This window comes from Arthrobacter glacialis (genome assembly GCF_002909415.1).
GTDB lineage: Bacteria > Actinomycetota > Actinomycetes > Actinomycetales > Micrococcaceae > Specibacter > Specibacter glacialis.
In genome coordinates this window covers 1-57,284 of the sequence record NZ_PPXB01000018.1, presented here as the reverse complement: position 1 = coordinate 57,284, position 57,284 = coordinate 1, and the positions used below count along the sequence as shown (strand labels likewise).

Genomic DNA, 57,284 nt, shown 5'->3' with positions numbered 1-57,284 from the left:
GCTGGCAAGGAGAGGGCGTAGCTTCCCAATGACGCCACTGCTGCAGTCACGTCCCGCGCCACCGCCGACAAGGCCAGATTGCGTTCCGCGAGGGAATCGCGGAACGCAGCGGCCGCGGGCGAGCGCCAATCCATGGCATTGAGTCGGCCAAGCTGCAACCGCAAACCCTCCAACTCCCCGGCTATGCCTGCCAGCCGCTGCGCCACCACAGACACCGCCTCAGCAGAGGGCCCACCCCGTGCGGCTCCCCCACTGAGACCCGAAAGGGCAGTCATTGGATAGCTCATGGACCCTCCTGAAAAGACCGATACCTCCACGGTAGGGGCGCCCACTGCGCGGCGCTACGGCCCTTCATGAAATTGTGGATAGTTCCAACGTCGGCACCGGCTGTGGAGGAATTGGCTGTTCATGAAAGAATTAGGCCATGTCTGATTCCGCAAACGCCACAGCCCGCATCCCTTCCGGCCGGAAGTCCCTGGCCGCTTCCTCCGAGCGCATTGCCTTGGGCCCCCTCGATGGGCGCTACTCCGGCGCCGTAGCACCGTTGGTGGACTACCTCTCCGAGGCAGCCTTGAACCGTGACCGCGTTGGGGTGGAGGTTGAGTGGTTCATCCACCTGACCAACAACAACGTCTTGCCGGGCACCGAGCCGTTGACGGCAGCGCAGCAGGCCGGATTGCGCGCCATCGTGACCGAGTTTGACGCAGCCTCTGTGCAGGAGCTGGCTGACATTGAAAAGGTCACCGTCCACGACGTCAAGGCCGTTGAGTACTTCATCGGTAACCGTCTGGCAGACCTGGGCCTGGAGCGCTTGAAGCCGCTGGTTCACTTTGGTTGCACCAGTGAAGACATCAACAACCTCTCCTACGCCGTGGGCGTCAAGGGCGCTGTGGAGGACGTGTGGCTGCCGGCAGCCCGCACACTCGTGGCCAAAATTGCTGAAATGGCCGAAGAAAACCGCGCCGTCCCCATGCTGTCGCGCACCCACGGCCAGCCCGCCACACCCACCACCCTGGGCAAGGAACTGGCCGTCACGGCTCACCGCCTAACCCGCCAGCTGGACCGCGTTGCCAAGACTGAATTCCTGGGCAAGATCAACGGCGCCACGGGAACCTACGCTGCCCACTACGCTTCCGTCCCGGCTGCCGACTGGCAGGACGTTGCCAAGGGCTTCGTTGAGTCCTTGGGCCTGACATGGAACCCGTTGACCACGCAGATCGAATCACACGACTGGCAGGCCGAGCTCTACGCTGACATGGCCCGGTTCAACCGCATTCTGCACAACCTGTGCACCGACGTGTGGAGCTACATCTCCATCGGCTACTTTGCGCAGATCCCGGTTCCGGGCGCCACCGGCTCCTCTACCATGCCGCACAAGGTGAACCCGATCCGCTTCGAGAACGCGGAAGCAAACCTGGAACTCTCCAACGCCCTGCTGGACACCCTTGGCGCAACGTTGGTCACCAGCCGCTGGCAGCGCGACCTCACGGACTCCTCCAGCCAGCGCAACATTGGCGTGGCGTTCGGTCACTCCCTGCTGGCCATTAACAACGTTTTGGGCGGCCTGGGCCGGCTCGACACCGCCGAGGCCGTGCTGGCCGAGGACCTTGACCACAACTGGGAAGTTCTCGCCGAGGCCATCCAGATGGTCATGCGCGCCGAGGCAATCGCCGGCGTCGAAGGCATGGAAGACCCCTACGAGCGTCTCAAGGACCTGACCCGCGGCCAGCGCGTGAACGCCGCCCGCATGCAGGAGTTCGTCTCCGGTTTGGGCCTGTCGGCCGACGCGCAGGCACGCCTGCTGGATCTCACCCCGGGTAAGTACATCGGTATTGCCGAGTCCTTGGTGGATCACCTGCAAAAGTAACTCCCTCTCGAACGGGCAGTAGTTGTTGATGTTGGGCAAAAACATCAACAACTACTGCCCGTTCGTTTTTTTAGCGGCGTTCCAACCAGGCCTGGAAGTTGTCCCGCGCGACGTCGGCCCGCCACCGCCATAGCTTGCAGGGCTGGGTTGAGCCGTGCCGAACTTCAAGACAGTCCGGCGCAGCGTAGGGTATGCCGCAATCCGGGCAGCAGTCAGCTTCCCAAATGGCATCGTTGACCATGACGCCATCCTGGAGCAGCTGACAGTCGCTGAAAATGCCCATCCTCATGAGCCGTGTGGCCCACTGGGTGGCACGCGGGGCATTGAGCCTCTGAAACGTTGCGGTCATGTCAAAGCCGGATTGCTTCAGAAGCGTCATGGTCCGCATGAGAAAGCAGATCATGCACTCATTGTGGTGCGGCACCATGATGGTGTCTGTCATTTCCCAAAATCGGCGCTCAATTTCTTGGTCCGAGGCATGGGACCCGTCCCCCTCGGCAGCACTATGGTGATCCATGGTTTTTCCTTTCCATGGGTTCAATGTCTCAGACTGGGGAACCGCCTTGAAGGGCCCTTTCTTCTTTTGTGGACAAGTCCGCCGCCGGCGCTGCCTCTGGGGGAATGAATGCCGCACCCGCCCTTCGCCCGCGGCCGCCGCGCAAATAAGCCTGTGTGGCGCAAAACATGGTGAGTCGTGGCTAACATTCCATGCCACGCCCCCTCGGCGGGAGAGTAAATTATCGTTATGAGCCTTGGTGACATCACATTCCACACCCGCAAATGGGTCCGCCCCGAAGATCTCAACGCCAACGGCACCCTTTTTGGTGGCAGCCTGTTGCGCTGGATCGACGAGGAAGCAGCCATTTACGCGATCGTTCAGCTTGGCAATGGCCGGGCCGTCACCAAGTACATGTCTGAGATCAACTTTGTCTCCTCCGCCCGGCAGGGCGACTTGGTGGAGATGGGCCTGACGGCAACCCATTTTGGCCGGACGTCGTTGACCATGCGCGCTGAAGTGCGCAACATGTTCACCCGGGAATCGATTCTCACCATCGAAAAGATCGTGTTTGTGAATCTGGGCGACGACGGCAAGCCAGCACCCCACGGTTACGACTCCATCACCTACAGCCGGGACCGGGTGCCCACCCAGCACCTGGGGCACTTCGAACCCGAGGACTGAGCCGCCAGCCTCACCCCCGGGCCTCCTGGACAACAGCCGACGTCAGCTTCGCCGTGTGCGCTGGAACTCTCCGGTCCGTGCCAAGGCCTCACGGACGGCGTCGTACCCGGCGGCAAAGCTCAACCGCACTGTTGAACGACCCCCGACCCCGTCAAAGTCGGAACCCGGCACCAGCGCCACTCCTGCCTCTTCCAGCAGGGCGGCGCAGTAGTGCCCCGAATCGGCAAAGCCAGCCAGCGCGGGACCTAGATTGGCATAAAAGTAAAAGGCGCCGTCCGCCGGAGCCGCATCAACCCAGCCCAGCTCGGCCACCTGGCTCAGCACATAGTCGCGGGTGCGGGAAAACTCCGCCACCGCAGCGTCCGCCTCGGCGTAGGATTGCTCGTTGAACGCGTCCAGGGCTGCCATTTGGGCCGGTGCGGGCGGGCAGAGCGCAATGTTGCCGGCCAGCGCATCAACGGCCTGGATCAAGTCGTCGGGCACAATGGCCCAGCCGAGCCGCCAGCCCGTCATGCCCCAGTATTTGGAGAAGCTGGAAATCACCACGCCCGCACGGTCAAGTTCCCAGGCACACACGCCTTGCGGATCCACTGCGTCCGGCAAAGGGTAGGTGATGCCGTGGTAAATTTCGTCACTGACCAAGCGGACGCCATTGTCCGCGCACCAGCGGGTCAGGGCGGACAACTCGGCCCGGGACACCATGGTGCCCGTGGGATTGGCGGGCGAAGCCAGCACCAGTCCCGCCAACGGCCCGTGCTGAGCCACGGCGGCGTCCAGAATAGCCGGGGTGGGCTGGAAGCGGGTGTCCGCACCGGCGTCGAGCTCAATCACCTCAACACCGAGCGCCTTGAGGATGTTCTTGTACGCCGGATAACCCGGGCGGGCCAGCGCCACCTTGTCACCCGGGTTGAATGCCGCCAAGAAGACCAGCATGAACGCGCCCGATGACCCCGTGGTGACAGCAACGTTCCCAGAAGCGATCTCCAACCCGTACCAACGCTTGTAGTGCCCGGCGATTGCTTGGCGCAGCGCAGTGATGCCCAGCGGCGGCGTATATGTCAGGGCCATGGAGGAGGAGTGGAGTGCTGCAGCCCGCGCGGAAACGGCAAGGGGTGCGCCGCCGCTGGGCTCGCCGGCGCACAGGGAGATGACTGATCGCCCCTGGGCGCGGAGGTCGGCCACTCGTTGCAGGATATCCATGACAGCAAAGGGCTGCACGTTCGCGCGGCGGGCAACAGCAAGGGGTTTGCGCATGTGAACTCCTGGGCAGATTCTGTTTGCACGCCGGGCAGTGGGGACGAACGTGCAAGAGTTCCAGCTTGTCACATGCCCCCGCGGATACCCATACGCTTAAGGGGTGAGTGAATACGCCGACAGCAGCCCCCAGGAACTGATCCAGCCCATCATTTTGCTGGTAGACCGCGAGGAACCTGCCAGCGAGCAGCACGGCATTGCCGCGGCCGCACTGGCCTCCGCGCAGGCGTTCCTGCGCGACCGCGAAAATCCCGACTGGCGCCTGTGGGCATCCGGAGCGTTCGGCAAAACGGTCAGGCGTGCCGACGCCAAGATGTTCGCCAAGGTCCTCGCCGCGTTCCCCGAGCACGTGCTGGCAACGGTTGGCGAAGCAAGCGCCGTGGGCCTGCCACCCATGCCGGCCGCTGAACTGCCCAAGCTGCTGGCCAAGTTGCAGGTTTCCGGCACGCAACTGCCACCCGGTGAGCCGCTGCCGCCCCAGCCACTGAGCATTGTGCTGAACGCGTCCCTGGAGATGTCCACTGGCAAGGCCTGCGCCCAGGCCGCTCACGCGCTTTTCGCGTGGGTGCTGGAGTCCAAGCCGGCCGCGGTTGAGGCGTGGGCTGCCGACGGCTTCCCCCTCGGTGTCCTCGAGCTGCCGGCGAAGGAGTTCCACAAGGGTGCCCGCAAGTCGGCCGGGCCTGTCATCCAGGATGCAGGCAGGACCGAAATAGAGCCGGGCTCCACCACCGCCTATGTGACCGTTGCGGCGGAAAAGCCCCGCCCGTGGTGGAAGCGAACCAGCGCTTAACCCAAGAACGACGCCGGAACTTTAGTTCCGGCGTCGTTCTCTCGTTAAGTGCAACTAGCCTAAGTGCTACTCGGCGGCGGCGAGCTGCCCGCAGGCGCCGTCAATTTCCTTGCCGCGGGTGTCGCGCAGGGTGGTGGGCACGCCGTTGTCAATGAGCGTATTGATGAATTCCTGCATGACCTCCGGCTCCGAGGACGTCCAGATGGAGCCGGGGGTGGGGTTCAGCGGGATCGGGTTAACGTGCACCCAGCCGCGGCCGCGCTGGTTGAGCTTCTTTGCGAGCAGCTCGGCACGCCACGGGTGGTCGTTCATGTCCTTGATCAGCGCGTACTCGATGGAGACGCGGCGGCCCGTGACCTTGTAGTAGTTGTAGGCGGCGTCAAGCGCCTCATCAACCTTCCACTGGGAGTTGACCGGGATCAGCTCATCGCGCAGTTCATCATCGGGGGCGTGCAGGGACAGCGCGAACGTGATGGCGATGCCTTCTTCGGCCAGCTTGTTGATGGCCGGGACCAGACCCACCGTGGAAACCGTGATGCCGCGGGCTGACATGCCCAGGCCCTCGGGAGCCTCGGCTGCCATCCTGTGCACGGCCTTCATGACGCGCTTGTAGTTGGCCAGCGGCTCACCCATGCCCATGAAAACAATGTTGGTGACGCGCTCGGCGTCGTGCCCGCCGTCGCGGCGCAGGTGGCCCAGCCCGCCCTCGGCGATGACCCGGTTGGCCTGGACAATCTGGTCAAGGATTTCCGCGGTGGACATGTTGCGGGTCAGTCCGGCCTGGCCTGTGGCGCAGAACGGGCAGTTCATGCCGCAGCCGCACTGGCTGGAGACACACAAGGTGACGCGGCCCGTGTAACGCATCAGCACTGACTCCACGAGGGAGCCGTCAAAGAGGCGCCACAGGAACTTGATGGTGTCGCCGTTGTCCGTGGTGAGGCGCTTGACCTCTGTCAGAAGCTTGGGGAACATGGTGTCCACAATCTCGGCGCGGCGGTCCTTGGGGAGGTCGCTCATGCGCTCGGGATCGGTGGTGTAATGCTGGAAATAGTGCACGGAGAGCTGCTTGGCACGGAACGCCGGCAGGCCCATCTCCTTGAACTTCGCCTCACGCTCGGGCAGCGTCATGTCCGCCAGGTGCACCGGCGGCTGGGACACGCGCGGGGACTTGAACTGCAGCAGCGGTCGCCCTCCCGGGTCCTTGGCCTGCTTCCAGCCCTCGGTGGCAGGCATGACCTGGGCCGCACGGCGGGCAGGACGTGTCTTGGAGGCTGTCACGGCGGATGCGGCGACGGCAGGGCTGGGGGTGTTTTCGGGGGAAGTCATCCTTTCCATTGTCCCTCAGTTGCCCGCTCCTGTCCCGTCTTGGCCGGGAAGATCACATTTTGCCTCATCCGGGCATCGTTTTTCGAAGGCAAGCACGACGGCGTGTGCCACGGTTCCGCGGCCCCCCACCAGTCTCCGAGCTCGCAGAAACACGTAGGCTGACACCATGATTTCCCTGATTCTTGCCGTCTTTCTCGGCAGCGTGTACTTTTACCTGCGCCATAAGGACGCCCGCATGCTGCGCAATGGAATCGTGTTGGTGGCCGCCAGCTGGTTTGCACTGTTGGGAATAACGGAAATACTCGGTCAGTGGTTCCCTTGGACCCAATGGATCGCGGTTGGCATCGTAGTGCTCTCGCCGTTGGCCATTGTGGTGCTGGCCGGGTTCCTGATCAGCAACGGCGTCACCATGATGCGCAATGAGGGGCGAAGCTTAGGCAATCTTCTCGCCCTTCTGGCCGGCCTGGCCCTGTTGGGACTCCCGGTGTTCGCCGCGCTGCTCGTGGTCACGCTCAATCCGGTGGCGATCGGCTTAGCCGCACTGTTGTTTTTCTTGTGCAGCTATTTTGGCGTGGTGTTTGTGGTGTTCCTGGCTTATGCGGTGGCCTACGGGAAGATGAAGCACACCATAGACCCGGCCGCCGTGGTCATTCTGGGTTCGCAAATCATCAAGGGGAAAGTGCCGCCGCTGCTCCGCTCCCGCCTGGACAAGGGCCTTGAAGTGTATCGGGGGGCATCGGCAAAAACCGCTCCGTTGCTTATTCCAAGCGGCGGTCAGGGCTGGGACGAATCGCGGCCCGAGGGCGTCGCCATGGCCGAATATCTGGTCTCTGCCGGGGTTCCCGTGGCACATGTGGTGGCCGAGGATCAGGCTATTAGCACGGCCCAAAACCTGCAATTTTCGGCCATTGTGGCCCGTGAGCACGGCCGCGACGGCACCCTGCTGGTCGTCACAAACAATTACCATGTGCTCCGCGCCGCACTGCTGTCCAGGAAGCTGGGGATCAATGCCCAAGTAGTCGGCTCCCCCACGGCGCGGTACTTTTTGCCCAGCGCGTTCCTGCGCGAATTCGTCGCCATCCTGAGGGAACACAAAAAACTGCACCTCATCATGTGCCTGCCGTTTGTGGCACTGACGGTGTTCGTGACGGCCGCCATCATCACCGTCTCACAGTGACCTCGATGACGGCGCTGCCGTTGTAAGCCACAGTAAGGGACTGCGAGCATCCGCTTAAATTCAGCGGCGCGACTTTTGACAGTCTAATTATTTTCGTTATAAAACTTATGCATGAATATTGACGCTTCTTACGCCCAACTACATCGCGGCGGCACCTCGGTCATCGTTGACCTGAGCACACCAGGCATCCCCGCGATCGTCCATTGGGGGCCCGCCACAGGTAAGTTGCCGGAATCCGAGCTGGCGGCCATTGCCATCGCCGCGCGTCCCCAGCGCGTGTCAGGCGGAATTGACGTTCCCGCACGGTTGACGCTCCTGCCCCAGGAAGTGTTTGGGTGGCAGGGTTCACCGGCCCTCCTGGGTCAGCGCAACGGCACAGCATGGGCCAGCGCATTAAGCACGACGGCGGTCACCTCCACCGCGCACAGCCTCACCATCACCTCCGAAGACTCCGCAGCCAAACTGCGCTTGGTCACCGAAGTGGCTCTAAGCCCCCATGGCGTGCTGCAACAACGGCACACCCTGACGAACCTGGGATCCACTGACTATCAGCTGCACCAGCTCGCCACACTCTTCCCGTTGCCTGCGACGGCCACCACCATTCAAGACGCCACTGGGCGCCATTTGAAGGAACGGTCCGTCCAGCAGCGTCCTCTCACCGTCGGCGCACACGTGCGCGAAAGTCGCCGAGGTCGTCCCGGCGCAGACGCAACACTGCTCATGTTGGCCGGCTCTGCCGGCTTTGGCCATCGCAGCGGCCTGGTCCACGGCGTCCATCTGGCCTGGAGCGGAAACCATCGGCTCAGTGCCGAACGCACCATTACCAGCGACAACTTCTTAAGTGCCGGAGAGCTGCTGCTACCCGGGGAAGTAGTGCTGGCGCCAGGGGAAAACTACTCCACCCCTTGGGCACTCGGCTCCTGGGGCATCGGCTTGGACGAGTTGTCTGGGCGTTTCCATCAAGATTTGCGCCAACGCCCGCAGCATCCCTCCCGGCCGCGCCCTGTCACCTTGAACACCTGGGAGGCCGTCTACTTCGACCACGATCTCGCCACCTTGACGACCCTGGCAGACAAGGCCGCCGCCGTCGGCGTGGAGCGTTTTGTGCTTGACGATGGCTGGTTCCTGGGCCGCCGGGACGACACCGCCGGTTTGGGTGACTGGTTTGTTGATCCCGGTGTGTGGGCCCAGGGCCTGGGCCCCATCATCAACCACGTCCACGAGCTTGGCATGGAGTTTGGCCTGTGGTTTGAACCCGAAATGGTCAATCCTGACAGTGAGCTGGCCCGTAACCATCCCGAGTGGATTCTGCACGCCGACGGCCGTTGGCCCGCCAGTGGCCGCCAACAACAAGTGCTCAACCTGGCCCACCCGGATTGCTTTGACTACCTGCTCGAACGCATCAGTGCCATCCTTGGCGAGTACCCCATCAGCTATATCAAGTGGGACCACAACCGGGACCTGCTCGACGCCGCCGATCCGCGCACCGGCCACGCCGCTGTCCGTGAAACCACACTGGCCTTGTACCGGTTGCTGGCGGAGCTGAAATTCCGGCACCCCGACGTGGAGATTGAAAGCTGCGCTTCCGGTGGTGCCCGCGTGGACCTTGGCATCTTGGACTACACGGACAGGATCTGGACGAGCGACTGCATCGACCCGATCGAAAGGCTCGACAATCAGGCCAACACCGGCCTACTGGTCCCCTACGAGCTGATGGGCGCCCACATCGGTGGGCCCATCTCGCATTCCACCCGTCGCCAACACAGCCTCGGGTTCATGGCCCGAACAGCCATCTTTGGTCACTTCGGCATCGAATGGAACATCACCGATATCAGCGAGGCACAAACCGCGGAACTTGCCCAGTGGGTGGCCTTCCACAAGGACAACCGGGAACTGTTCCACACAGGCATCTCTGTTCACGCCGATCTCGCCGATCCCGCCTTGGACGTGCGTGGTGTGGTGGCCCAGGACGGCGAGCGCGCCGTCTTTGCACTCACCCAGCGAGAAGCCTCGATTACGTACCCTTCGGGCCGGATCGCCCTGCCCGGTTTGTCCCCCGAGGGCCGCTACCGCGTGACCTTGTCGCATCCTCTCGATGACGAAGTCGGCAATGGGCAATCCCCGCTGGACTGGCCCCTGCATGAGAGCGTGCTCTCGGGCACCGTCCTGGGCGCCGTGGGCATCGCCGCCCCTGTCCTCTTCCCCGAACAATCGGTGCTCATCATGCTCGCCAGGGTTGACGCCGAAGCTGCACCAAGCAGCTAAACGCGTAGCAACACCTCACTGGTGGGCGGGCCCTTGAACGGGACCTGCCCACCAGTGGAGAGTGCCGCCGTCGTAGGGCTCAGGCGGAATCTCGCCACACGATGGATGTTTCCAGGTACACGCCACCGCGGTTGATCTCCTCGCCCCTCAGCTGGGCCAGGACCAGTTCGGCGGCCTGCGCGCCGAGCTCGGAGGCGGGCTGGCGCACCGTGGAGAGCGGGGGGTTGGTGCGCTGCGCCCAGACGCTGTCATCGAATCCGACCACGGCGATATCCTCGGGGACCCGGCGGCCAATCCGCTGCAGCACGCTCAACGCCCCCGCAGCAACGGCGTCCGAGGCTGCGAAAACCGCATCGATGGTGGGGCATCTTTCAAGAAGTTCGCGCATGCCGGCAATGCCGGCGTCAAAGGAGAAGTGCTCCACCATCGCTACGAGCTCGGGGCGATAACTCGATCCCAGGGCGTCCTCAAAACCGGCAAGTCGATCGGCTCCCGCTGCGCGACCCAAGGCAGAAGCGATCATGCCGATCTGCGTTCGCCCCGAGGCTTTGAGCCGTGCCGTAATCTCTGCCGCCGCCTTCTTGTTGTCGATGGACACGAAAGGAAGCGGGCGATGATTGGGCGGCAACCCCACGAAAGCCGAGGCCATGGCCAGCTGCTCAATGAGCTCCGTGATGGGATCATTCTCGCCCGCTGAAATAACAATCGCACCGTCGATGGATCCGCCGTTGAGGTACTGCCCAATCCTGTTGACATCCAGCTCGGAATCGATAATCAAACACACCATCTGATACCCGGCTTGTGAGAGCACGGTATTCGCCCCGAGCATGATCGAGCCGATGTTTGGATCTTCCAAGAACAGCGCATGCGGCTCGTGAATGAGCAGCCCCACGGCTTGAGAGCGTTGGCGTACCAAGTTCCGGGCAGCCATGTTGGGAACATAGCCAACTTCCTTGATGGCCTTGTTCACGGCAACCCGTGCCTCATCGGAAACATAGGGTTCGCCGTTGAGGACCCTACTCACCGTTCCCCGCGAAATCCCTGCAACCGTTGCAACATCAAGAATGGTTGAGCGCTTTTTTCTGCCGGGTGAGGGAGTCATTCCTCAACCTTACCGGGGCTGTGAAGCAAGCCGACATCGAAAATAACTTGACAACTTTGTGACGCCAACCATAGTCTGTGTACGTTCACAGAAAATCGTTCCGCCGAATGGGGCACGCAAACCTGTGAACGTTCACAGAGGCGTGAGGCGTTGGCTGTGAATCATCACTTCGCACCACGTAAGGATTTTCATGCACAGCTCACACGAGGGGCCTCCCCGTCCAATCATCGATTTGGATTCCGGATTGGCCTTTGGGTGCGACTACAACCCGGAACAATGGGATCTCGCTGTTTGGGTTGACGATGTTGCCGCGATGAAGCAGGCAGGCGTCAACTTTGTTGCTATCAACATTTTTGGCTGGTCACACCTTGAGCCACGCCAAGGTGAGTACAACTTCACCAACCTCGACGCCATCATCGACTTGCTGCACGCAAACGGAATCAGCATCAACCTGGGAACGGCCACTGCCTCTCCCCCGCCATGGCTGACAACCACTTTCCCCGAGGTTCTGCCCAAGGTCGAAGATGGCACCCGGCGGTACCCGGGCGGGCGGCAGGCGTTCTGCCCCAGCTCACCGATCTACCGGCACCATGCCGCCCTCCTCGTGGAGCAGGTAGCCCAGCGCTACGGAAGCCATCCCGCCGTCGCACTGTGGCATGTGTCCAACGAAATTGGTTGCCACAACGCGCACTGCTACTGCGAAACCTCCTCGGCTGCGTTCCGTGACTGGCTGATGAAGCGCTATGAGAACCTTGATGCACTCAACACAGCGTGGGGCACCGATTTCTGGAGCCAGCGAGTTTCCGACTGGAACGAAATCTGGACACCCCGACTTACCCTCTCCAGCCGCAACCCCGGCCAGAGCATGGACTTCCGTCGCTTCAGCAGCGATGAACTGCGCAGCAACTACCTGCTCGAAGCGGACATCATTCGTCGGCACAGCGACATCCCCGTGACCACCAACTTCATGGTGACAGCCCACATCCGCAACATGGATTATTTCACGTGGACAGCGGACATGGACATCATCGCCAATGATCACTACTTGGATCACCGGCTGGGCGAGCCCACCACGGAGCTGTCGTTCTCCGCAGACCTCACCCGAGGACTGGCCAAGAATGCTCCGTGGATTCTCATGGAACACTCCACCGGAGGCGTCAACTGGCAGCCACACAACGTGGCCAAGGCGCCGGGCGAAATGCTGCGCAACTCCTTGGCTCATGTGGCCCGCGGTGCCGACGGCGTCTGCTTCTTCCAGTGGCGGGCCTCCCTCCAGGGATCCGAGAAGTTCCATTCCGCGCTCATGCCCCATGCTGGCAAGGACAGTCAGCTCTGGCGCGACGTTGTGGAACTGGGCGAAACCGTTGCCGGCTTGGCCGAGGTTGTTGGCAGCCGCGTTGAATCCAACGTTGCCTTCGTGTTCAGCTGGGAATCCTGGTGGGCAGTTGACGCCGAAACGCGTCCTTCCGCCGCAATCTCCTACTTGGAACAGGCCCACGCGATCTATGCGGCCTTCCATGCTCAGGGCATCACCGTGACCATGGTGGCCCCGGGCTCCGATCTGAGCGGATTCTCGCTCGTCGTCGTCCCCACCCTGTACATGATCTCCGACGCCCACGCCGCACAGATCAATGATTATGTGCAGAACGGCGGGCACGCGGTGGTCACCTTCTACAGCGGAATCGTTGACGACGAAGACCGTGTGCGCACCGGCGGCTACCCGGGCGCCTTCCGGGACATGCTAGGGATCCGCACCGAAGAGTTCGCCCCACTGCTGCCGGAGCAGGTTGTGGAACTCTCCGACGGCCGGACGTCCTCGCTCTGGGCCGAAAAGACCACCTTGCACGGGGCAACCGCCGTCGCTTCCTACGTTGATGGGCCAACGCCCGGTGGCGCTGCCGTCACGGTCAACGATTTTGGCCAGGGACGCGCTTGGTACCTCGGAACCGTCTTGGACCCGGCCGGATTGACCAGTGTTGTCCGCAACGCGCTCGACGGCGCAGGCGTGGCACCAGTTGCCCCCGAGGCGGACGCCAATCTGGAAATGGTGCGACGTACGGGTGCTGACAATTCTTATTTGTTCATCATCAACCACAGCCAACAGGAGCGCCGCGTATCCATCACGGGGCACGAGATTCTCACCAAAACTGACATTTCCCAGACACTCACGGTTCCTGCGGGAGCTGTACGTGTAATCCGAGAGGTAGTACTGCCATGAGCCGCACTGAACTGCTCAACGCTGAGCCAGCGGTGCTTGAAAACCGGAAGCCGAAGAACAAATTCAAGAAAGCGATCGTGCTCTTTGTAGCACCGTTCGGCGTACTCTTCCTCTTGTTCTACTTAGCTCCCATCAGCTATGCCCTCTACCAATCGTTCCTGAAGGTGGACCGGCAGGGCACATTCGGGAAGGCGAAGGAAGTATTCGGTGGCTTCACCCAATACATCGCCGTTTTCCAGAACGGCCCCTTCTGGGAATCCATCGGCAGGGTGTTCTTGTTTGGTGTCGTGCAAGTCCCGGTAATGCTGGGCTTGGCGCTCCTCTTTGCCTTGCTGCTGGATTCTCCGCTGGTCCGCGGTAAGAAGTTCTTCCGCCTCGCGTTCTTTGTTCCGTACGCAGTCCCCGGCGTCATCGCCGCCATCATGTGGGGATTCTTGTACTCGCCCAACCTGTCCCCGTTCACGGACGTCACCAGCAAGATCGACTTCCTCTCGGCCGACTTGGTGCTGTGGGCCATGGCCAATGTGGTGACCTGGGTCTTTGTTGGTTACAACATGCTCATCATCTACTCCTCGCTGCTGTCGATCCCGACGGAGATCTATGAGGCGGCACGGCTCGACGGCGCCGGGCAGCTACGCATTGCCCTGTCCATCAAGATTCCGCTAGTGACTCCCGCCATTGTCATGACGGCCATTTTCTCCATCATTGGAACACTGCAGCTTCTTGCCGAACCCCAGGTTTTCCGCACGTTCAGTTCTGCGGTCAACAGCACGTTCACACCTAACCTGGCGGTTCTGACCACCTCGTCCATCCCGAACATCCACCTGGCTGCGGCGATGTCTGTTGTCCTTGCGTTGACAACCTTCATTTTGTCTTTCGCCTTCCTTAAGTTCACCCACCCGAAGGGCAACTGATCGTGAACAAGCAAGCAACGAGCCCTTCGAAGCCGAGCAGCCGACGGCGTGAACCCGCCATAACCTATTCCCAGGCCCGCGGCCCCCGTGAGCAAATGCTCCCGCGTATGGGCGCCATGCTCATCATGGTGGTCTTCGCCTTTTACTTCCTCATCCCGATCTGGTGGCTCTTCGTTTCCGCAACGAAATCCAAGGGCGATCTGACCAGCACCAACCCGCTCTGGTTTTCAGAGGTCAACTTCTTCGAGAACGTCGGCAATGTCCTGACCTACCGCGACGGCGTATTCCTGCGCTGGATTGGCAACAGCCTGGCTTACGCCGGCGGTGGCGCCCTGGTAGCTACAGTTCTTGCCGGAATGTGCGGTTACGCCCTGGCTAAGTACAGCTTCAAGGGCCGGGAGCTGATCTTCAATGTCATTCTTGGCGGCGTGCTGGTTCCGGCAACAGCCTTGGCCCTCCCGCTGTTCCTCATGTTCAGCCAGATCAACGCGACCAATACCTTCTGGGCCGTATTCCTGCCCAGCATCGTGAGCCCGTTTGGTGTTTACCTGACCCGTATCTATGCCGGCTCAAGCGTCCCCGACGAGCTCATGGAAGCCGCCCGATTGGATGGTGCCAGCGAAGTTCGCACCTTCTTCAGCGTTTCGGTGAAGCTGATGTTCCCGGCTTTGGTTACCGTTTTCCTCTTCCAATTCGTCGCGATTTGGAACAACTTCTTCCTCCCGCTCATCATGCTGCGCGATGAGGCAAACTTCCCCGTTACCCTCGGGCTTTACACCTGGAACTCTCAGATCAACCAGATCCCTGAGCTCCGGATGTATGTACTGGTCGGCGCGCTGCTATCGATCATTCCGCTGATCGTGGCGTTCTTGTTCCTGCAGCGGTTCTGGCGCAGCGGACTGGGCGCAGGCTCGGTCAAATAGTTTTCACCCCTGCATTTTCTTATCCCTTTAAAACAATCACTTCAAGGAAGAAATGAAACCCTTTAAAAGCGCCATTGCAGTCGTCGTCCTTTCAGCCATTGCCCTCACCGGGTGCTCAAGCAGTGATTCGAGCGGCACTGCCGGTGCCGGTGCCGCCATCGATTGTTCACCGTCCGACACCCCTGTCACCCTCTCCTTCACATCATGGATCCCCGGGATTGAAGGCGTGGTTGAGGTTTGGAACAAGTCGAATCCGGACATTCAGGTCAAGGTGCAAACCGGGCCTAACGGGAACAGTGGAACGTACCAGAACTTCTTCAACCAGCTCAAGGCCGGCAACGCCCCGGACCTGGGGCAGGTTGAATACGATGCCCTGCCAAACTTCCGCGTTCAGGACGGTCTGACAAACATTGCCGCGTGCCAGGACGTAGCTGACGCAGAAAGCACCTTCATTCCGTGGGCATGGAATCAGGTCAGTTTCGGCGAAGAGGGAGCCGCTTACGGAATTCCCCAGGACACCGGCCCCATGGCGCTCTTCTACCGCAGCGATCTCTTCAAGGAGAACAACATTGCGGTTCCCACCACGTGGGAAGAGTTCGAAGCAGCTGCCGTTGAAGTCCGCAAGACCGGCAGCTACATCACCAACTTCTCACAGAATGACGTCAATCAGTTCGCCGGCCTGGTATGGCAGACCGGCGACACCTGGTTCAAGAACGACGGCGACAAGTGGGAAGTCGCACTGGCCGGCACCGGAAGCACCACCGTTGCGAAATACTGGCAAGACCTGATCGACCGCGACCTTGTTTCCAGTTACCCCGGTTGGACGTCCGAATGGGACAACGCCTACAACACTGGCAAGGTCTGGAGCTGGAACTCTGCAGTATGGGGCGCAAACTCCATCGCATCCGGAGCACCTGACACCGCAGGAAATTGGAGCGTCGCTCCGATGCCCCAGTGGAAGAAGGACGATAACACCAGTGGAAACTGGGGCGGTTCCTCAACGGTTGTCTTCACCGGTTCCGAGCACCCCTACGAAGCTTCAAAGTTCGCGCTCTGGCTCAACACCTCAAGCGAATCCCTGACCTTGCTTAACGAGTCCGCAAACCTGTACCCGGCTACAACGGCTGGACTGGATCTCCCCTCGCTGAAGAACGGCGTCGAATTCTTCGGCGACCAGAAGATCTATGACGTATTTGCCGCTTCGGCCAGCCAAGTTTCCAGCACTTTCGTGTGGGGCCCGACAATGACCCAAACCTACAACAGCGTGTCAGACGGCTTCAAAGCAGCCGTTACCGGCAAGGGAACTCTTCTGGATTCGTTGAAATCCGCTCAAGACGCAACAATCAAGGAACTCACCACCCAATCAATTCCCGTGGCTGAATAACCACAGCCTTGCTCGGAACACAATGAGGGGCAGACCAATTGGTCTGCCCCTCATTGTGTTCCGCTGGGCTCGACATCTCCCTGACCGGGCGGAGCGTCACGTTCCTTGGTGCGCTACACAATGAATTAGAAAATCAGCCACGCCACAACCAGTACGACGGCGATCAGCGGGAAGGTGAGCTGCACCAGTGCCGCTTTTGCTTTCGCAGGCGATGAAATAAGCAGAACCAGGCCCGCGGCAAGCATGGAACCTGCCCCGGCCAGGACCAGCGCGGCACCCACCCCGTGGTGGCCGGCGGCGGCAGCGATGATGCCGGCCGCGGTCACCACGGCCAGGAACAGGTTGTAAAAACCTTGGTTGAAGGCAAGTTCCTTGGTCGCGTTCGCTTCTTCAACAGAGGTGCCGAACGTCTTCCTGGTGCTCTCCTCTGTCCAACGCAGCGATTCCAGTACAAAGATGTAGACGTGGACTAGCGCGGCGAGGGCGGCAACGATGAGGGCAGCGGTAAGCATGTGAATCCTTCGGTATGGGGTTGTGTTAGCCGCGCGGGATGTTGCGCAGGTTGGAGCGGGCCATGCTGACGGCCTCGCCGGCTCCCTTGTTCAGGACTATCTTGGACATGGCCGTGGCAAAACCGATGATCTGCCCGCCCTTGATCTTAGGCGGAATCGACAGGGCATTGGGGTCGGTGATCAGTTCCACCAGTGAGGGTCCGTTGTGGGCGAAGGCGGCTCGGTAGGCGTCGGCGATATACGCCGGGTCCGAGACGCGCACGGCGTGGAAGCCCAGCGCCGCCGCTACGGCGGCATAGTTGACGTCGGGGACATCCACGCCAAAGTCCTGCAGCCCGTCCACCAGCATTTCCAGTTTCACCATGCCCAAGGTGGAGTTATTGAACACCACCACATTGATCGGCAGCTTGTGGGCGGCAACTGTGATCAATTCACCCAGCAGCATGGACAGGCCGCCGTCGCCGGAGACGGAGATGACCTGCCGGTCCGGGTAGGCGGCTTGCGCCCCGATGGCTTGGGGCAAAGCATTGGCCATGGAACCGTGCAGATAGGAACCAATCAATCGCCGCGTGCCCAGGGGGTTGATGTAGCGGGCCGTCCAGACATTGCACATGCCGGTGTCGGCGGTGAAAATCGCGTCGTCAGCGGCAATCTCATCAAGCAGGGAGGCTGCGTATTCCGGGTGGATGGGGACCAGCTTGTCAGCCTTGCGCGTGTAGGCGCCCACCGATTTGTTCATGAGTCGGTCGTGTTTTTTCAGGATTGCATCGAGGAACTTGGAATTCTCCTTCTCCTCTATCAGGGGCATAAGCGCCTGGAGGGCAGGCAAAACGTCGCCGTGAACAGCAATGTCCACATCCGTTCGCCGCCCCAAATGCTCCGGCGCCCTGTCCACCTGCGCGGTTCTGGTGGAAGGCAGGAACTGGTCATACGGAAAATCGGTGCCAAGCATGATCAACAGGTCAGCGTCTTCGATCCCCTCTGCGGCTGCGCCGTAGCCCAACAGCCCGGTCATGCCGATGTCGTACGGGTTGTTGTATTGGATGAAGTCCTTGCCGCGCAGGCTGTGGCCGATCGGGGCATTGATTTTAGCTGCCAGAGCCACCACCTCATCATGGGCGCCCTGCACGCCGGCACCGGCAAAGATAGCTACCTTTTGGGCGCCGTTGATGGCATCGGCCAACTCCTTGATACTGTCCGGGGCCGGCACCAGCGTGGCCGGACGCAGAGGGCGCTGCAGGGGCGATGGTGCAGTGGCGGGCAGGCTGGCAATGTCGCCGGGCAGCGTCACCACAGCCACCCCGCGCAAGCCCACAGCATGTTGGATCGCGTTGTGAAGCACCCGCGGTGCCTGGTCGGAGGTGCTAATCAACTCCGAGTACACCGAACATTCACCAAAAAGTCGGTCTGGGTGGGTCTCCTGAAAAAAGCCGCTGCCAATTTGCACGCTGGGCAGGTGCGAGGCGATGGCCAGCACGGGTGCGCCCGTGCGGTTGGCGTCATAGAGGCCGTTCATCAGATGCAGGTTTCCTGGCCCGCAGGAACCGGCACACACGGCCAGCTCCCCCGTCAGTTGCGCTTCGGCGCCTGCTGCAAAGGCCGCGGCTTCTTCGTGACGGACGTGGATCCAGTCGATCCCGCCGTTGCTGGAGCCGCCGGTTTTACGCACCGCATCCACTAGAGGGTTGAGGCTGTCCCCCACTATCCCGTAGATGCGCCGCACACCGGCTGACTGTAATTGTTCGATCAGTTGGCTGGCAAGTTCCTTGGCCATGGCTGGCCCTCCCGCTGTTGGGTGATCCTGGGTGAACGCTTTGATGCCAATATAGTCCCCGCGCCCGTGATTCGGGCACGCAAAACGGGGCCAAGCCACGATAACGGCACATCGTGCCACCTATCGCGCGGCTAGACCCCGTTTACTAGGTTTCGCGCCGGCTTGGTCCCGCTCTCGCGGAGCCCTCACCGTTATTTGGCTGCCGCCGCTGCTTTCACGGTTTCGATCGCGTCGCGGACGGCCGGAAACAGCGGATGCTCGGGTGCCAGCCCCGTGATCCTTTCAGCAGCTGCGGAGGCCGTGCTGCCGTTGAGGATCTCGGCAAGCTCCACAGCTTCGGCGTCACTTTCGTCAGTGAATCGCAGTGCCGCTTCAACAGCTTCAAGCAACGCCACAGGGGCGACACCGTTCTCGGCCAGCTCGGCAGCCGGGCCGATGAACCGTTCGTGGCGGCCGAGTTTGCGCAGCGGTGCACGACCAACGCGCCCCACCGTGTCCGGCAGGTATTGGTTGGAGAACCGCACCAGGATCTTTTGGACGTAGGCCTCCTGCTCCGCCTCGTCAAACCCGTGCTTCTTGACCAAGAGGGCCTTGGTTTCCTCCAGCACGGCCCGCACCTTGGCCTTGACCGCGGGGTGTGCCATGGCGTCGGAGATTTTTTCAATGCCGGCGGCGTAGCCAAAGTAGGCCGTGGCCGCGTGGCCGGTATTCACCGTGAACAGCTTGCGTTCAATGTAGGGCACCAAATCGTCCACAAAGGTGGCCCCGCCGATCGCGGGCTCGCTGCCATGGAACGGGGTTTTGTCGATGACCCATTCAAAGAAAGACTCCACAGTGACATCCAGGCCCTGGCCCGGCGCCTGGTTGGGCACAATCCGGTCCACAGCCGTGTTGGCGAACACGGCGCGGGCATCAACAGCCGCCTCATCCACCGCGTTGTCAGCCCGGATGGCTGCCTCCAGGATGTCAGTGGCATTGATCGCATTCTCACACGCCATGACCTGCAATGGTGCCAAGGCGGCGTCGCGTGCTGCGATGCCGCGGGCAATCAGCGGTGCAACGAACTTGAGGATATTCGGGCCCACAGCTGTGGTGACCATGTCCGCCGTCGCGATTTCGGCGACCACAAGTTCCGGTGTGAGCGCTGAGTTCAGCGCCCGGAAGTTGTCCACGGTGTGCACGGCAGGGTGCTCACCCACTTCATGGACGCTGTAAGAATCCGCGGCGGCAAGCTCGTTGATGAGGGCCTCGGCGACGTCGGCAAAGACAATCTCGTAGCCGGCTTTGTGGAGCAGCAGCCCAACAAATCCGCGACCGATATTTCCGGCACCAAAATGAACTGTTTTCACTATGCGTTGACCTTTCCAAAGATGTCCAAAACCTCGTCGACACTGGTGGCGTTTTCCAGCCTGGCCACCTGGTCTTTGTCGGTAAAGACCCGTGCGATCGAGGACAAGATTGCCAGGTGCTCGTTGTTCACCCCGGCCACGCCCACCACAAACTTCACGGGCTTGCCGTTCCAGTCGATGCCGTTCGGGTAGTGAATGACGGAGACGGCCGAGGAGATGATGTTGCCCTTGGCCTCGTTGGTGCCGTGCGGGATGGCCAGGAAGTTGCCCATGTATGTGGACACCGATTCCTCGCGCTCATGCATGGCCCTGACGTACACGGCATCCACGGCTCCGCGGGCCAGCAAAAGCGCCCCGGACTCATCGATGGCGCCGTCCCGGGTGGTGGCGGTGCCTTTGAGGATCACACTTTCGCGGGCCAGAATGTTGCTGCCCACCGGAGCTTCAACCACCTCGTCTGGTGCGTCGGCGAAGGAGCCGGCGGCCGAGTTTTTGGCACGGACCAGCTCCACAATTTCGTCATACCGGGGGCTGTTCATGAAGTTGTCCACGGAGACGTGCACGGCACTGGCTGTGGCGGGGGCGGCACGGGCGGCCAAGTCCTGGTGAGTCACGACGACGTCGTATGTGTCAGTCAGGTTGGCGATGGCCGAGTTGGTGACCTTGACTTCCGGGAAGCCCGCCTTCTTGATCATGTTGCGCAGCACCGAGGCGCCCATGGCGCTGGAGCCCATGCCGGCGTCGCATGCGAAGACAACAGTGCTGATCGGGCCCTTGGCACCGTCGCCCGCGAGGGCGAACGCGACCGAGCTCTTCTTGCCCTTCAGTGCTTCCATTTTGGCGGTGGCGTCGCCCAGGCCGTCGCTGTCGGCAGGGATCGGGCTGATCTTCAGAATGAGGGAGCCAATCGCAAAGGAAACGGCGGTGGCCGCTACCACCGACAAGGCAACACCGAAGTAGCTGTCCTTGGCTGTCATCGCAAAGACAGCAAAGATGCTTCCCGGGGCAGCCGGGGCAACCAGACCCGCCCCGGTCAGGACCAGCATGAAGATGCCCGTCATACCGCCAGCGATGGCTGCCATGATCATGATCGGCTTCATCAGAATGTACGGGAAGTAGATCTCGTGGATGCCGCCGAGGAACTGAATCACTGCCGCGCCCGGGGCAGAAGCCTTTGCCAAGCCTCTGCCGAAGAAGGAGTAGGCGAGCAGGATGCCCAAGCCTGGGCCGGGGTTCGCTTCAAGCAAGAAAAGGATGGACTTGCCGTTGGCAAGTGCTTGTTCGGTGCCCAGCGGGGTCAGGATCCCGTGGTTGATGGCGTTGTTCAGGAACAGAACCTTGGCGGGTTCGATGAAGATGCTTGTCAGCGGCAATAGCCCGTTATTGACCAGGAATTCAACCACGCGTCCGGCGCCGTTGCTGAAGGCCAGCACCACCGGGCCCACCACCACCAGACCGATCACGGCCATGATGCCGGAGAGGATACCGGCGGAGAAGTTGTCAATGAGCATCTCAAAGCCTGGCTTGACCCGGCCTTCCCAGACCTTGTCCAGTTTCTTCATCACCCAGGCGGTCAGCGGACCCATGATCATGGCACCAATGAACATGGGGATGTCCGTACCCACAATGACACCCATGGTCGCCACAGCACCCACCACGCCACCGCGGACTCCGTGGACCATCTTGCCGCCCGTGTAACCAATCAGGACGGGCAGCAGATAGGTGATCATGGGGCCAACCATGGCCCCGAGGGTCTCGTTGGGGAAGAAGCCCTTCGGGATGAAGAGGGCTGTAATGAGGCCCCAAGCAATGAATGCCCCAATGTTGGGCATAATCATGCCTGAGAGGAAGGTGCCGAATTTCTGCACCCCAACTCGCACGCCACCCTTGGGGGCGGCCACTGATTGTGTTGCCATTGTTATTCCTAACCGTGAGTCCTGCGCCTGTGCAGGAGTAACTGGTGATGTTTACTGGTTATTTCAAGAATTTTTGGAAATGCGATCAAGCCACTCCAGGAACAACTTCAATTCAGACGTTGAGAGTTGTTCCGGGTTGGACGATTCAAGCGCGGCGTTGAGGGCGATGGCCGCCACCACCACCGATGATGCGCCCACTGGCGCCGCTGCCGTACTGAGTTCAAGCTCCGAAGAGACGGCGGAGATCACCGCTTCCCGGGTCATATCGGATAAATCGAAGTTCCTGTCGGCCGCAGGTTCCGCAAGAAGCATCAAAGTGACCCCCACATTGGCTGCCAGGATGCTTCTGGCCGCTTCCTTGGGTGAAACGCAAAGCTGTCCGGCCAAAGCCGCCTTCTCCAGCATTTCCTCCATGAAACCTTCAGCCTCAGCGACCCGCACCGGACGGCTCTCCGGGCGGATATTGCCGAACATCACCGAATACAGCTGTGGATTGTCCAAGCCGAACTGGAGATGGTTGTCCCAAATTTGGCGGACATCCTGCAGCGGACGGCCGCTCGGGGCAAAGTTGTGTTCACCGGCCACGTACTCTTCAAACCCGGCATCAATGACTGCGTTGAAGAGCCCTTCCTTGTCGCCAAAGTGGTGGTAGAGGGTAGGTGCCGTCACGCCGGCCAACTCGGTAATTTGCCGGGTAGATACTGGCGCACCCGCCGAATTAGCCAACAATTCGGCGGCAGCTTTTAGCAGCCTGACTTTCGGTGGAAGCTGGCTGTTGAAGTTCATGACTGCTACCCTAGCATCTATAGCAATGCTATATGAAGTACATCACAGGATATATTTTTAGGACACCCCGCAACCGCGGGACACCCACTGGCGGGCACCGCGGCCCACCGGCTGGCACTGAAGCCAGACAAAGAAATTGAGGAATTTCAATGCAGAGTTTCCCAGGAGTTGGCGTCAGCCCCGGACGAATTGTTGGAACCATTCGGCAAATGCCGAAACCCTTGGCTGAACCGCCTGCCGGGGAGAAACTGGCATCGGGGACCAGCGCCGCGGACGCAGCAGCTGCGCTTACGGTGGCAGCTAAGGCTGTTCAGGCCCAGTTGCGTGACCGCGCCGCTGTGGCCGGGCCCGACGCCAAGGCCGTCCTGGAAGCAACCGCTCTCATGGCTACGGATCCCATGCTCATCAAAGCGTCCGTCAAACTGATCAACACCGGCACTTCTGCAGAGCGGGCGGTGTGGGAAGCCGCCGAAGCCGTGGTGACCATGCTGGTGAATTTGGGCGGCTACATGGCCGAGCGGGCCGCAGACGTCCTGGACGTCCGCGCCAGGATAGTGGCCGCACTGCGCGGCATCCCGGCACCCGGCATACCCGCCTCCGAAGCACCCTTCATCCTCGTGGCCCACGACTTGGCACCGGCAGACACAGCCACGCTGGACCCCGCCAAGGTGATTGCCCTGGTCACGGCCGGTGGCGGCCCGCAGTCGCACACGGCCATCATCGCCCGTTCGCTCGGCCTGCCCGCAGTGGTCGCCGCCGCCGGTGTTGACACGCTGGCGGACGGGACGGAAGTTTATGTCGACGGTACGGCAGGGACCATCGCCACCGATCCCGGCGACACTGAGCGCTCGGCAGCGGCCGCTTGGGCAGCCAACGCATCATTCCTGACAGTTTTTGATGGGCAGGGTACGACGGCGGACGGCCACTTGGTCCCCCTCCTGGCCAATGTGGGCGGAGCCAAGGACGCCGTCAAGGCCGCGGCCGCCGGCGCCCAAGGCGTGGGGCTGCTGCGCACCGAGTTTTGCTTCCTGGAACGGGAAACAGAACCCTCCATCGAGGAGCAGGTTCAGGCATACCGTGGAGTGTTTGACGCATTCCCGGGCAAGAAGGTTGTGGTCCGCACCCTAGACGCAGGCGCGGACAAGCCGCTTCCCTTTTTGACCGACGCCGATGAGCCGAACCCGGCGCTGGGTGTGCGCGGCTACCGGACAGACATCTCAACCCCCGGGGTGCTGGAGCGCCAGCTCGCAGCCATTGCGGAGGCGGCCCAGGGAACCACGGCCCAGGTTTGGGTCATGGCTCCCATGATCTCCACTGCCGATGAGGCAGCCCGCTTCGCTTCCCTGTGCGCGGCGGCAGGACTGAAGACTCCTGGCGTCATGGTGGAAGTACCCTCCGCGGCAGTTACGGCGGAGTCAATCCTGGGCCAGGTCGAATTCGCCAGCCTGGGCACCAACGACCTGACGCAGTACACCATGGCCGCGGACCGCCAGCTGGGCCCCCTGGCCGCGCTGAACAACCCGTGGCAGCCCGCAGTGCTCCAGCTGGTTCGCCTGACAGTGGCCGGATCCATCGCGGAGGGAAGCGGGAAGCCCGTTGGCGTCTGCGGTGAGGCCGCCGCGGACCCTGCCCTCGCCGTCGTTCTGGTGGGCTTGGGCGTCTCAACACTGTCCATGACGGCACGGTCACTGGCGGCGGTGGGCGCAGTCCTTGCCACTGTGACACTGAAAGAAGCACAAGAAATTGCTACATTGGCCTTGCACGCAACAAACCCCACGGAAGCACGGGACCGGGCGCGGAAGAAATTGCCCATCCTCGCAGAACTTGGCCTCTGATTCTCTCCGGCCAACCCGAACCACAGCACCAATCAACCACAGCACCAATCACCAAGATGTCATTAACCACTCCCACAGGAGGAACCATGTCCGAACGTAAAGCAACCGTCGCCAGCAGCTCAGGATTGCACGCCCGCCCAGCTTCACTGTTTGCCGCAGCGGCCGGTGAAACCGGCGTTGAAGTCACCATCGCCATGGATGGCGCCCCGATCGATGACGCCATGGACGCCAGCAGCATCTTGTCGTTGATGACCTTGGGTGCCGAGCACGGCAGCGTGGTGGTCCTGCGGGCCGAGGGCGACGGTGCTGACGCAGCCCTGGACTCCTTGGTCCAAATGCTCGAAACGGACCTTGACGCACTCTGAGTGGTTTAGCCGCCGGCCACGGATTGAATGATCATCACTTCCCGGCCGGCGGCCACCTGGGTGGCCAGCCCATCCAGGCGACGCACATCGTCGCCGTCAACGTAAATGTTCACGAACCGCCGCAGCGCCCCTGTCTCATCGCGCAGGCGCCTGTTGAATTTTGGAAATTGCGCACCAATGACGTCCAGCAGTTGCGCCACACTGGCGCCGTCGCCAACGTCCAGGCGCAGCTCTTCGCTTCCGCCCACCATGGTTTGCAACAAGCGAGGAACCAAGACTGTCACTTCCTTGGCCATGACCACACCGCTAAAGCTCGACGGCGGCGGCACGGACACATAAGACGTCCGGCAGGTGCGTGAGGACTTCGACAAAGTGCTCGCCCTCGTTGGCGCTGGCATACACCGAACCGCCGCGAGTGCCAAAGTAAATACCGGCAGGTTCGGCATTATCAACGGCCGCCGCATCCCGCAGCACCACGTTGTAGTCGGGTTCCATCAACCCATCCGCCAACCGTTTCCAGGTCGCGCCGCCGTCGTCCGTGCGGTGCACCGCCATCTGGCCCTCTGGCGGAATCCGTTCACCGTCGGCCTTGATGGGCACAACCCATGCCGTGCCGGAGCGGCTCGGGTGGGTCAAGATGGTGAAACCGAAATCCGTGGGCAGTCCGTCCGCAATGGAATTCCAGGTATCGGCGTTGTCATCGGTACGGTACACGCCGTGGTGGTTTTGCGCGTAGAGGGTCCCGGAGCTGTTGGGGTCGCGGGCGATCTTGTGCACGCACTGGCCAAATTCCGGCAAGGGGTCTGGCATGAAATACGCCGTAATGCCCTTATTCCGGGCCTCCCACGTCTCTCCGTCATCGGTACTCCGGTACACGCCCCCGGTGCTCATGGCCACATGAATGGTGCCGGGATCGTTGGCGCTTGGCAGGACTGTATGCGCTGCCGCGCCACCAAATCCGGCACCCCATTCGGGGCGGTGCGGATGGTCCCAGAGGCCCCGGTTGAGCTCAAAATGCTCTCCGCCATCGGTGGATTTCCACACCGAAATGGGCTCACATCCAGCCCACACCACGCCTGGCTGGTCCGCACTGTCCGGCTGGATCTGCCATACGCGCTCCAGCGCCGCAGCTGTATCTGCCGGGAAGGTGATGGCTCCGTGGTCAGGCTCTTGCCAGGTGGCGCCAAAATCGTCCGAGTGGGCAACTGTCGGCCCCCAGTGTTCGCTGCGCAAGCCCACCATGATTCGGGTTTTGCCGCCCCTGGTGTCGATCCCGATGCTGGGGATCTCTTGCATCAAAAAGTGGGGGCCGGTGAAAGTGAAGTTCGATCTGTCGATACTGGTGCCCAGCCACAGACCTTTCTTGGTTCCCACGGCGAGCAGCGTAGTTATCGGCTGGTCCTGCGGCTGGTCATCCAAAGAATTCGGCTGCGCTCCATTGCTTGTCATGGGTTAAATTCGACCACCCCAACACCACGGCAACAAGAGTTACTAACCGGTAACTTCTGATCCCACACGCCCAATCCCGTATCCGGTGCGCCCGTCCCCGCTTTTCGCGCCCGTCCGGACGGGCGCGAAAAGCGGGGACGGGCGCGCTGGGCCGCAAAGTCCCATCAATACCCCCATGGGGTACTTGACCAATACCCTATGGGGGTATACATTGAAGGCATGACAAGCACCCAAACAGAACATCCCGGCCCGCACGGCTACAGCGAGGAAAAACAGGCCTACTTGCGCCGCCTCAAGCGCGCAGAGGGCCAGGTTCGCGGCATCGCCCGCATGGTGGAGGAGGACAAGTACTGCATTGACATCCTCACCCAGATGGCCGCCGTCAACAAGGCACTGCACGCCGTGAGCATCGGCCTCCTCGAGGACCACATTGCCCATTGCGTGGTCAACGCCGCCCATGAATCCCAAGAATCAGGCAACCCGGAGATCGTCTCCGAGAAGGTTTCCGAAGCCACCGCCGCCATTTCCCGCCTACTCAGGAGCTAATAGAGATGAACACCACCACCATCAACGTTTCAGGCATGACCTGCGGACACTGCATCAGCTCCGTTACCGAGGAACTGACCGCACTCAAGGGCGTGGAGACTGTTTCCGTGGACCTCAACGCCGGCAGTATCTCCGAGGTCACCATTACTTCCACCCTGACCCTTGACCCCGCCGAAATCAGCGAGGCCATCGCCGAGGCCGGCTACCTCATGGTTGCCAACAACGCCTAACCCGCTTTCAATTTAAGGAGCGCCATGAGCGCCTCAGATATTTTGACCCAAACCGCCACACCCGGCCCCCGCATGGTTGAGCTCGACATTGAAGGCATGACCTGTGCCTCGTGCGTCAGCCGGGTTGAACGCAAGTTGGGCAAACTCGAAGGCGTCAGCGCTTCCGTGAACCTCCCGCTGGAAACAGCCCAGGTCACGGTCCCCGCCGGCATGTCCAACCAACAAATCATCGACACCGTCAACGCGACGGGTTACAAGGCCCGGTTGAAGAATGTCCCTGCTGCCACATCAATGCCCAAGCACGACGCCGAACCCCACCACGAGCACGGCGCTCACCCAGGCGCCGCGCAGGAGCATACCGACCACATGGCACATGGCGGCACCGCCGCAACACTGCGCCCGCGGCTGATCCTGGCCGCCATTCTCACCATCCCTGTTTTCTTGATCTCCATGTTCCCGGCACTGCAATTCCCGCACTGGGGCTGGGTGGTGGGTGCCCTGACGCTGCCCGTGGTGACGTGGTCCGCCTGGCCATTCCACCGGGCCGCGGCCATCAACGCCCGGCACTTCGCCTCCACCATGGACACCCTGGTCTCCATTGGTGTCAGTGCGGCGTTCGCGTTCTCCACCGTCACCATGGTCATGGATCCGATGCTCACAGCACACGGCGCCCACATGAGCGGGCACGCGCCCCTGTACTTTGAGGTCTCGGCCGTGGTGGTGACGTTCCTGCTGTTGGGACGCTACCTGGAAGCCAAGGCGAAGGCCAGGGCCGGTGACGCGCTCAAGGCGCTGCTGAGCCTGGGCGCCAAGGAAGCCACTGTGCTTCGCGACGGCGTCGAGGTTAAGATCCCGGCGGACCAGCTGGCAGTGGATGAGATCTTTGTGGTCCGGCCCGGCGAAAAGATCGCCACGGACGGCATCGTCACATCCGGCACCTCGGCCGTGGACACCTCCCTTATTACCGGTGAGTCCCTGCCCGTGGACGTCACTGTGGATGACGGCGTCACAGGCGCCACGATCAACACCTCCGGCCGCCTGTTGGTGCGCGCCACCCGCGTCGGCGCGGAGACAACGCTTGCCCAAATGGGCAAACTGGTCAGCGCCGCACAGGCTGGCAAGGCACCTATTGCGCGCCTGGCGGACAGGATCAGCGCCGTGTTTGTGCCGATCGTGCTGGTCATTGCCGTCATCACTTTTGCACTGTGGCTGATCTTCAGCGGTGATATCCAGGCCGCCTTCACTGCCGCCGTCGCCGTTTTGATCATCGCCTGCCCTTGCGCCCTGGGACTCGCCACACCCGTTGGCCTACTGACCGGAACCGGCCGCGCTGCCCAGTTGGGCATCCTGATCAAGGGCCCGCAGGTCCTGGAAGACACCCGCACGGTGGACACCATCTTGCTGGACAAGACCGGCACCGTCACCGAGGGCAAGTTGAGCGTGGTCGACGTCGTGACCCTCGCCCAGATGCCGGCAAACGAGGTCCTGCGCCTTGCAGGTGCTGTGGAATCCCACAGTGAACACCCCATTGCCCACGCCATTGCCGAGCACGCCCGCACCCAGGGTGAGATGCCTCAGGTGGAGGACTTCACCTCAGCCCCCGGCGGCGGCGTACGGGCCCTGATCGAAGGCAGCACGGTGCTGGCTGGCCGGGCAGGCTGGCTGGAGGAAAACGGCGTCGAACTTTCCGATGCTGACCGCAAGGCATTGGTGACGCAGCAACAGCGCGGCACCACCGCCATCTGGGTGGCCGTGGACGGACAGGCCGCCGGCTTGATCGCACTCAAGGACACCATCAAGGCCGGTTCCGTTGAGGCCATTGCCAGGCTCAAGGAGCTGGGCTTGCGGCCCATCCTGCTCACCGGTGACAACGCCGCCGTGGCAGCCCAGGTGGCGGCAATCGTGGGGATACCACCTGCGGATGTGTTTGCCGATGTCCTGCCCGAGGGCAAGGTGGAGGCGGTCAAGAAGTTGCAGGCCGCCGGGGCCACGGTGGCGATGGCGGGCGACGGCGTCAATGACGCAGCAGCCCTGGCGCAGGCCGATCTTGGCATCGCGATGGGCTCGGGCACAGATGTTGCCATTGAGGCGGCAGACCTGACAGTCATGGGCAATGACTTGGGCCAGGTGGCCACGGCCATTGCGCTGTCACGGAAAACGCTTGGAACCATCAAGACGAACCTGTTCTGGGCGTTCTTCTACAACGCCATCGGCATCCCCGTAGCAGCACTTGGCTTGTTGAATCCGATGATCGCCGGTGCCGCCATGGCTGCCAGCTCGGTGCTGGTGGTGGCGAACTCACTGCGGTTGCGGCGCTTCGGCAAGTAGCCAAAAGGAGGTCCGGCGGGCAACCCCGCCGGACCTCCTTTTTGTCTGGGGACAGCTAGTCTCGCGCGGGACTCGCATCGGCATCCGCCACGTCCAGGTCCACAAGGTAGCCGCCACCACGCGTGAACGGCCCGCGCAACTCGTCTAGACGCACCATGACCACGCCAAACATGATGAACAATCCACCCATCAACTGGATGAGCCGGGGCAGCTCGCCCAGCAGGATCCACGCCCAAATGACGGCAAAAAGCACTTCGAACAACGCCACAAAGGAGGCCACCTTGGACCCCAGCCCGCGCGTGGCAATAATGCCCACCACATAGGCGAACACGGTTGTCACCAGTACCAGGCCCAGAACCGGCACAAACCAGGGCACCTGGTTTCCCGCGAACACCACATCGCTGGTGGTGTACGCCAGCGGCATCACACCCACCAGCCCCATGCCAATGATCGCTGCGGCGCCCACAGCCATGCCGCCGCCAGCCATCAGGATCGGCGGCACGTTGTCGTCGGCACGGGCTGACATGACAAAGTAAAACGCCGAGCACACGGCCGCGGCCAAACCCCAGAGGATGCCCTCCACGCTGACCTGCTGGCTGCCGGCAAGATCGAGCACCAAAACCAACCCGCCCATGGCACTCGCTGCACCCAAAATCGTCAGGGCACGCGGCCGCTGGCGGGTCATCAGCCACGCCCACGCCACCAACAGCACGGGCGAGAGGTATTCCAGCAACAGGGCCACACCCACCGAAAGGTGCGCCACGGCGTTGAAGAAGAACAGCTGGCACAGGGCTATCGGGACAATTCCGTAGATAGCTATGCGCAGCAGCGAGCCCTTCACCGCGTGCCACTGCCGGACCAGAGTGATGATGACAGGAATGAGCAGGACAGCGGCGGCGCCGCCAATGCGGATGGCGACGGCCGCGCCCGGGGACCAGCCGGCGTCGAACAGCGACTTGGCAAAGGAGCCGGACAGGGCAAATGCCGCAGCCGAAACAAAGGCCAGCAACAGCGCCGGCGAGGCCACGGGTGTTCGGGTTGCGGCAGTGGGCACAACAGCTGTGTTCTTGGAAGAGGGCATGAGAGCATCCGTATGTCAGGAGTGTAAGGCGTTAGACTAATGACACTACGCCCGTCAATTGTCAGGAGTCAACATGGTCTTTACTAATGACACGGAAGTGGCTTTGCAGTCAGCCGCCAATCTGATCAACACAGCACCCAGTTCAGTCGAAGCTGACCTGAGTGTCACGGGGCACGACACCCTGGCGAGCATGGATGATCTGGACGCGTTTGTGCTGCGGGAACAATTTAGCGGATCACGCGAGCATTCGCCCGCTGAGGTCAAGGCAGTGCGCGCCATGCGCAGCGAACTGCGGATCATCTTTACCGCGGATGAGGACACTGCGGCGGTCATGACCAATGCACTTCTGGCCCGCGCCCACGCACTGCCGCAACTGGTTAAGCACGACCAATGGGATTGGCACCTGCACGCAACAGCGCCAGCAGCTCCCCTGGCCCAGCGCATGGGGGTTGAGGCGGCCATGGCCCTGGTGGATGTGATCCGCGCCAAGGAACTGGGCCGGCTGAAAATATGCGCCGCACCGGACTGCCAGGCGGTGCTCATCGACCTGTCCAAGAACAGGTCCCGACGGTATTGCGATACCGGCAATTGCGGCAACCGAGCCCATGTGGCCGCCTACCGGCGTCGCAAATCAACCGGTTAAACACATCGAACGGGCAGTAGTTGTTGATGTTGGAGTCCAACATCAACAACTACTGCCCGTTCGATCTGGGGAAAGACGAGTTACTTCATGGTTCCTGCAGACACCGAGCCCTGAAGCTGGCGCTGGAAGAGGATGTACATGACCAAAACAGGAACAACCACAATGATGGCTGCCGCGAACAGTGAACCAAAGTCCACCGCGTAGCCCTGCTGGCCGGCGAAGGCAGCAATACCCTGCGAAAGAACATAGTTCTCACGCTTGGTGTTGATGGCCACGGGGATCAGGTACTGGTTCCACAAACCCAGGAAGTTGAAGATGGCAACGGATGCCATACCAGGCTTGGCCATGGGCAGCATGATCTGGAAGAAGGTGCGCCATTCACCGGCGCCGTCAATCTGTGCCGCTTCAGCAATTTCGCTCGGCAGAGCCTTGAAGAAGGAGAACAGGAAGAACACGGTGAAGGGAAGCGCGAACGCCACGTAGACAATGATCAAACCGGGCAAGGTATTCAACAGTCCCATGTTTTTCAAGATGAAGAACAAGGGCACAATGGCCAGGAAGATCGGAAACGTCAGGCCTGCGAGCATCAGGTAGTAGATGGCACGCGAACCCGGGAAGACAAAGCGAGCCAAAACATAGGCGCACATGGCCCCCAGCACCATCACGATGACGAGCGCAGCGCCCACCACAATGACCGTGTTGAAGAAGTACGATCCGATTCCGGCCGTGTTCCACGCGTTGACGTAGTTCTGGAACTGCCAAACCTCAGGCAGGGAGAACGGCGACGCAAAGATCTCTGACGTTGTCTTGAACGAGGAGAGCAGGGTCCAGCCCAGGGGCACCAGCACCAGCAGGGACCACAGGGCCAGCATGGTGTGCGAAACACCCGCTACCACCTTGTCGCCTTTAGTCTCCTGAGACTTGCGCTCAACATGTCCGTGGGCTGCCGGCTTGTTCTTAGCAATATTCAAAGCCATTATTCTGACACATCCTTGTTGCCGCCGGTCCAACGGTTCACCAGGAACACCAGTGCCGAGAAGATCAATGTAATTACTGCCAAGACCACACCCATGGCACAGGCAAGGCCGAACTGACCCTTGGAGAATGCCGTGGTGAACAGCTTCTGCGACATGACCAAGGTGGAGTTCTCGGGCCCACCCGTGGAGTTCAAGATGGACATGTACACAAATGCGTCCAAAGCCAGGATGCCCATGTAGACGTAGGCTGTCTGGATGTTGTCACGGATCAGCGGGATGGTGATGTTGATGGCCGTGCGGAAGCGGCCGGCGCCATCGATGCGGGCAGCTTCAAAGGTTTCAGCGGGGATGCCCTTGATGGCTGCGATGAACAAGATCATGTAGAAGCCAACAAAGCCCCACACAATAACAACCATCGAGGCGATCATGGCCGTGCGGGAATCACCCAGCCAGGGGAAGTCCTTGAAACCGTCCAGCCCAATGCCCGTCAGGATGCCGTTGAGCAATCCATTGTCCGGGTTGAAGATTTGCGCCCAGATGATGCCGATGACGACGGCGGGGATCACGTAGGGGAAGAAGGAGACAATGCGGTAGAAACCGGCACCCTTCAGGCCCTTGATCTGCCCGCGGCTGCTGCCACCAATGGTGACCAACGTTGCCAGCACCAGGGCCAGAATGACCGTAATGACAGGCAGGAAGATCGCCAGGACAATACTGTTTCGCACAGACAACATGAAGATGTCGTCATTGAAAAGCTTGACATAGTTGCCAAGGCCCACGAACGGCATGTTGTTGTCGAAGCCGCTCCAGCTGGTCATCGAGTAGTACACCGCCTGGACAAAAGGCGAGATCACGAAGACCAGATAGATCACCAACGGCAGTCCCAAAAAGACTGCCATGAAGCTGACCTTATCGAATGTCAATTTTTTCCGGCGCCGCCGGGCGGTGGCGACAACGCCACCGCCCGACTGCACTTCGTTTGTTACTTGAGTCACTTCACTTCAATCTTCTTGACCGAATCGTCCTTGGCAACCTTGTCGGTGATGGACTGCAGAGCCTTGGTCAGACCGGCAACGTCGAGCTTGCCGTCCAGGAAGGAGTTCCACGGCACCAGCATGTCGGCGTTCATGCCGTACAGGTCGATGAAGTTCCAGGTGAAGATGTCCTTGCCAGCAGCATCCAGCAACGTGGTCTGGGAGACCAGCGCGGTGGAACCGAAGCCGTCGGCGGGAACGGTGCCCTTGACAACTGTCGGAGCCAGCTTGGTCTTGGCGAAGTTGGTTGCAGCTTCCTTGGAGAGCATGGTGCGCAGCAATTCCTTGCCTGCAGCAGCATTGGCGCCCTTGGAGGGAACAATGAAGGGCTCGCCAGCTGCGGAGTGCAGACCCGTCTGAGCGATCTTCGGGCTGGCAGAAACAACAGGAACGGCAGCACCTGTCATCTTGAAGTCAGCCTTGGTCTGGTCCTTCATTTCGTTCTCAATCCAAGAACCTGAAGGGTAGAGCAGCGCATCCTGATTGTTGCTCCACTGTGCTTGAGCGGCGGTGAAGACGGTGCCGGCGCCGCCGGGCTTGATGTATCCAGCCGCAACGATCTTCTCGAGTGCGGTGAAGACACTCTGGATCGCCGGGTTGGACCAGGCATCGGACTTCAGGTTTTCAAGAGCCAAGCGGACTTCGTCGCCGCCTTCCTTGATGGCTGAGGCGATGGCCATTTCCTGGTAGTACGTGGCAGCTTCCTTGCCAAATACAAACAGGTACTTGCCCTTTTCCTTAGCCTGGGCGCCGAGAGCCATCGCTTCTTCCCAGGTAGTGGGAACCTTCCAGCTATTGGCGTCGAACAGTGACTTGGAGTACCACATTGCGTAAACGGTGAGCACGTAGTTGATGGCAGCAACCTTGCCGTCAAATGTACCCGGAGCCAAAACGCCGTCGTACAGCGTGTCAGCAATCTTGGTGCCCTCGAGGTTGTTGGACTCGGTAACGCTCTTGAGGTCTTCGAGCTGATCCAAGATGGTGCTGAAGCCAATGGACTTGGCGCCGGAGTTATCAATCAGGTCCGGCGGAGTGCCACCGACAAAGCGGGGCTGCAGTTCCTGAGCAATATCGGTGGAGGGGCTGATCTTGACTTCCATGTTCGGGAAGTTCTTCTTGACGATCGCACCAGCGAACTCGACGTAGTCGATGCCGTAGCCACCCTTGAAGATTACAGCGTCAAGAACGCCGGAATCAGCAACCGCGAACGGGTTCTTGGCGTCGGCACCTGCGGCGGGAGCGCCGGAAGTAGCAGCAGGCGTGGAGCCGCCTGCACAGGAGGCCAAGGCTCCACCCAAGGGCAAGAGCACGGCGGTGGCCAGGGCACCGCGGAGGAATCCACGACGCTGCAGCGGCTTGTTCTGAATACTCATTCTATGTACTGCCTTCCATTGATGGTACGAACGCTTAATCGGTACTGCCTTGTACTTTTTAGTACTGGTACTGCATTTCATTCGGCTGACTTCACGCGCTGTAGCGATCTTCAACTACGTAGCTGTTGGAATCACGCCTCACGCCTGAGCCGGCCAGCATACTGGCCCACCAGTGCGGTATTGTGTTCGTCCCCGCCCGGGATATTTGCCGAAATATAGATGGGCGGTTTCTTCCCCGCACGGACCAGGCATTGCACCGTCTCGATGGTCAGCAGCTGCGCAATATATGCAGCCGTGATCGATGAGACGGCACCAACACCTCCTCCGCCGGAAACCTCTAGGGTCGTGTCGCCATACGGCGCCCTGTTATCGATAACAATATCTGCAATCTCACTGAGACGCACACCACTTGGGTGCTTTGTGTCGACGGCATTTGTGTGTTCCAGACTGGTGACGGCTATCACCTTGTGACCGCGGGCCTTGGCAGCCAAGGCCAAACCCACAATGGAGCCGTTCACGCCTGAATTGGAGGCGATGATGAATATGTCGCGGGGATCAACCAGTGAGAGGTTGAACAACTCCTCCGCTACGCCCGTGTCACGCTCCAAAACCGAACCCTCGAGCGAGTCCAAGGCGGCAACGTCGCGGTCGCCATGGAGCACCAGGTCACGCAGTGCAATCTTGCTCGTGGGGATCAAGCCCCCGGCGCGGCCGGCAATTTCCATGGCGAACGCCTCGGAGTGGCCGGTGCCAAATGCTTGAATGACCCCGTCATTGGCCAACGAGTCAGCCATGGCCTGCGCAGCTTCGCTGACACCGCCCGCAAGGGCCCAGGCAGTAATGGCTTCAAGCCTCGAGGAAACTTCCAAACTAAAACTTGTGATGGACTCAGTAATGATCCTCACCCCTTCCGGTGTTGCGCTGACTCCTGTGCGTACCCAGTTCAAGTCGCGCAGCCCTGGTGGGGCGGCGGTGCGGGGATACTGCCATGGCGGAGGCTGCCAGCTTTGAGGTGGTTTGGGCAAAATTCACCTGGGCCACCAGTAAATAGATCAAATCAATAACCAGCAGTTGCACGTGCTTGGCGGAAAGGTCATCCGGCTGCAGGAACTGCTCATGCACCGAGGTGATGATGGAAGCATCGGCACTCTCCGCCAGGGGGGACCCGGGGTTGTTGCTCAGCGCCACAGTCAGGGCACCCGCCTCACCGGCTTCACGCAACATTTGCAGGGTCTCTTCGGTGCGGCCAGTGTTTGAAATACCAATGGCAACCGAGTTCGTGTCCTGAATGGCGGCGCTGGTCAGGCCTGCATGCACCTCCGACCAATGATGGGCATTAATGCCAATCCGGTACAGGCGCGACTGCAGCTCCTTGGCCATGACGGCACTGCCGCCAATGCCATAGATGTCCACATGGTTGCTCATGGCGATGCGGCGGGCGATCTTGTTCATCAAGGCCAAATCCATGACGGCGGCAGTCTCCTCCAGCGAACGCGTATGGGCGTTTACCAGGGTGCTGAGCACATCACGCGGAGAGTCGTCGGGGCCAAAGGCCCGGCCAATATCGGCTTTCCACGATTCCCGCGCGTCACTGCGGCCCAAGTCGGAGGCAATGCTGACCCGGAAGGGAACATAGCCGGCATATCCAAGCAAGCGGCAGAACCGAGTCACAGTGGCCGGGGACGTTTTTGTTTGTTCCGCAAGTTCCATGATGGACAGTTCCAGAGGCGCCTGCGGGTGCTCCAAAAGATACGTGCCGATTTTTGCCATGGCGGCCGGCATGTCAGGTAGTTTTGCCTGAATGCGGTTCACGACGCCGGCAGCTGTTACTGCTGCGGGAGTTGGCGTGAAGGCTGACATGTGAAAATCCGTTTCTTTTAGGTGACTACATAATGAAAACTATTATCACCGCAGATGTAAGTCAAGTCACACCTAGACACAGAATGGTAACGATGCAAAACTTCCTCGCAATTGACGCCGGTGGCACCTCAACAAGGGCCGTTTTTCTCGATGCCTCCGGGCAGTGCCTGGGATACGGCACGGCAGGGGGAGGAAACCCGGTTTCGCGCGGATTTGATCCCGCACTTGACGCCCTTGTGGGTGCCTCCAAAAAGGCACTTGGAGGGGGTGTCCAGCTCCTTGCCGGGACCTTGGTGGCCATGGCCGGCGCATCCCTTGAACTGCCAACACATTTGTTCCGGGAACGGTTTATTACGCTGGGACTGACCGGAAATGTGGTGATTGAATCTGATCTATTGGCGGCCTTTTACTCTGGAAGCTATCAGAACAATGGCAGTGCTTTGATAGCTGGCACGGGAGCCGTGGGAGCCAGAATCTCGGCTAGCCGGCTTGCCGCGGTGGCCGACGGCACTGGCTGGCTTTTGGGGGATGAGGGCTCCGGTTTTTGGCTGGGACGCCAAGTGGCCCGGGCCGTGGCCGCCGCCCTTGATGGGCGAGGTGCACCCACAGCCCTGACGGAACTGGTCTTGGCAGACTTGGGCATCACCCTTGATCCCAGCCAGCGCACCCAGGGCCGGCTGCGGGCCCAGCAACAGCTGATCCGCAAGGTCTACGAGAGCAGCGCAATCGAACTCTCCAGATTTGCCCCGCTGGTGTTTGCCGTTGCGCAGGATCCCGTGGCCACGGACATCATCGAGCGGGCGGCCGACGCATTGGCCCGGACCCTTTTGGCCGTTGCCCCGGGCGCAGGCGAGCCACTGGTTTTTGGCGGCAGCGTGCTGACCAAGGGTGGCACCGTGGCCGCGGCCGTGGCGGCGCGATTGCTGGAGTCAACACCACCAATTTTGGTCCACGACGGGGTGGCGGGGGCAGCCGTCTTGGTGCTCAAGCGCCATGGCGTTGTGGTTGATGCGGCAGTGTTTGCACGCATTCAGGAGAGCCTTGCCGCACTGCGCGACGAGAGGATCTAGCGTGAGGCGGTGTCGCCGTCGTCCGTGGCATCGGTGGGCTCTGCGGCGGTGCCCCGTGCCTCTTCGGCCCGGGCTGCCGTGTCAGCCCGCGCCTGCTTGAGCCTGTCGGAGGACTTGCGGTTCACACCCAAGCCTTCGCTGAGGTAGTCGTCATTTTCCTTGTGGCCCATGACCAGCAGGGAAGCTATCAGCAGTGTGGCGATGAAGGCGATGCCGAAGGCAATGCCGCCCAGATCCCAGCGGAGGCCGTGCTTGGTGCCGCCGGCCGAAACCACCAGGGTGACGATTCCTGCTACAGCACCCATCGCGAAGGAGAAGCTGAGGGGGAACTTGATGGAGTTGCCCGAGTTTGGGTTCGCCGGCTCTGAACTGCCCACAATTGATCCTTTAGCTTGGTTGGTGTTGCGCGCACCACGTGTTTCTACGCAAAGTAGAACATTTGACTTCTAGTTTACTGGCCTTTTGCCGTGTAGCCGTCATGGCGCAAGGTGAGGGCCGACAACACCCACAGGGCACCCGTCATCAGGGCGCCACCACCGGCAACGCCCATCAGCGCGTGAGGCCCCGCTGCGGCAAAGAAGGGAAGCAGAATTCCGGTGCCGAGGCCCAAAACTCCGGAGATAAGCCAGTCGTTGCCCAGTGCAGACTTAGCGTGTGCCGTTCCGGCTGGCCGGTAAAGTGCCGAAAAAAGCTCGGCTCCACCCATGACGGCGAGCGCGGCCCCGCCAAGCACGGCCGCCACCAGTGTGCTCGCCGAGATGGCCACCACCACGCCACTGACTGCCAGAAGACCCGCAGCACCAAGGAGCACCAGCCGCCGGGCGTCATTGCGGGTCAAGGAAAGCGTGCGCACGCTCAAGTACTGCGCGGCAGCTGCGGCCAGAAAATAAGCGCCAAGGGCCAGGCACAGGCCCAAGGTGCCCGGTGCACCCCAAAATACTGTTGTGAGGCCAAAGGCCAAGGTGACCAGGGCGCGCAGAAGTACGGCTCGCCAGAGGAGTGGCGTATTGGCCACGCTCATGTTGGCAGCGGCAGATTGGGGAAGGGCAGTTTCACTCACCCACTAATTCTAGCCGCGGCGAGCGGGCACTCCGACCTGCATCCACCGCCCGGTTCGAGCACGCAAGCCAAGGGTCAGGCCCCGGGCCCCCATGTAGCCCAGACTAAAGGCCATCCACACCCAGAACAGCCCCGGAACTGTGTCACCGCGGCCCAGTTGGGCCACCCAATACAGCAGAGGCAGGTAAACAACCAGATTCGCCATGCCCGCCAGTGCCAGGTAGCGGGCATCGCCGGCCCCAATGAGAACGCCGTCAAGCACGAACACATAACCCGCCAGTGGCTGCCCCACGGCCATGACCAGCAGGGCTGTGGCCAGGGCCGCATGGACGCTGGTGTCTGTGGTGAAGATCCATCCCACAGATCCAGAGACCGCCCACAGTGCAAAGCCTGTGATCGCCCCGAAGCCCACACCCCAGCGGGTCATGGTCCTCGTCAAGACACGCACCTGCACAATGTTGCCGGCGCCAAGTTCCTTGCCAATGAGCGCCTGGGCGGCGATGGCAAGCGCATCCAGGGCAAAAGCGAGAAAAGTGAAAATGGTCATGGCCAGTTGATGCGCGGCCAAGTTGTTGGGCCCTTGCGCTGTCACCACCACCACGGTGACCAGGATGGCCACCCGCAGTGACACGGTGCGCAGCATCAGCCAACTGCCCACCCTGGAAACGGTTCTCACCCCAGCCCAGTCGGGGCGCAGCCTGACGCTGTAGTGGCGTGCTGCCCGCACCACGATGACCAGGTACACCGCAGCCATTCCCCATTGTGCAATGACAGTGCCGGCGGCAGCACCGCCCACTGAGAAGTTGAATCCGTACACCAAAACAAAGTTCATGACGATGTTCACGGCGAAACCGGCTGTGGCCACCAGCAAGGGTGTTTTAGTGTCTTGGAGTCCCCGCAAAACACCCATCGCCGCCATGACCAGTAGCATGGCCGGGATCCCAGCCATGCTAATCATGAGGTATTGCTGCGCGTAGGCAAGCACCTCGCCGCGTGCGCCCATGGCGCCCAGCAGCCCGTTGCCGGCGAATATGCCCACAGCGGCAAGCACCACACCCAAAATTGCCGCCAGCCATAGGCCGTCACGGCCAACGGCCACGGCTTGCGCATGTTGTCCAGCCCCTAGAAGGCGCGCAACGGCGGGGGTGGTGGAATATGCCAGGAACACCATGAGTCCCACGGCTGTCTGCAGAACCGTGGCCGCCAATCCCACGCCCGCCAATTGTTCGACACCCAGGTGCCCCACAATGGCTGAATCGGCCAAAAGGAATAGGGGCTCGGCAATGAGCGCGCCAAAGGCTGGTATTGCCAGTCCCCGAATCGCCCTGGCTGTGGAGCGGCGGGTTGCTCCGGACGTCTCCGGCGGCGTCGCTGATTTAGACATGATTCAACAGTATCGGCCCCGGTGGCGGGTTGATTTCAAGCAGTTCTTCCATAAGCTTCTGCAGGGCAGCGATGGTCTGCACAACACCTGCGCGCTCCATGGCCTCGGGCCGAGTCAATATATCTATCCGCCGTCCCAGCCGTGGTTCTCGCAGCGGAATCAAGACAAGTTGGGTGAAGAGATTTCGGTTGATGGTGTACCGGGGCATCAGGCTCACGCAATCACCGCGCTCCACCAAGGACGCCGCCACGAAAAACTCATTGATGCGGTGGGCTACAACAACCTCCTCCCCCGCCAAGGTCCCTATCATTTCGATCGCCCCTTCCAAGGGGAACCCCCGATGCACTGAAACCCACCGTTCCCCGCGCAGGTCATGCGGGCGCGCCTCCTTGAGCGCGGCCAGCCTGTGCCCGGCACTGACGGCTATGTCCAATGGCTCATACGCCAAGGGAGTCACGTGGACCCACTCGGGCCACGGCTCACTATTGGGCAGCCTGTGGGCAATCACCACGTCATGGTCAGCCGTCAGGGCTGCAAAATCCTGCTGGGCCACGTCCGCATCGGCAAGGTGCAGTTGTGGCCCGCTGCTGGCCAGTAAGGCTTGCTCCAGGGGGCCGAAGAAAGCCAACGCTGCGCTGTGAAAGGCTGCCACGTTGAGCGTTTCCGCAGTATCGTCCTTAAAGACACCCACAGCGGCATCGGCCCGGGCCAAGGCGATTTCCACCTCAACTGCTGCCCTGCACAGGGCAAGACCAGCCGGGGTGAGGGCCGTGCGCCTGCCCGCCTTGTAGGTAAGTGCCGTGCCCGCAGAGCGTTGCAGCGCGCTGAGCTGCTGTGATACGGACGACGCCGTGACGTGCAGTGCCAGCGCAGCGGCGGCAATGCTTCCCCTCGCCTGAACCTCACGCAGAGCCCGCAATTGTCCCAATTCCATAAGTTCAAACTAATGCATTGGGTGTCAAATCTGCTCTAGTTGTTATGTTTCCCGGCTTCGATCATTGAATGTGTGAAAAGAATCTGGATCCGCCTGCGCGTAGACCTGTCATTGCTGGCCGTTGCCGTCGTGTGGGGCAGCAGCTATTTGGTGACAAAGGATCTCAGCAGCGCAGCAAGTGTCCCTTCGCTGTTGGGCTGGCGTTTTGTGGTGGCCGCGGCGGCCCTGGGAATCCTGTGGATGTGGCGTGTGCGGCGTATTCCTGGCCGCGCTGAGGCGTGGACGGGTGTGCTGCTGGGGCTGACCCAGGCGGGCGTGCTTTTTCTGGAAACATTTGGCGTGGCCCAGACGCAGGCCAGCACTGCCGGGCTGATCATCTCACTGACAGTGATTTTCACGCCGTTGCTGGATGCCGCGGCAGCGCGGCGGTGGCTGCCACCGCAGTACTTTGTGGCTGCCGTGGTCTCCATAGTGGGGGTTGCCCTGTTGACAACAGGCGCCGGCTTTCGCAGCCCCCAACCGGGCGATCTGCTCATGCTGGCCGCCGCCTTGGCCCGCGCAATCCATGTGAGCCTGCTGGGGACCCTGACACGCGACAAGCTCTACAGTTCCATCACTGTGACCCTCATCCAGTCAGTGGTGTGCGCTCTGCTCGGCATTGCGCTGGATCCGGCAGGAATGGTCACTTCAGCCATGAGCTTCTCCCCCGCAGCATGGCTGAGCGTCTTGTACTTGGGGCTGGCGTGCAGCGTCTTTGCGTTCCTTGTCCAGCTCTGGGCTGTGCGGCGCACCTCAGCCTCCCGCGCGAGTCTATTGATGGGCACCGAACCGCTCTGGGCGGTTCTGCTGGGAGTGGTGGTGGCCGGTGAGTCGCTCGGCTGGCCGGGCGCTGGCGGATGCCTGCTAATAATTGGGGGCTGCCATGCCGGGCAAAGGATCGAGGCTACGTTCCGGGCTGCGGCAATTGTTGTGGAGCCGGACCCGGCCGGGCCTCCACAACAATTGCACAAGGACCTTATTGGCTAGTAGCCGCCGCCATTGTCGCTGGCCATGTTGGCGAAGCGGGAGTAGTGACCCTGGAAGCCCACCACAATGGTCTTGGTGGGGCCGTTACGGTGCTTGGCCACGATCACATCGGCTTCACCGGCGCGGGCAGATTCCTTGTCGTAAATATCCTCACGGTGCAGCAGTATGACCATGTCGGCATCCTGCTCAATCGAGCCTGATTCACGAAGATCCGAAACCATGGGCTTCTTGTCCGTTCGCTGCTCGGAACCACGGTTCAGCTGTGACAGCGCGACGACGGGAACCTGCAGTTCCTTGGCCAGGAGCTTCAAGGCACGGGAGAACTCGGAGACTTCCTGCTGGCGCGATTCCACGCGCTTGCCCGAGGACATGAGCTGCAGGTAGTCCAAGATGACCAATTTCAGGTCATGCTGTTGTTTCAGCCGGCGACACTTGGCGCGGATCTCCATGAGGGACATATTGGGTGAATCGTCAATGAAAAGCGGTGCCTCATTCATCTTGCCCATGGTGGTGGCAATCTTGGACCATTGATCGTCTTTGACGGTTCCCTTGCGCAAGTCCTGCAGGCTGATGGTGGCCTCTGCGGAGAGCAGGCGCATGGCAATTTCATTGCGGCCCATTTCCAGGGAGAACACCACGGTGGCCATATTGTGGTCAATGGCCGCCGAACGCGCCCAGTCAAGGGCGAACGTGGACTTACCGACGGCCGGCCTGGCTGCAATAACGATCATCTGACCGGGGTGGAGCCCGTTGGTCAGCTCATCAAATTCGTAAAAACCTGTGGGCACACCCGTCATGCCTTCGCCCTTGTGCCCGGACGCCTCAATTTCATCCACAGTGGATTCCATGACGTCCTTGAGCAGCACGTAGTCCTCAGTGCTGCGGCGTTCGGCCACGGCAAAGATCTCCGCCTGGGCGGCGTTGACCACGTCCTCCACTTCGCCGTCCTGGGCATAGCCCATCTGGACGATCTTGGTGCCAGCTGTGACCAAGCGGCGCAGCACGGCCCTCTCAGCTACGATTTCGGCGTAAAAGCCTGCGTTGGCGGCCGTGGGCACAGACTGGATGAGCTGATGCAGGTAGGCGGCGCCACCGACCTTGGTGATTTCAGTGCGCTTGGTCAGCTCATCGGAGACAGTGACGGCGTCGGCGGGTTCGCCGCGGCCGTAGAGATCCAAGATGGCCTCATAGATGCTCTCGTGGGCCGGGCGGTAAAAGTCGTTGCCCCGCAATACTTCAACGACGTCGGCAATGGCGTCCTTGGAGAGCATCATGCCGCCCAAAACACTTTGTTCGGCCACGAGATCCTGCGGCGGTGTCCTGGCGAAATCCGGTTCGCGCGAGGAAGTCTCTGCTTCTCGACTTGAAGCTGACATAAGTTGGTGCCCACTTTCTGCCCTGCTGGCCGGGCCTTTCCACCGCGCATTGGCGATGCATTCTTTGCTACTACTCCTCCTTACCAGCTGATACCGACAAAGTTGTCGTTGCAGAGGGGTCATTGGCAACGTTAGACGCAAGAACCCCAACTACCAACCCCGTTGTCCACTGCCCCTGTGGATAACCGGTGCATTAAGTGCCTCTGCTTGTGCACAGGATGGGGACAAGCATGTGGACAAGTCTGGTGAAGACCCAAAAAGAGGCTCCTGACCTGCATAAACACTCCCCACCGCCTGTGGATGAATAGTTTTTTGGCACAATTTTCATGGCCCCACCGACGCTTGGTACAAACGTTAATCACAAATGGCGCGGGGGATATCCACAGACATATGTCAGTCTGTGGATATCCCCCGCCGCACTGGGCCCGCTCGCACACTTCCTTTATGCGCGCTTGGGCATGTGCTTCCTTCTGGACCTCACAACGAGGGCCACACCGGCAGCAACAATCAGCAACCCGAACGCCATCACCAGGGCCAGACCGCTTGCGCCAGTGTTGGACAGTTCGTCGTGTCCGGGTAGGGTCACTGCGGTTTCCATGGCGGTGATAAGCACGGGCACCACCACCGCGTGCCTGGAACTCTGCCCCGTCAAGGTCACTGTGTGCTCGCCCAGGGCGAAGCCAACAGGGACCCTCCAGCTGACCTTGACATTGCCCTTGGCATCAGCCGTGAAGGTGCCCATCTCCACGGGTGTGGATCGGATGACTGCAGTGACCAGCTCGTTCGGCGTGAAACCGCTTCCCGTGACAAGCAGTGAGTCACCTTGGGCGGCCGTCACTGTTGCACCCGCTGTGGTCGACGACGTCGGCACGGCAGTTCCCGTGACAGTCGCCGTTGCGCTGGGTGTTGCTGACGGAGACACACTCGGCGTTGAGCTCGGCGTCGCAGACGGTGTTCCGCTTGGTGCCGCTGACGGTGACGCACTGGGCGTTGCCGACGGTGTGGCGCTCGGTGACACTGACGGAGTCACCGACTGCGTCGAGCTCGGTGTCGCTGAGGGTGTCGCCGATGCGCTCGGCGTTGCCGTTGCCGTGGGGTCGGCAATACGCTCACTGGCCACGAACTCGCCACAAGCAACCCACTTTTGTTCGAAGGACGTTACGCCCGTCATGCGGACAAACCGTGCCGGTGAACCATTCAAGGCGACATTCTGAACGGCTGTGGTGTTGGCCCAGATGGCAGCTACGGGAGCGGCCCATGTAATTCCATCAAGGCTGGTCTCAAGGGTGACATCCTTGATACGGCCATTGGCAGAAGCCCGTCCCTGACATCCGGCGGAAACCAGGTTGCGCGTCTTGCCCAGGTCGATGATGACCCAGTGCGGGGGCGGTGTTGAGTTGGCACTCCACGCCGTGCTCCAGCCCGGCTCCTGGTTGCAGTCAACCACGTTGCTCGCGGGGCGCTGTTCGGAGGCTGTTTCCTGGCTGCTGAATCCGATGACAGTCATGTCCGAGCACAGCACGGGGGCAATGGTTCCGCCGGCAGTGGCCGTCGCTGTGGGTGTGGCTGTCGCGGACGGTGACGGCGAAGGCGAAGCCGTTGGGGTGGGCGTGGTGCCTCCGTCAACAGACTTCTTGGCGTTGAACTCGCCACAGGTGACCCATTTGTTGGCATTGGTGCCGTCGCCGAGGGTTTCAATGCCCGTGAACTTCACGTAGCGGGCCTCAACCCCATTGAGCTGAATCCACTTGGCGTCGGTGTTGTTGGCCCAGGTGGCCACTGTGGGTGCACTCCAGGTGACACCGTCAAGGCTGGTTGCCATGCTGGCCTTGGTGATGCGGCCGTTCAAAGCCGGGCGCGGGGTGCAACCGGCAGCCGTGAGCTTCACGGTGGAGCCCAAATCAATGACAGCCCAGTGCGGCGGCGGCGTGGAATTTATACTCCATGCCGTGTGCCACATGGTGGTGGTGTCACAGTCGGTCATGTTGATGCCGCGACCGTTCTCGCCAGCGGTTTCCTCACTGCTGACGGTTGTCACAGTCATGGCGGTGCAGGGCACAACTGTGGGGTCAGTAACAACAATGGCATGATCGGTGGTCAGGGTGCTGCCGCCGCTTGTCAGCGTGGCCGCCACTTTGGCCGCGCCCAGAGGAGCAAGCGAGGGCTTGATCTTGAACTTCGCCTGGGCGCTGGTGCCCTGCGCAACTGCTGGGGTGGACGCCGTCGCCGGTTCCACGCTCCATCCTGCCGGGGCGGAGATGGCCAGCGAACCGGCCGCCAAGGCTGCGCCCGGTGCGTTGAGGTTGACGGTGAGGTCGAACGCCGTGCCGCCGGCAATAGTGGCCGGGGCGTCAATGGTGACATTGGCGGTGGAGGAGATCACGTACTTGACGCCCGCAACGCCGTCGAACGTCACAATGCCATCGGCACCCTTGACGGCCGCAATGGTGGCGCCAGTGGTTTCATTCTTGACAGTGAACTTGCCGTCAAACATGGCCGAACGGACAGCGAGCGGGCCTGACTTGCCCGGCTGCAGGACGGCACCCGTAGGTGCCCCATTGGCCCAGGACATGCCAACTTCAACGTTGCCGCGAGCCTTGAGGCCAGAGACCGCTCCCGTGGCCCAGTTGGCCGGCAGTGCGGGCAGCAGGTCAATGGCGTTGGACTGGGACTGCAGCAGCATTTCAGCAACACCGGAGGTGGCGCCAAAGTTGCCGTCAATCTGGAACGGCGGGTGCGCATCCCAGAGGTTGTCGTAGACGTTGTTCTTCAGCAGGGCTGAGAGCATCTTCTGTGAGCCGTCGCCGTCCAGCAGGCGGGCCAGGAAGTTGATCTTCCAGGCCTTGGACCATCCGGTGGCACCGTCGCCGCGGGCATCGAGTGACTTGCGGGCAGCAGCTGCAAGCACCGGATCGTTGCGGACGTCAATGGCGTCGCCCGGGTAGAGGGCAAAGAGGTTGGAGGCGTGGCGGTGCTGGTTGGTGGGCGTGTCGATCGAGGTGTTCTCGATCTTCCACTCCTTGATCTGGCCCCAGGAGCCAACAGCCAGGCCCGGATCCAACTTGTTCAAGGCGCTTGTCAGTGACGCCTGGAAGGCTGCATCAGTGTTCAAAACCTTGGCAGCTTCCAGCGTGTCCTTGAGCAGGTTCACAACAATCTGCTGGGACATGGCGGCACCGGCAGTGAACGGGCCCTGCTCCGGCGAGTAGCTAGGAGTAACCACCAGGCGGTTGTTGTCACGCGGGTCCGGCTGCAGGTTGTGAATCCAGAACTCGGCAGCACCCTTCATCATGGGGTAGGCCTTGGTCTGCAGGTAGGCAACATCGCCGGTGAAGGCGTAGTGCTCGTAAACAGGCTGCATCATCCAGGCTGCCGCTTCAGGCATCCAGAAGGACTCGGCCCAGTCGTGAACACCCGTGAAGCCAAAAATGTTGGTGTTCTGGTTGACAATCCAGCCGGGGGAATCCGCGCCAAAGATGGACTTGGAGGTTACCTTGCCGGGCTCAACGAGCGCTTCCATGAAGTCGTTGAGCGGCTCGGCCGTTTCCGAAAGGTTTGTCACCTCGGAGAGCCAGTAGTTCATCTGCAGGTTGATGTTGGTGTGGTAGTCAGCCTGCCACGGCGGGGTGTTCCTGTCATTCCACAGGCCCTGCAAGTTCGCCGGCAGTGAGCCCGGGCGGGAGCTTGCAATCATCATGTAGCGGCCGTAGTTGAAGAACAGAGCCTCCAGGGCCTTGTCCCCTTCGGAGCCATTGCCCTTGTACTGTGAGCGCAGGGTATTGGTGGGAATGTCGGCAGGCAGGTGGCCGCCAATGTTCAGGCTCATGTTGTCATAGAGGCCCTTGTAGTCGGCAATGTGCGCCGCCTTCACAGCGTCATGGCCCTTGGCAACGGCACCGTCGACGGCGGCCGTTACGGCCGCGTGCGGGTCAACCCCCCGGTAGCTGGGGTAGTTGTCCTTGTAGTCGGTTCCCATGCTCATGTACATGGTGGCGCTCGTGGCGCCTGTGACCTTGAGGTTGTTGCCCTCGACCGTGACGGTGCCACCATCGGTCACTACGTGGGCCGCCATCTCGTACTTCAAGCCGTTGTCGGCAACAACACCCTTGACAGTGATGCGGTTGCCGGCAGCCGTCTGCACGGCACCGTTGGGCGAGGTGAAGCGTGTGGTGAAGTTGATTTCCCCGGCTCGGTCGGCGGCGAAGCGGGACACCAAAACGTTGTCCGGGTAGGAGGAGAAGAAGGAGCGCTGCACCTTGGTGCCATTGCTCTTCGTGTAGCTGACACCGGCCACGGCGTTGCCCAGGTTCAGGTCGCGGCGGTAGTTGGTGGTCCCGGCAGCATCAGGGACGTCGAAGTAGAACTGGCCAAAGTTCAGGTAGGAACCAAAGCCCGGGATGACCCCGCCCGGCAGGCTGTAGGAGGGGATGCCGAGCTTGCCGGCCACGGCGCCGGGAGACATGGAGCCGTTGGCTGTAATCTCGTCCCGCACCTCCTTGAGCTTTCCATTCTTGGAACCGTCCGAGGGCCAGTTGCCGCCCGTCCAGCCTTCCTTGGACCCGGGACCGCCGGACCACAGGGAGTCCACGTTCAGGCTCAACCGCTCACTGGCCAGGCCACCGAAGACGTTGGCGCCTTGGTGTCCGCCACCGATGGGCAGCGACTGGGTTTCCCAGTTGGTGGCCGGGGAGGTGTACCAAAGCATCTGGTCGGTCTCGGGAATCTGGGATCCTGCAACGATGCCGGCAGAGGTTATGGGGGCAACGGGAGTTTCAGCTGCGTTGGCACCAGCTATGGTGGTGAATCCCAGGCCAACTACCACGGCCAAGGCGCACACGGCGGCTATTGGCTTGGTAAAAGTTTTTCGCATGTTTGGCAGAACCATAATCCCTCAACAAAGAAGCAGGCTGCCCCACGGACTCACGAACCCCGGACGCGCAGCATGATATGGATAACAAAGTGACAGGCCCCACAGTAATACATCTGATGTATCGCCGTCCATAGATGAAGCAATAGGGACATGAGCGGGGCAGTTCACCATGGCACGGTGCGGAGAAAAGCGGCCAACGCTAAACTACGAGGAACAAAAGGAGCGCGATTATGGGTGCTGAGCCGCTGTCACCAAAGACTGACAACAGGACCAACAAGACTCATCCCACAGCAGTGGATCCGATGGGGTTCATCGCCACCGTGGACACCACGGAAGCGCGGCGCCAGGATGCCGTTGTTTTGCTGGAACTGATGGCAGAGATCACCGGACAGCCGCCACGCATGTGGGGGCCAAGCATCATTGGATTTGGCGAATACCACTACAAGTACGCCTCGGGGCGTGAGGGCGACGCGGCCGCCGCAGGGTTCTCACCCCGGAAGGCGAACTTGGTGATCTACGGGCTCCAAGACCCGCCAGAGGCCGGACCTTTGCTGGAAAAGCTGGGCAAGTTCAAATCCAGCGTGGCGTGCGTCTATATCAACAAGCTCGCCGATATTGACCTGGGCGTGCTCCGTGAACTCATTGATCTGAGCTACCGGTACATCACCACAACGGACATGCAGTCGCTGCAGTCCCAAAGGGATTAGTTAAAGCAAGAAGCCCGGCTCCCGAAAACGGGGGCCGGGCTTCTTGTTTGAAGCTATAAACGGGCTATTAGCCTGCTACAACGTTCAAGGTGATGACAGCTGAAACGTCGTCGTGGAGACGAAGAGTTGCAGTGTGCTTGCCGGTGCTCTTGATGTGAGCAGGCAGTTCAACCTTGCGCTTGTCAATGGCTCCCAGACCTGCAGCGGCAACAGCCTTTGCAACGTCGTCAGCCTTGACGGTACCGAACAAGCGGCCTGAGGCGCCTGCCTTTACCTTCAAAACAACAACGTTGGCCTGCAGAGCCGAGGCCTGCTCCTGAGCAGCTTCGATGGAAGCGTGCACGTGGGCCAAGCGAGCAGCCTTGATGATTTCCACCTGCTTCTCGCCACCCTTGGACCAGGTGAGGGCGAAGCCGCGGGGAAGAAGGAAGTTACGTGCGTAACCGTTCTTTACCTCAACGATGTCGCCAGCGGCACCGAGGCCGCTTACTTCGTGGGTCAAAATGAGCTTTGCCATGTTTATTTATCTCCCTTAACCGCGGCCAGCGCCGGAGTAGGGCAGCAATGCAACTTCGCGGGCGTTCTTGATTGCCTGGGCGATTTTGCGCTGCTCCTGAACGGTAACACCCGTGACACGACGTGCACGGATCTTTCCACGGTCAGAGATGAATTTGCGCAGCAATGCTACGTCCTTGTAGTCGATGACAGTGATGTCAGCGGCCTTCAAGGGGTTGGACTTTGGTTTGGGCTTACGGAGTTCAGCCTTAGCCATCGTGGAGCTCCTTAGTATTCGTGGAGCCCGTGGATATTAATCCGCGGGATGGAGTGCGTACGGCGGTTGCCGCACAAATATTTTTAGTGCTAGAAGGGAGGCTCGGAGTTATCCGGGCCGGCGCCCCAGCCGCCGGAGGGGCCGCCACCGGGCGTGGCCCAGGGATCGGCTGCCGGTGCGGGCTGCTGCTGCGCGCCGCCGCCACCCCAGGGAGCGTTGCCGCCACCGGGATTGGCGCCGAAGCCACCTTGGCCTCCGCCAGCGTTGCCGCCGCCGAAGTTGCCGCCTTGGCCACCGTTGCCGCCACCGAAGTTGTTCCCACCCTGACCGCCGGAGCGTTGGGTGCGGTTAACCTTGGCATTGGCGTAACGCAGCGAGGGGCCGATCTCGTCGACCTCAAGCTCCATGACGGTGCGCTTTTCGCCTTCTTTGGTGTCGTAGGTCCGCGACTTCAGCCGGCCTGAAACAATCACGCGGGTACCCTTTGTCAGGGACTCGGCAACGTTTTCGGCCGCTTCACGCCAGATCGACGCGCGGAGGAACAGCGTTTCGCCGTCTTTCCACTCGTTGGACTGGCGGTCAAAGGTCCGCGGAGTCGACGCAATGGTGAAGTTCGCTACTGCTGAACCGCTCGGGGTAAACCGAAGTTCGGGGTCACCGGTGAGATTACCAATGACCGTGATAGTGGTTTCGCCTGCCATCTGCTCCTGCTTCCTGCTTGTGTTTTCCTACGGAGAAAGAACTAAAGAAAGTGAACCGAAATTACTCGGCTACTACTTTCTGCTCTTCCGGACGGGTGATCTTGGTGCGCAGGATGGTCTCGTTGAGGCCAAGAACGCGGTCAAGTTCCTGAGCGGTAGCAGGCTCAGCGGTGAAGTTCACCACTGCGTAGATACCTTCAGACTTCTTCTGGATGTCGTAAGCCAGGCGACGACGGCCCCAGATGTCAACCTTTTCGATGGTTCCACCATCGTTGGTGATGACATTCAGGAACTTCTGAAGCGACGGCTCAACGGTACGCTCATCAACATCGGGGTCGATGATTACCATCAGTTCGTAAGGACGCATATGTGAACCCACCTCCTTTGGGCTAGGCGGTTACGGCATTTCCGTAACAGGAGGTTCATTTGCGGTGTCCGGCGGCCCCCAAGCACACAGATTGAGTGGCCTTGGCGCCAGCACAGACTTATCTAGCTTACCGTAATTACGACGCCGGACACTCGCCCGCGCGCGTAACTCTCACCACATGCCCCGGACCAGCATCAAAAAAGTCGGCGTTGGCGGTTAAAGCCGGTGGTCTACTGGCGGCCGAAACCGCGAACGCCGTCTTTTTCGGCGCTGCCATGCCTTAAAATGGAACTTACCCCACCCCACCCCTGCCTGAAAGTCCACGCCATGCGCTCCACTGATAACGCCGTCGCACAGTGGCACGCGCAAAATCAACTGCGTCAGAGCCCCGCGTGGAAGCTGCTGCAGGGCGCGCCGTGGGCTGCAGCGTTTCTGCGGGCCGAGTTCACAGCCACCAGGCAGCGCGTTCCATTGGAAGAGTTCCACGCCGACTTGGCGGACTTCATGAAGGAACTGCGCGAAGAAAACCTCAGCCTCAATGAGTCCTGGCAGGCGTCCCACTACGCCGATTCCTGGGTGCGCAGCCAGTTTCTGGCCCGCCCCATGGCTGACGGCAAATTCTTTTACGAACCCACAGCAAGCACTGCCCGCGTCCTGGCCTTCATGGACACGTTGACGGGTCAGCGGACCAACCTCAACAGCTCCCGGCTGAGCACCTTGCTGACAAGCATTGAAACGCTGTCCTTTCAAAGCGACCCCAACCCGGAATCCCGGATTGCCGCGCTCGAGGCCGAGATCGCCGAGCGCCAAAACGAAATTGAGGCGCTGCGCAACGGCGAGAGCCCCGCGGTGCTGTCTGCCGACTCCGCGGTGGCCGCCACCCGCAGTGTGCTCGATTTGGCCGCCAGCCTGCCAGCTGATTTCAAGCGCATGCGCGACGGCGTGGACCTCATGTTGCACACCATCCGCCAGGAAATCATGGAATCCTCCGTGACGAAGGGTGTAGCCGTGGGCCAGGTGCTGGCCGGCGACAAGGCGTTGCGCGGCACTGCCGAAGGAGAGACCTTTGAAGGCTTCACCGAATTCCTCAACGACCCCATCCAGCAGGCCCGCTTCCGGCAGTCGATCAACGAGGTCCTGGAGCGCGACTTCACGGACCAGCTGAGTTCCGAGGAACGGGCAAACCTGGCCTCGCTGCTGCGTGAAATGCGTCGCGAGGCGGCGGACGTGCACGCCATTTATGGGCGCCTTTCCGAGAGTTTGCACGCCTACGTGCAGTCGGCCGAATTTAGGGAATCCGTGTTGTTGCGCCGGTCCATTCACGCAGCCGAGCAGGCTGTGGCCAAAGCGACACTCGGTTCGCGCACGGCTGTGGTCGAGCCACTGCTGTACTCCCCCACATTTGAAACGCTGGCCGGGCTGGGCATCTTCAACCCGGCGGACCATGTGCCCCCGCCCAAGCTTGCAGCTCCCCCTGAGCTAAGCGATGCCGACATCCACCGCACCCCCGTCACGCCTGCGCCGGACATGCCAACGCTGCACGCCGCCGTCGAACGTACCAAGGTAACCCGCAACGGCAGGGCAACCCTGGCGGACGTTTATGCCAGCCTGCCACCGGAACTCCACCACATCAACACCATCCGGGGACTGATTCTGGCTGCCCGCGCCTCGACAAACACCATGGATTCCACGGGCACACAAACTTTGACTTTCACCCAGATCGACGGCACCGCACGGACTGCCCGCATCCCGTTGTTCACCTTCACGAAGGACTCCGCGTCATGAGCACCAGTTCCCATCCCACGCCCGCCGGGACCAGCGCGGCCAATACGGAGCGGATGTTGTTTCCCGGCGACACGGGCGCCTTCCCGCTGGAACTGCGCCAGGCGTTGGTCCGCCTGCTCCGCGGGCCCTACATTGACGGCACGGCTGAACCGGCCCTGTGGACCACCATCCTGCGCCACACCGTGTCCCTGCAGCAGTACTTGAGTGAAATTTTCCTGCTGCTAAGCGTTGATGCGGACCGCAAAATTGCGTTGCTGACACCTGTCCCGATGGACGCCGCGCACACCCAGCCCATCGTCGCGCGCAAGCCGCTGCGCCGCGAGGAGACACTTTTGGCGCTGCGTTTGAGGGTGCTGCTGGACCGTCATGCGGGCAGCGGCACGGATGTGACAGTCTCGCGCAGCATGGCCCGGGAAATTTTGGCCGAACACCGCCAACCGGGCGCGGTCGATGACAAACGCCTCGATGAACAAACCGACGCAGCCTTGGCCAGGCTGATGGGCCTAAAACTGATTTTGCCCACCGAGTTGGCGGGCGAATATCGGGTGAGCAACGCCTTGGCACTCGCACTGCCGTTTGATTCGATCGAGCAAATTCCGGCCTATCTGGCGGCTCTGGACAAAAGCGCCGCCAGCGATTCCTTCGATCTCGATTCCCCCGACGAAGCAACGCAGGAGATCCTCTAATGAGCATTGCCACCACGCTGCCCATTGGTGAAGACATCAACCCCGGCCAGTTCCGGCTCAGCCAAATTCAGATCATTAACTGGGGCACCTTCCACGGCCGCCATTCCATGTACGTGGACCGAGCCGGGACCTTGTTGACAGGTCATCCCGGCGTGGGCAAGTCCACCTTGTTTGACGGCATCCAGCACATTTTCTATGCAGCTCCCCGCCTGAATGAATCAGCGCATGAGGCGTCCAACCGGAAGGACCGGCGCACCACCTTCAGCTATATGCGCGGCCGCAAGATCAAGACGGCCAGCGGCATAGAGTACCAACGCCCCAGCGCCACCTGGTCCGCCGCCGCCTTGGTGTTTGAGGACGGTCTGGGCCGGGCTGTCACCATTGCGGCACTGTTTGACCTGCCAGCCAATGGCCTGGAAGGCCAGGTGGGCAAGCACTATGTCATCCACGACGCCGAATTGGATACCCAGGCGCTCGAAGGTCATGGCAGCCGGCGCTTTTCGCCCTCGTCCCTGCACGCTGCTCTCCCCGGAGCCGAGGCCTTTGACGTGCACAAGACATTTGCCGAGCGGTTCCGCCGTAAATTGGGCATCCACAATGACAAGGCGTTCAGCCTGCTGCGCACCCTGCAAAACGGCAAGGGCCTGGACAAGGGTGTCAACCGCTTCTTCCGCTACGAGGTGCTGGACAAGCCGGCAACCCTCGCTGCAGCGACGGCAGCGGTGGAGGATTTTAGTCATCTGAGCGGGATTTACCGCCAGCTCGAGGATGCCCGCGGGCAGCGTGACGCCCTGGCCCCCGTGCCGGAACTGCACAAAAGGCTGGCGGAATTCAACCACAACCATTCCCGCACAGTTGAGCTAAAAAACGTGCAGCTCCCCTTGTTGCGTCAGCAATTCCAAGCCGAACTGCTGACCGCCAAGGCGGTCGCCCTCAGCGAAGCTCAGGAGGAAAAGCAGCAACAAATCGAGGCAGCCACACTGACCAAGGACGCCCTGGCTGAATCCGCGTCCACCTTGGCGCAACAGCATGCCAACCACGGCGGCCGGGCCATCGAGGGCCTGGAAAAAGACATCCGCACCGGGAAGCGGGAACTTGCCGAACGGTTGCGTTTGGAAGCAAGTGTTCGCGAGGACTTGGACGCTGCCGGGCTCGTACATGAATGGAGTGCGGCCGGCCTGGACGCAGCGCGCGCGTTGGCGGGCGCCGGCGTCGAACACCAACAAGGTGAGACCGAGTCGGCACGGAACCGCGAGTACCAAGCCGTCGCAGCGAGTGTAAACCTCAAGGACCAAGCGAAGGCGCTGCGGGCCGAGATTGAGTCTTACGAGCGCAGGGGCAGCAATATTGACCCGCGCAGTGCGGCCGCCCGACGGGCTATTGGCGCAGTCACAGGCATCGACATCGCGGACATGCCCTTCGCCGGTGAGCTGGTGGACATGGGTGGCGGCCACAGCGTGTGGCGGCCTGCGGCGGAGAAGGTCCTGCGTTCCCTGGCCACCACCTTGCTCATCAAGGGTGGGGACATTGAAGCTGTCACCGCCGCCATCAACACCTTGGACGGGCACGGCAAGCTTCGCTGGATAGACATCAGCCTCCCCACCCGGACAGGCGCAGTTGCCGGCACCGACGAGTTGGTGACCAAGCTGGACTTCCACGCGTCCGACGCCGGCGACTGGGTCCGGGCGAAAATTACCTCCGACTTTGCGTTCGTCTGCGTTGAGAACGACGCGGAGTTGCACCAGCACACCAGGGCCATTTCACAAGCCGGCACAGTGAAACTGAACTCGGCGGTATTCGAGCGCGACACCCGCTCCATCAATCCCGGGGACTACCTGCTCGGTTTCAACAATGTTGCCAAGATTGCCCAGCTGGAAGAGCAGGCTCTGGCCCTCGCCGCCGACCATGAGGCCTCTGCTTCCGCTGCCACCCAAAGCAGCCTGGCCAAGGAACAGTCTGCTCAGCGGCTGGCTTCCCTGAAGCGCATTTCCGGTGACCAGCGGACCTTTGCGCAGCTGGATTCCGCAGCACTGGCCGCAGCGTTGGAAGTTCTGCACGCCACCTTGGAGCAAACCATTGCCGGCAGTGCCACCTTGGCCCAGTTGCGCGAATCGCTGGCTTCCGCCAATGCAGAATTGGAGGCGGCCGTGGGCAAGGTGGCCGTGCTACACCACGATCTAGCCGCCATTGGCAAGGACCTTGCCAACGTTCAGGCTGCCCTGCGGAACGCCAGTGAACTACAGCAGGCCGCCCCGGACTGGGCAACAGCTGCGTTTGCGCCGTACTTGAGCGACGGCGAACCCGCGTCCTTGGATGAGCTGGAGGTGCTTCTGTCCCGCGTTGCTGTGGACCTGGGTGAGCGAGCCGCAGCCTTGAAAGAACGCCAGTTCCGCACGGAAGGCGCCCTCAGCGAGATTTTTAAGTCCTTTGCGCGCCAATTCGGCCCCACCATGAGTGCCAGCTACGGTACCGGGGCCGATGCCAGCATTCACTATGGAGAGCTGTATGAGCGCATTATTTCCGACGGCCTCCCGCAGCGTCAGGATGAGTTCCGGGAGTACTTCAACAACCGCTCCTACGAACGTTTCTCCGATCTTTTGCAACTCTTGGAAGAGGAGCGGCGCACCATTGAGGAACGTATATTGCCGCTGAATCAAATCTTGGCGGATGTGCCTTTCGAGAAGGGCAGCCGGCTGCGGCTGGAAGTCAAGACCACCATCCCCGATGAGGCCAGGGCTTTCCGCAACGATCTCAAGGAGGCCTTGGGGAATGCGTACACCAAGGCGAGCGAAGAAAAGATGGCAGCCAGCTACCAGCAGCTGGAACGATTGGTCAATGCACTTGCCGATCCAGGCATGGCCCACTGGGCAGATACCGTCCTTGATGTGCGCCAGCATGTGACCATCAGCTGCAACGAGCACCGTCCCAACGGGGAAGTTGAGATGGGCTTGGAACCGGGCACACTCTCAGGTGGTGAGGGGCAGCGCTTCACTTCCTTCATCATGGGCGCGGCCTTGGCCTACCAGCTGGGCATAGATGTGCAGGGCTACAGCACCTATGGCACTGTCATGATCGATGAGGCCTTCATCCAGGCGAACTCCGAATACGCTGGCGCGGGTATCAACGCGCTGCAGGAATTTGGCTTCCAGCTTCTGCTGGCTGCCCCGGAGGACAAGGTGGACCTGTCCAAGCATTTGGGCTCGGTCACCGACATCATCAAGCACCCACAGGCGAACGTTTCAGGTTTCGTCTCCACCGGTCAGTCCCCCGCCACGGCCACCGACATTATCCTGCGCTAGGCTGCAGCTGGCGCGCCAGAACCACTAGCCCAACTGCAGCGCGGCAATCCCGGCAACGGCCGCCGTCGTCAATCCAAGCCGGGTCTTGGAGAACCTCTCACCAATGAACAGGACTCCAATGACCCCGGCGAGCAGCACCGAGGACTCTCGCAGGGCCGAGACCAGCGCAAGCGGAGCCACACTCTGGGCCACAACCACCATGCCGTAGGCCAGCATGGACAGCACCCCGCCCAGCGACCCGATCTTCCAATGCTTGCCAACCGCCCGGACGTGGACCCGGCGCGCGGGGGCCATCAGCAAGCACACCGAGGGCAGAATCAGGCCTTGAAGCAGGAACAGCCACGAGATGTAACTCAGCGGGTTCCCGGATTGGCGCACACCCAGCCCATCCACCAGGGTGTATGCGGCAATGCTAATACCTGTCATCACGGCAAAGAGTGCACCCTTTTTGCTGCCGCCATCCCCAATGAGCGTCAACGCCAGCAAAGTCACGGCAATTACCGCCACCAGAAACACCGCCAACCCGCGGTCCAAGGGATAGATCTGGCTAAAGGCGCCGTGCTTGTAGGAGGTGGTGAGCAAAAGCAAGTACGTTGTTTGCAAACATGCCGAGGCAAGGATGAACGGCCTACGCGGCGGGGTCTGCGGCACTGCGTTAGTCACGTTAAACATCTGACCCGCAGTAGTGGTCGAAAAAACGTGTTTTTGGCGTGTTTTTCGACTGCTACTGCGGGTCAGTTTGTTGTTTTAATGAAGGGAGGCCCCACACCGTGGTGTGGGGCCTCTACCT

50 protein-coding genes (1 of these 50 running past the window's edge) are annotated in these 57,284 nt (G+C 61.2%); 21 read left to right on the top strand and 29 right to left on the bottom strand.

Annotated features, from left to right (window positions below; genetic code table 11):
- A protein-coding gene (locus CVS28_RS17780) for a hypothetical protein (protein WP_133159190.1) crosses the window boundary here: on the bottom strand, positions 1-287 show its 5' portion. Its footprint begins 88 nt before the window's first position; the window shows 287 of its 375 coding nt (coding positions 1-287); the start codon lies at positions 285-287; the stop codon falls past the left edge of the window.
- A gap of 137 nt (positions 288-424) precedes the next feature.
- Between CVS28_RS17780 and purB the strand changes: the two genes are divergently transcribed.
- On the top strand, positions 425-1,867 hold the full coding sequence (purB, locus tag CVS28_RS17775; RefSeq protein ID WP_103467116.1) for an adenylosuccinate lyase: 1,443 nt from the start codon (positions 425-427) through the stop codon (positions 1,865-1,867).
- 70 nt (positions 1,868-1,937) lie between these two features.
- Here purB and CVS28_RS17770 read toward each other — a convergent pair whose 3' ends face one another.
- Positions 1,938-2,384 carry a hypothetical protein gene (locus tag CVS28_RS17770; RefSeq protein WP_103467117.1) on the bottom strand — a complete coding sequence of 149 codons (447 nt, stop codon included), beginning with the start codon at positions 2,382-2,384 and terminating at the stop codon, positions 1,938-1,940.
- Between the two features lie 228 nt (positions 2,385-2,612).
- Between CVS28_RS17770 and CVS28_RS17765 the strand changes: the two genes are divergently transcribed.
- Entirely contained in the window at positions 2,613-3,047 is a 435-nt protein-coding gene (locus tag CVS28_RS17765; RefSeq protein ID WP_103467118.1) for an acyl-CoA thioesterase, read from the top strand.
- A 42-nt stretch (positions 3,048-3,089) separates the two neighbouring features.
- On the opposite strand, the gene CVS28_RS17760 is transcribed toward CVS28_RS17765, so the two are convergent.
- A complete protein-coding gene (locus tag CVS28_RS17760; RefSeq protein ID WP_103482339.1) occupies positions 3,090-4,301 on the bottom strand; it encodes an aminotransferase class I/II-fold pyridoxal phosphate-dependent enzyme in 1,212 nt (403 codons plus the stop codon).
- 103 nt (positions 4,302-4,404) lie between these two features.
- Between CVS28_RS17760 and CVS28_RS17755 the strand changes: the two genes are divergently transcribed.
- Positions 4,405-5,091 carry a peptidyl-tRNA hydrolase gene (locus CVS28_RS17755; RefSeq protein WP_103482338.1) on the top strand — a complete coding sequence of 229 codons (687 nt, stop codon included), beginning with the start codon at positions 4,405-4,407 and terminating at the stop codon, positions 5,089-5,091.
- Positions 5,092-5,157: 66 nt separating this feature from the next.
- On the opposite strand, the gene rlmN is transcribed toward CVS28_RS17755, so the two are convergent.
- Positions 5,158-6,417 carry a dual-specificity RNA methyltransferase RlmN gene (gene rlmN / locus CVS28_RS17750; protein WP_103467121.1) on the bottom strand — a complete coding sequence of 420 codons (1,260 nt, stop codon included), beginning with the start codon at positions 6,415-6,417 and terminating at the stop codon, positions 5,158-5,160.
- A 166-nt stretch (positions 6,418-6,583) separates the two neighbouring features.
- Between rlmN and CVS28_RS17745 the strand changes: the two genes are divergently transcribed.
- Both CVS28_RS17745 and CVS28_RS17740 read left to right on the top strand, forming a co-directional pair.
- The gene (locus tag CVS28_RS17745) at positions 6,584-7,594 is read left to right on the top strand and encodes a YdcF family protein (protein WP_243399965.1); all 1,011 of its coding nucleotides are present in this window, start codon (positions 6,584-6,586) and stop codon (positions 7,592-7,594) included.
- 111 nt (positions 7,595-7,705) lie between these two features.
- Positions 7,706-9,859, top strand: a complete 2,154-nt coding sequence (locus CVS28_RS17740; RefSeq protein ID WP_103482337.1) for an alpha-galactosidase — start codon at positions 7,706-7,708, stop codon at positions 9,857-9,859.
- A gap of 79 nt (positions 9,860-9,938) precedes the next feature.
- Here CVS28_RS17740 and CVS28_RS17735 read toward each other — a convergent pair whose 3' ends face one another.
- Positions 9,939-10,961 carry a LacI family DNA-binding transcriptional regulator gene (locus tag CVS28_RS17735; RefSeq protein ID WP_103467123.1) on the bottom strand — a complete coding sequence of 341 codons (1,023 nt, stop codon included), beginning with the start codon at positions 10,959-10,961 and terminating at the stop codon, positions 9,939-9,941.
- A gap of 190 nt (positions 10,962-11,151) precedes the next feature.
- Between CVS28_RS17735 and CVS28_RS17730 the strand changes: the two genes are divergently transcribed.
- The 4 genes from CVS28_RS17730 (at position 11,152) to CVS28_RS17715 (ending at position 16,400) form a co-directional block, all read left to right on the top strand.
- Positions 11,152-13,179 carry a beta-galactosidase gene (locus CVS28_RS17730; RefSeq protein WP_103482336.1) on the top strand — a complete coding sequence of 676 codons (2,028 nt, stop codon included), beginning with the start codon at positions 11,152-11,154 and terminating at the stop codon, positions 13,177-13,179.
- Complete coding sequence (locus CVS28_RS17725; RefSeq protein ID WP_103467125.1) at positions 13,176-14,093, top strand: carbohydrate ABC transporter permease; 918 nt, start codon at positions 13,176-13,178, stop codon at positions 14,091-14,093. Before CVS28_RS17730 ends, CVS28_RS17725 begins: the two co-directional genes overlap by 4 nt.
- A gap of 95 nt (positions 14,094-14,188) precedes the next feature.
- On the top strand, positions 14,189-15,016 hold the full coding sequence (locus tag CVS28_RS17720; RefSeq protein WP_165788198.1) for a carbohydrate ABC transporter permease: 828 nt from the start codon (positions 14,189-14,191) through the stop codon (positions 15,014-15,016).
- 52 nt (positions 15,017-15,068) lie between these two features.
- Positions 15,069-16,400: a sugar ABC transporter substrate-binding protein gene (locus CVS28_RS17715; RefSeq protein ID WP_103482335.1), complete on the top strand. Its 1,332-nt coding sequence runs from the start codon at positions 15,069-15,071 to the stop codon at positions 16,398-16,400.
- 125 nt (positions 16,401-16,525) lie between these two features.
- Here CVS28_RS17715 and CVS28_RS17710 read toward each other — a convergent pair whose 3' ends face one another.
- The 5 genes from CVS28_RS17710 to CVS28_RS17690 all read right to left on the bottom strand — a co-directional run bounded on the left by CVS28_RS17710 (position 16,526) and on the right by CVS28_RS17690 (position 22,737).
- On the bottom strand, positions 16,526-16,912 hold the full coding sequence (locus tag CVS28_RS17710) for a DUF1304 domain-containing protein (RefSeq protein ID WP_103467127.1): 387 nt from the start codon (positions 16,910-16,912) through the stop codon (positions 16,526-16,528).
- 25 nt (positions 16,913-16,937) lie between these two features.
- On the bottom strand, positions 16,938-18,686 hold the full coding sequence (locus CVS28_RS17705; protein ID WP_103467128.1) for a pyruvate dehydrogenase: 1,749 nt from the start codon (positions 18,684-18,686) through the stop codon (positions 16,938-16,940).
- Positions 18,687-18,877: 191 nt separating this feature from the next.
- Positions 18,878-20,035 (bottom strand): mannitol-1-phosphate 5-dehydrogenase, encoded by a 1,158-nt coding sequence (locus CVS28_RS17700; RefSeq protein WP_103467129.1) that lies wholly within the window; start codon positions 20,033-20,035, stop codon positions 18,878-18,880.
- The gene (locus CVS28_RS17695; RefSeq protein WP_103482334.1) at positions 20,035-21,951 is read right to left on the bottom strand and encodes a PTS mannitol transporter subunit IICBA; all 1,917 of its coding nucleotides are present in this window, start codon (positions 21,949-21,951) and stop codon (positions 20,035-20,037) included. Before CVS28_RS17695 ends, CVS28_RS17700 begins: the two co-directional genes overlap by 1 nt.
- 63 nt (positions 21,952-22,014) lie before the next feature.
- The gene (locus tag CVS28_RS17690) at positions 22,015-22,737 is read right to left on the bottom strand and encodes a TetR/AcrR family transcriptional regulator (protein ID WP_103467131.1); all 723 of its coding nucleotides are present in this window, start codon (positions 22,735-22,737) and stop codon (positions 22,015-22,017) included.
- A gap of 149 nt (positions 22,738-22,886) precedes the next feature.
- Here CVS28_RS17690 and ptsP point away from each other — a divergent pair, with 149 nt between their 5' ends.
- Both ptsP and CVS28_RS17680 read left to right on the top strand, forming a co-directional pair.
- The gene (gene ptsP, locus CVS28_RS17685; protein WP_103482333.1) at positions 22,887-24,572 is read left to right on the top strand and encodes a phosphoenolpyruvate--protein phosphotransferase; all 1,686 of its coding nucleotides are present in this window, start codon (positions 22,887-22,889) and stop codon (positions 24,570-24,572) included.
- Positions 24,573-24,658: 86 nt separating this feature from the next.
- Complete coding sequence (locus tag CVS28_RS17680; protein WP_103467133.1) at positions 24,659-24,937, top strand: HPr family phosphocarrier protein; 279 nt, start codon at positions 24,659-24,661, stop codon at positions 24,935-24,937.
- A 5-nt stretch (positions 24,938-24,942) separates the two neighbouring features.
- On the opposite strand, the gene CVS28_RS17675 is transcribed toward CVS28_RS17680, so the two are convergent.
- On the bottom strand, positions 24,943-25,233 hold the full coding sequence (locus CVS28_RS17675; protein WP_103467161.1) for a MoaD/ThiS family protein: 291 nt from the start codon (positions 25,231-25,233) through the stop codon (positions 24,943-24,945).
- A gap of 10 nt (positions 25,234-25,243) precedes the next feature.
- Positions 25,244-26,386 carry a WD40/YVTN/BNR-like repeat-containing protein gene (locus tag CVS28_RS17670; RefSeq protein WP_103467134.1) on the bottom strand — a complete coding sequence of 381 codons (1,143 nt, stop codon included), beginning with the start codon at positions 26,384-26,386 and terminating at the stop codon, positions 25,244-25,246.
- 219 nt (positions 26,387-26,605) lie between these two features.
- On the opposite strand from CVS28_RS17670, the gene CVS28_RS17665 reads away from it, so the two are divergent.
- From CVS28_RS17665 to CVS28_RS17655, 3 genes are read left to right on the top strand one after another with little or no spacing between them, the layout of a single operon-like run.
- A complete protein-coding gene (locus CVS28_RS17665; protein WP_207767561.1) occupies positions 26,606-26,932 on the top strand; it encodes a metal-sensitive transcriptional regulator in 327 nt (108 codons plus the stop codon).
- A gap of 5 nt (positions 26,933-26,937) precedes the next feature.
- Positions 26,938-27,162 (top strand): heavy-metal-associated domain-containing protein, encoded by a 225-nt coding sequence (locus tag CVS28_RS17660; RefSeq protein ID WP_103467136.1) that lies wholly within the window; start codon positions 26,938-26,940, stop codon positions 27,160-27,162.
- A gap of 24 nt (positions 27,163-27,186) precedes the next feature.
- Positions 27,187-29,490, top strand: a complete 2,304-nt coding sequence (locus CVS28_RS17655) for a heavy metal translocating P-type ATPase (protein ID WP_103482332.1) — start codon at positions 27,187-27,189, stop codon at positions 29,488-29,490.
- 55 nt (positions 29,491-29,545) lie between these two features.
- Here the strand turns inward: CVS28_RS17655 and CVS28_RS17650 are convergent, their stop codons facing one another.
- Positions 29,546-30,571: an EamA family transporter gene (locus CVS28_RS17650; protein ID WP_103467138.1), complete on the bottom strand. Its 1,026-nt coding sequence runs from the start codon at positions 30,569-30,571 to the stop codon at positions 29,546-29,548.
- Positions 30,572-30,644: 73 nt separating this feature from the next.
- Between CVS28_RS17650 and CVS28_RS17645 the strand changes: the two genes are divergently transcribed.
- Positions 30,645-31,214, top strand: a complete 570-nt coding sequence (locus tag CVS28_RS17645) for a CGNR zinc finger domain-containing protein (RefSeq protein ID WP_103467139.1) — start codon at positions 30,645-30,647, stop codon at positions 31,212-31,214.
- A gap of 80 nt (positions 31,215-31,294) precedes the next feature.
- Here CVS28_RS17645 and CVS28_RS17640 read toward each other — a convergent pair whose 3' ends face one another.
- The 5 genes from CVS28_RS17640 to CVS28_RS17620 form a co-directional block, all read right to left on the bottom strand.
- A complete protein-coding gene (locus tag CVS28_RS17640; RefSeq protein WP_243399967.1) occupies positions 31,295-32,086 on the bottom strand; it encodes a carbohydrate ABC transporter permease in 792 nt (263 codons plus the stop codon).
- 104 nt (positions 32,087-32,190) lie between these two features.
- Positions 32,191-33,090 carry a carbohydrate ABC transporter permease gene (locus tag CVS28_RS17635; RefSeq protein WP_103467162.1) on the bottom strand — a complete coding sequence of 300 codons (900 nt, stop codon included), beginning with the start codon at positions 33,088-33,090 and terminating at the stop codon, positions 32,191-32,193.
- 92 nt (positions 33,091-33,182) lie between these two features.
- Positions 33,183-34,598: an N-acetylglucosamine/diacetylchitobiose ABC transporter substrate-binding protein gene (ngcE, locus tag CVS28_RS17630; protein WP_103467141.1), complete on the bottom strand. Its 1,416-nt coding sequence runs from the start codon at positions 34,596-34,598 to the stop codon at positions 33,183-33,185.
- Positions 34,599-34,729: 131 nt separating this feature from the next.
- A complete protein-coding gene (locus CVS28_RS17625; RefSeq protein ID WP_243399964.1) occupies positions 34,730-35,503 on the bottom strand; it encodes a sugar isomerase domain-containing protein in 774 nt (257 codons plus the stop codon).
- The gene (locus CVS28_RS17620; protein WP_103467142.1) at positions 35,487-36,458 is read right to left on the bottom strand and encodes a MurR/RpiR family transcriptional regulator; all 972 of its coding nucleotides are present in this window, start codon (positions 36,456-36,458) and stop codon (positions 35,487-35,489) included. Before CVS28_RS17620 ends, CVS28_RS17625 begins: the two co-directional genes overlap by 17 nt.
- A 92-nt stretch (positions 36,459-36,550) precedes the next feature.
- Between CVS28_RS17620 and CVS28_RS17615 the strand changes: the two genes are divergently transcribed.
- Positions 36,551-37,528: an N-acetylglucosamine kinase gene (locus CVS28_RS17615; protein ID WP_165788195.1), complete on the top strand. Its 978-nt coding sequence runs from the start codon at positions 36,551-36,553 to the stop codon at positions 37,526-37,528.
- On the opposite strand, the gene CVS28_RS17610 is transcribed toward CVS28_RS17615, so the two are convergent.
- The 4 genes from CVS28_RS17610 to CVS28_RS17595 all read right to left on the bottom strand — a co-directional run bounded on the left by CVS28_RS17610 (position 37,525) and on the right by CVS28_RS17595 (position 40,905).
- Positions 37,525-37,905 (bottom strand): hypothetical protein, encoded by a 381-nt coding sequence (locus tag CVS28_RS17610; protein ID WP_103467144.1) that lies wholly within the window; start codon positions 37,903-37,905, stop codon positions 37,525-37,527. The two genes, CVS28_RS17615 and CVS28_RS17610, sit on opposite strands and share 4 nt — an antisense overlap.
- Before the next feature lie 74 nt (positions 37,906-37,979).
- Complete coding sequence (locus CVS28_RS17605) at positions 37,980-38,588, bottom strand: hypothetical protein (protein WP_103482330.1); 609 nt, start codon at positions 38,586-38,588, stop codon at positions 37,980-37,982.
- Positions 38,589-38,597: 9 nt separating this feature from the next.
- Positions 38,598-39,971 (bottom strand): MATE family efflux transporter, encoded by a 1,374-nt coding sequence (locus CVS28_RS17600; protein ID WP_103467146.1) that lies wholly within the window; start codon positions 39,969-39,971, stop codon positions 38,598-38,600.
- Complete coding sequence (locus tag CVS28_RS17595; RefSeq protein WP_103467147.1) at positions 39,964-40,905, bottom strand: LysR family transcriptional regulator; 942 nt, start codon at positions 40,903-40,905, stop codon at positions 39,964-39,966. Before CVS28_RS17595 ends, CVS28_RS17600 begins: the two co-directional genes overlap by 8 nt.
- 72 nt (positions 40,906-40,977) lie before the next feature.
- Here CVS28_RS17595 and CVS28_RS17590 point away from each other — a divergent pair, with 72 nt between their 5' ends.
- Positions 40,978-41,931: a DMT family transporter gene (locus CVS28_RS17590; RefSeq protein WP_207797253.1), complete on the top strand. Its 954-nt coding sequence runs from the start codon at positions 40,978-40,980 to the stop codon at positions 41,929-41,931.
- Here the strand turns inward: CVS28_RS17590 and dnaB are convergent.
- The gene (gene dnaB / locus CVS28_RS17585; RefSeq protein WP_103467149.1) at positions 41,928-43,307 is read right to left on the bottom strand and encodes a replicative DNA helicase; all 1,380 of its coding nucleotides are present in this window, start codon (positions 43,305-43,307) and stop codon (positions 41,928-41,930) included. The two genes, CVS28_RS17590 and dnaB, sit on opposite strands and share 4 nt — an antisense overlap.
- Before the next feature lie 442 nt (positions 43,308-43,749).
- A complete protein-coding gene (locus CVS28_RS17580) occupies positions 43,750-48,177 on the bottom strand; it encodes a glycosyl hydrolase family 95 catalytic domain-containing protein (RefSeq protein ID WP_133159189.1) in 4,428 nt (1,475 codons plus the stop codon).
- A gap of 230 nt (positions 48,178-48,407) precedes the next feature.
- Between CVS28_RS17580 and CVS28_RS17575 the strand changes: the two genes are divergently transcribed.
- The gene (locus CVS28_RS17575) at positions 48,408-48,884 is read left to right on the top strand and encodes a DUF1801 domain-containing protein (RefSeq protein WP_103467151.1); all 477 of its coding nucleotides are present in this window, start codon (positions 48,408-48,410) and stop codon (positions 48,882-48,884) included.
- A gap of 67 nt (positions 48,885-48,951) precedes the next feature.
- Here the strand turns inward: CVS28_RS17575 and rplI are convergent, their stop codons facing one another.
- The 4 genes from rplI to rpsF all read right to left on the bottom strand — a co-directional run bounded on the left by rplI (position 48,952) and on the right by rpsF (position 50,724).
- Complete coding sequence (gene rplI, locus CVS28_RS17570) at positions 48,952-49,401, bottom strand: 50S ribosomal protein L9 (protein WP_103467152.1); 450 nt, start codon at positions 49,399-49,401, stop codon at positions 48,952-48,954.
- Positions 49,402-49,416: 15 nt separating this feature from the next.
- Entirely contained in the window at positions 49,417-49,656 is a 240-nt protein-coding gene (gene rpsR, locus CVS28_RS17565; RefSeq protein WP_003800144.1) for a 30S ribosomal protein S18, read from the bottom strand.
- 89 nt (positions 49,657-49,745) lie between these two features.
- Positions 49,746-50,357: a single-stranded DNA-binding protein gene (locus tag CVS28_RS17560; RefSeq protein ID WP_103482328.1), complete on the bottom strand. Its 612-nt coding sequence runs from the start codon at positions 50,355-50,357 to the stop codon at positions 49,746-49,748.
- Between the two features lie 61 nt (positions 50,358-50,418).
- On the bottom strand, positions 50,419-50,724 hold the full coding sequence (gene rpsF, locus CVS28_RS17555) for a 30S ribosomal protein S6 (protein ID WP_103467154.1): 306 nt from the start codon (positions 50,722-50,724) through the stop codon (positions 50,419-50,421).
- A gap of 327 nt (positions 50,725-51,051) precedes the next feature.
- Here rpsF and CVS28_RS17550 point away from each other — a divergent pair, with 327 nt between their 5' ends.
- From CVS28_RS17550 to CVS28_RS17540, 3 genes are read left to right on the top strand one after another with little or no spacing between them, the layout of a single operon-like run.
- Positions 51,052-52,509, top strand: a complete 1,458-nt coding sequence (locus CVS28_RS17550; RefSeq protein ID WP_103482327.1) for a DUF3375 domain-containing protein — start codon at positions 51,052-51,054, stop codon at positions 52,507-52,509.
- Positions 52,506-53,195, top strand: coding sequence for a DUF4194 domain-containing protein (locus CVS28_RS17545; protein WP_103467156.1), 690 nt, complete (start codon positions 52,506-52,508; stop codon positions 53,193-53,195). The genes CVS28_RS17550 and CVS28_RS17545 overlap by 4 nt, the downstream gene beginning before the upstream one ends.
- The gene (locus CVS28_RS17540; protein WP_103482326.1) at positions 53,195-56,494 is read left to right on the top strand and encodes an ATP-binding protein; all 3,300 of its coding nucleotides are present in this window, start codon (positions 53,195-53,197) and stop codon (positions 56,492-56,494) included. Before CVS28_RS17545 ends, CVS28_RS17540 begins: the two co-directional genes overlap by 1 nt.
- Before the next feature lie 24 nt (positions 56,495-56,518).
- On the opposite strand, the gene CVS28_RS17535 is transcribed toward CVS28_RS17540, so the two are convergent.
- Positions 56,519-57,157, bottom strand: a complete 639-nt coding sequence (locus CVS28_RS17535) for an EamA family transporter (protein ID WP_243399963.1) — start codon at positions 57,155-57,157, stop codon at positions 56,519-56,521.
- Between the last annotated feature and the right edge of the window lie 127 nt (positions 57,158-57,284).

Bases quoted from the DNA above. Each gene is read 5' to 3' on its own strand.
- purB (WP_103467116.1), top strand. From the start codon at position 425: ATGTCTGATTCCGCAAACGCCACAGCCCGCATCCCTTCCGGCCGGAAG.
- CVS28_RS17770 (WP_103467117.1), bottom strand. From the start codon at position 2,384: ATGGATCACCATAGTGCTGCCGAGGGGGACGGGTCCCATGCCTCGGAC.
- CVS28_RS17765 (WP_103467118.1), top strand. From the start codon at position 2,613: ATGAGCCTTGGTGACATCACATTCCACACCCGCAAATGGGTCCGCCCC.
- CVS28_RS17760 (WP_103482339.1), bottom strand. From the start codon at position 4,301: ATGCGCAAACCCCTTGCTGTTGCCCGCCGCGCGAACGTGCAGCCCTTT.
- rlmN (WP_103467121.1), bottom strand. From the start codon at position 6,417: ATGACTTCCCCCGAAAACACCCCCAGCCCTGCCGTCGCCGCATCCGCC.
- CVS28_RS17745 (WP_243399965.1), top strand. From the start codon at position 6,584: ATGATTTCCCTGATTCTTGCCGTCTTTCTCGGCAGCGTGTACTTTTAC.
- CVS28_RS17740 (WP_103482337.1), top strand. From the start codon at position 7,706: ATGAATATTGACGCTTCTTACGCCCAACTACATCGCGGCGGCACCTCG.
- CVS28_RS17735 (WP_103467123.1), bottom strand. From the start codon at position 10,961: ATGACTCCCTCACCCGGCAGAAAAAAGCGCTCAACCATTCTTGATGTT.
- CVS28_RS17730 (WP_103482336.1), top strand. From the start codon at position 11,152: ATGCACAGCTCACACGAGGGGCCTCCCCGTCCAATCATCGATTTGGAT.
- CVS28_RS17725 (WP_103467125.1), top strand. From the start codon at position 13,176: ATGAGCCGCACTGAACTGCTCAACGCTGAGCCAGCGGTGCTTGAAAAC.
- CVS28_RS17720 (WP_165788198.1), top strand. From the start codon at position 14,189: ATGCTCCCGCGTATGGGCGCCATGCTCATCATGGTGGTCTTCGCCTTT.
- CVS28_RS17715 (WP_103482335.1), top strand. From the start codon at position 15,069: ATGAAACCCTTTAAAAGCGCCATTGCAGTCGTCGTCCTTTCAGCCATT.
- CVS28_RS17710 (WP_103467127.1), bottom strand. From the start codon at position 16,912: ATGCTTACCGCTGCCCTCATCGTTGCCGCCCTCGCCGCGCTAGTCCAC.
- CVS28_RS17705 (WP_103467128.1), bottom strand. From the start codon at position 18,686: ATGGCCAAGGAACTTGCCAGCCAACTGATCGAACAATTACAGTCAGCC.
- CVS28_RS17695 (WP_103482334.1), bottom strand. From the start codon at position 21,951: ATGGCAACACAATCAGTGGCCGCCCCCAAGGGTGGCGTGCGAGTTGGG.
- CVS28_RS17690 (WP_103467131.1), bottom strand. From the start codon at position 22,737: ATGAACTTCAACAGCCAGCTTCCACCGAAAGTCAGGCTGCTAAAAGCT.
- ptsP (WP_103482333.1), top strand. From the start codon at position 22,887: ATGCAGAGTTTCCCAGGAGTTGGCGTCAGCCCCGGACGAATTGTTGGA.
- CVS28_RS17680 (WP_103467133.1), top strand. From the start codon at position 24,659: ATGTCCGAACGTAAAGCAACCGTCGCCAGCAGCTCAGGATTGCACGCC.
- CVS28_RS17675 (WP_103467161.1), bottom strand. From the start codon at position 25,233: ATGGCCAAGGAAGTGACAGTCTTGGTTCCTCGCTTGTTGCAAACCATG.
- CVS28_RS17670 (WP_103467134.1), bottom strand. From the start codon at position 26,386: ATGACAAGCAATGGAGCGCAGCCGAATTCTTTGGATGACCAGCCGCAG.
- CVS28_RS17665 (WP_207767561.1), top strand. From the start codon at position 26,606: ATGACAAGCACCCAAACAGAACATCCCGGCCCGCACGGCTACAGCGAG.
- CVS28_RS17660 (WP_103467136.1), top strand. From the start codon at position 26,938: ATGAACACCACCACCATCAACGTTTCAGGCATGACCTGCGGACACTGC.
- CVS28_RS17655 (WP_103482332.1), top strand. From the start codon at position 27,187: ATGAGCGCCTCAGATATTTTGACCCAAACCGCCACACCCGGCCCCCGC.
- CVS28_RS17650 (WP_103467138.1), bottom strand. From the start codon at position 30,571: ATGCCCTCTTCCAAGAACACAGCTGTTGTGCCCACTGCCGCAACCCGA.
- CVS28_RS17645 (WP_103467139.1), top strand. From the start codon at position 30,645: ATGGTCTTTACTAATGACACGGAAGTGGCTTTGCAGTCAGCCGCCAAT.
- CVS28_RS17640 (WP_243399967.1), bottom strand. From the start codon at position 32,086: ATGCTGGCCCTGTGGTCCCTGCTGGTGCTGGTGCCCCTGGGCTGGACC.
- CVS28_RS17635 (WP_103467162.1), bottom strand. From the start codon at position 33,090: ATGGCAGTCTTTTTGGGACTGCCGTTGGTGATCTATCTGGTCTTCGTG.
- ngcE (WP_103467141.1), bottom strand. From the start codon at position 34,598: ATGAGTATTCAGAACAAGCCGCTGCAGCGTCGTGGATTCCTCCGCGGT.
- CVS28_RS17620 (WP_103467142.1), bottom strand. From the start codon at position 36,458: ATGTCAGCCTTCACGCCAACTCCCGCAGCAGTAACAGCTGCCGGCGTC.
- CVS28_RS17615 (WP_165788195.1), top strand. From the start codon at position 36,551: ATGCAAAACTTCCTCGCAATTGACGCCGGTGGCACCTCAACAAGGGCC.
- CVS28_RS17600 (WP_103467146.1), bottom strand. From the start codon at position 39,971: ATGTCTAAATCAGCGACGCCGCCGGAGACGTCCGGAGCAACCCGCCGC.
- CVS28_RS17595 (WP_103467147.1), bottom strand. From the start codon at position 40,905: ATGGAATTGGGACAATTGCGGGCTCTGCGTGAGGTTCAGGCGAGGGGA.
- dnaB (WP_103467149.1), bottom strand. From the start codon at position 43,307: ATGTCAGCTTCAAGTCGAGAAGCAGAGACTTCCTCGCGCGAACCGGAT.
- CVS28_RS17580 (WP_133159189.1), bottom strand. From the start codon at position 48,177: ATGCGAAAAACTTTTACCAAGCCAATAGCCGCCGTGTGCGCCTTGGCC.
- CVS28_RS17575 (WP_103467151.1), top strand. From the start codon at position 48,408: ATGGGTGCTGAGCCGCTGTCACCAAAGACTGACAACAGGACCAACAAG.
- rplI (WP_103467152.1), bottom strand. From the start codon at position 49,401: ATGGCAAAGCTCATTTTGACCCACGAAGTAAGCGGCCTCGGTGCCGCT.
- rpsR (WP_003800144.1), bottom strand. From the start codon at position 49,656: ATGGCTAAGGCTGAACTCCGTAAGCCCAAACCAAAGTCCAACCCCTTG.
- CVS28_RS17560 (WP_103482328.1), bottom strand. From the start codon at position 50,357: ATGGCAGGCGAAACCACTATCACGGTCATTGGTAATCTCACCGGTGAC.
- rpsF (WP_103467154.1), bottom strand. From the start codon at position 50,724: ATGCGTCCTTACGAACTGATGGTAATCATCGACCCCGATGTTGATGAG.
- CVS28_RS17550 (WP_103482327.1), top strand. From the start codon at position 51,052: ATGCGCTCCACTGATAACGCCGTCGCACAGTGGCACGCGCAAAATCAA.
- CVS28_RS17545 (WP_103467156.1), top strand. From the start codon at position 52,506: ATGAGCACCAGTTCCCATCCCACGCCCGCCGGGACCAGCGCGGCCAAT.
- CVS28_RS17540 (WP_103482326.1), top strand. From the start codon at position 53,195: ATGAGCATTGCCACCACGCTGCCCATTGGTGAAGACATCAACCCCGGC.